The sequence below is a fragment of the Nocardioides sp. NPDC058538 genome (assembly GCF_042719275.1).
Lineage (GTDB): Bacteria > Actinomycetota > Actinomycetes > Propionibacteriales > Nocardioidaceae > Nocardioides.
Genome location: NZ_JBHXNY010000007.1, coordinates 1 through 55771, shown reverse-complemented (window position 1 = coordinate 55771; position 55771 = coordinate 1). Strand labels below are relative to the sequence as shown.

Here is a 55771-nt window from a genome sequence, read left to right as displayed (position 1 = left end):
ACCCCGACCTGGGCGGCCCTGCTGAAGATCGTCCTCGGAGCTCTGCTCCTCCTGCTCGCCCTACGCAGTTGGCAGGGCAGGCCGGAGGAGGGCGAGCCTGCAGCCACTCCATCGTGGATGGCGGCGCTGGACGAGTTCAACGCGTTCAAGGCCTTCGGCACCGGCGTACTCCTGGGGTCGGTCAACCCCAAGAACCTGCTGCTCGTGGTCTCGGCCGCCAGCACGATCGCGACGGCGACCGCGGTGACCAGCGAGCGGATCGTGGCGATGGCCGTCTTCACCCTCGTCGCCAGCCTGGGCGTGCTGGTGCCGTTCGGCATCTACCTGGTGTCCGGTGAGCGCGCGGCCCGCCTGCTGGAGGGCATCAAGGCCTGGATGATCGCCCACAACGCGGCCATCATGACGGTTCTCCTCGTCGTGCTCGGGGTCAAGATGGTCGGCGACGGAGTGGGGTCGCTCTGATGGACGCCTCCACCTGGGTCGCGAGTCTCGTCAGCGCAGCTCTCGTCGTCGCCCACATCACGGTCTGTGTGGTGGCGCTGGGTGTGATCCCCGGCGGCAGAAAGCCGTCGACGGGCCTGGCCTGGCTGTTCCTCATCCTGGCGCTGCCTGCGTTCGGCCTGCTCGCGTTCCTGCTCTTCGGGAGCACCAGCGTCGGCCGCAAGCGTCGGGCGTGGCAGCGGCAGGTCAACGAGCTGGTCAGCGCCGAGATCAGGTACGACCCGGCGGCACAGACGGCTCCAGAGGGTCCTTCGGTCGGCGCGGTGCGGCTCAACGAGCGCCTGGGATCTCTGCCCTTGACCGGGGACAACCGGATCGAGATCCATCCGGACTACGCGCGGACGTTCGCGGCGATGACCGAGGTCGTATGCAGCGCGAAGTGGTTCGTGCACGTCGAGTTCTACATCTCGGCCTGGGACGAGGACACCAGCGACTTCTTCGACGCGCTTGTCGACGCCGTCGCCCGCGGGGTGGAGGTGCGCTTCCTGTTCGACCATCTCGGCTCGCGCGGCATCCCCGGCCATCAGGACATGCTGTCGCGGCTCGAGGGCTCCGGCATCAAGTGGGCGCCGATGTTGCCGGTCCGGCCGCTGCGCGGCGAGCTCCGCCGCCCGGACCTCCGCAACCACCGCAAGATCCTCGTCGTCGACGGCGCGGTGGCGTTCGCGGGCTCGCAGAACCTCATCGAGCCCGGCTACAACAAGCCGAAGAACCACAAGGCGGGGCGCGAGTGGGTCGATCTGATGATCCGGATCGAGGGGCCGGCGGTCCGGGACCTGGCGGTCGTCTTCGCGACTGACTGGTACGCCGAGACCGCCGAGAGCATCCGGGACATGCTCCTTCCGCGTGAACCTCTGCAGGTCCAGCGGACGGAACGAGCCGCCGAGAACGTGGCGTGCCAGGTCGTTCCGAGCGGTCCCGGTTTCGTGACCGAGAACAACCTGCGCCTTTTCAACACGCTGATCTACCGCGCACAGTCGCGGATCTGCCTGGTCAGCCCCTACTTCGTACCGGACGAGTCGCTTCTCTACGCCGTCACGACCGCCGCGCAGCGGGGTGTCCAGGTCGAGCTGTTCGTGAACGAGGGCGCCGACCAGTTCATGGTCTTCCACGCTCAGCGCTCCTACTATGCCGACCTGCTCGATGCCGGCGTCCGGATCCGGCTCTACCCGGCGCCGTACGTCCTCCACACCAAGTTCTTCACGGTCGACGACACGATCGCCGTCGTCGGTTCCTCGAACATGGACTACCGCTCCTTCGCGCTCAACTACGAGGTCATCGTGCTGCTCGAGAGCGAGCAGGTGGTCGACGACCTGCAGAGCGTGCTCGACGACTACCGGGAGAGGTCGAGCGAGCTCAGCATCGAGGCGTGGTCGCGCCGCGGGCGCGGGGCCGCGTACGTCGACAACGTCATGCGCCTGACGGCGGCTCTTCAGTAGCCGCCTCCTGGGTAGCCGCCGCGAGGGCGGCCTCGACGGTCGGGTAGACCAGCGGCGGACCCTCCCCGGCGGCCTCGAGCAGGACGTCGCGCACCTGACCCACGTCGCCGGCGAGTGCCAGGTCGGCGCCGAGGCGCTGTAGATCGGCACGCAGCTGAGTCAGCATCTCGGTGGCGGTGACGTCGATCGAAGGCGTCGCCCGACCGTCCAGCACGACCAGTCGAAGGTCCGGCACCTCCATGGCGAGCTCACGGACCTGCTCGCGTACGAAGTCGGCGTTGACGAAGAGCAGGGACGCTTCGACCCTGAACACCAAGACACCCGGGATCCCTGCGTACGCCGGATTGCGACTCTGGTCGACCCACAGCCCCGGGTGCGCGGACGCACTGTCGTCATCGGTGCTCTCGACCGGGGCCAGCGGCGCGATGTGCGGCCGCGAGGTCCGCGCGATGAGCAGGATGACCGAGGCGGCGATGCCGATCACGAGACCGGGCAGGGTGTCGAAGACGAGCACGCCGATCAGTGCTGCGACGGCGCCGACGAAGTCGGCGCGGGCGCTGATCTGGTAGATCTTGGTGACCTGTCCGGTCCGCACCCGCCACAGCCGGCGCAGCGCAGAGATGTCGACGAGCTCGATCACCGCGGCGATCACGATCGCCGCCAGGGTGGCCTCGGGAAGGTCGGCGAAGAGCTTGGTCATGAACAGCAGGGTGAGCAGCGTGAGCACTGCGGCGGTCACCGCCGAGAGCTGCGACTTCGCCCCGGCCGAGCCGTTGACGGCGGTCTTGGACAGCGAGCCGTTGACCACCATGCCGCTCGCCAGGCCGGCACCCAGGTTGGAGACGCCCAGGCCGAGCAGCTCGCGGTTCGGGTCGATGTCGTAGCCGCTCTTGGCCGCGTACGTCTTCGCGGCGCCCAGGCCCTCGGCGAACCCGACGAGCATCACGCCGACGGCGGCCGCGAGGAGGTCGCGGAACTCGGGAGCCGACACGTCCGGGAGCCCGATGGTGGGCAGGCCGGCGTCGATGTGGCCCACGATGGCGAGCCCGCGTTCGTCGAGGCCGAGCAGGGCGGTGAGCCCGATGCAGACCAGTGCCACGATCAGGGAAGCGGGAAGGAGTGGCACCAGCCGCCGCAGCACGAGCAGGACAGCGAGGCTGCTGGCCCCGATGGCGATGGTCAGGGCATCGACGTCACCCAGCTGGCGCAGCAGGTCCCAGGTCTTCTCGAAGAAGTTGCCCGAGCCCTTCTCCACACCCACCAGCGACGGAAGCTGCCCGATGATGATCGTCAGCGCGAGCCCGATGATGAAGCCTCTCAGGACCGGCTCGCTGATGAAGGCGGCCAGGAAGCCCAGGCGCATCAAGCCGGCGATGAGCGCGACGATCCCGGTCGCGATGGCCAGGCCGACGGTGAGCGCGACGACGTCGGCCCCACCGGACGCGAAGTCCGCCACGATCCCGGCCGAGAGCGCTGCGGTGGCCGACATCGGCGCGACGATCAGATGGCGCGAGGAGCCGAGCAGGCTGTAGAGCACCAGCGCCGGCACGGCCGCGTAGAGGCCCACGACAGGCGGCACACCGGCGATGGTGGCGTACGCCAAAGACTCGGGCACGAGCACCGCCCACACGGTGAGCCCGGCGAGGACGTCGGACCTGATCCAGGACGGCGAGTAGCCGCTGAACGACGGAGCGATGAGTCTGGCCACGATCGGTGAGGCTGCTACGCCGGACCTGTTCCTGGATCGCCCGTAAGGGGTGAGCCTCGGGTCACCCGTCCCGGGGAGGATGCGTTGACGGCGTGGGCCCGACGTCCGTACGCCTTCCTCCTCCCTGGATTGGAGCGCCGGTGGCCAAGGGCGACATGGATCCCGACCCGGACGGTCGTACGCCGCTGCGGCGGCTCTACGTGGGGTCGCTACGTCGCACCCAGGCACGTGCGGAACGGGTGCTGCGGAGGGAGGTCCGGGAGATCACCCCGCAGAAGCGCCACTGGCGCCGCGACTTCGTCGCCGGGCTGCCCGGTGCCATCGCCAGCGTGCCGGATGGGATGGCGTCGAGCGTGCTCGCCGGGGTCAACCCGACCCACGGGCTCTACGCCTCCTTCGCCGGTCCCATCGCCGGCGGACTGAGCTCCTCGACCAGGATGATGGTGGTCACCACCACCAGCGCCTCGGCGCTGGCCGCCGGCTCGGTCCTGGCCGGTCACGACGCCGACGACCGGTCGGCGGCGATGCTGCTGCTGACGATCGTCGCGGGCGGGATGATGCTCCTGGCCGCGCTGTTCAGACTGAGCCGCTACATCAGGTTCGTGTCCTACTCGGTGATGCTCGGCTTCCTCACCGGGGTCTCGGTCAACATCGTGCTCGGCCAGCTCCCGGACATCGCCGGCGTCGACGCCGAGGGACCCTTCGCCGCAGCCAAGGCGTGGGACCTCCTCACCCGGCTCGACGAGAGCAGTCTGCCCACCGTCGCGACCGGTCTGGGGGCGCTGTTCCTGCTGCTCGTGCTGGCGCCGACCCGGCTGGCGGTGGCCTCGCCGTTGGTAGCCCTCGTCGTGCCGACCGTCACCGTTCTGGTGACGGGGGCCGATGTGGTCAGCGTGGAGGACTCCGGCAAGATCCCGCAGGGCCTGCCCATCCCGCACCTGCCCGACCTGAGCCTGCTCGACATGGACATGGTCACAGGTGCGATTGCCATCGCCGCGCTCGTGCTCATCCAGGGGGCAGGGGTGTCCGAGGCAGTTCCGAACCCCGACGGCAGCAGGTCGTCGACGCGCCGGGACTTCACCTCACAGGGCCTCGCCAACGTCGCCTCGGGGTTCTTCGGCGGGCAGCCGGTCGGCGGATCCGTGGGCCAGACGGCCCTCAACGCCACGGCGGGTGCCGCCTCGCGGTGGGGCGCGATCTGGACGGGTATCTGGATGGCGGTGATCCTCGTGCTGCTCTCGGGAATCGTCGGCAAGGTCGCGATGCCGACCCTCGCCGCGGTGCTCATCTACGCCGGGGCGGCGTCCATCCGTCCACGCGAGGTGGTGAGCGTCGCACGGACCGGCGTCATCCCGGCCGTCGCGATGACGGCGACCTTCGTGGCCGTCCTCCTGCTGCCGGTCGCACAGGCGGTCGGCATCGGCGTGATCGCGTCGCTCCTGCTGCAGCTGCGACAGGACTCCCTGGACCTGAGGATCGTACGTATCGAGCGGGACGAGGAGGGGCGCCTCATCGAGAGCCCGGTGCCGCGGAAGCTGACGCGTGGCGAGCTGGTCGTGCTCGAGGCGTACGGCTCGCTGTTCTACGCCGGGGCTAGGACGCTGCAGCGCCGGCTGCCGCTCCCTCCCGAAGGGCCGGCGCCGGACCAGGGCGAGGAGGCGGCCACCGCCGTGGTGCTGCGACTACGGGGGCGTACGACGCTGGGCGCCACGTTCTTGAAGGTCGTGGGGGACTACGCCCGGGACCTGGACGGAGCGGGCGCGCGTCTGTACCTGTCCGGGGTCGACCCGGACCTGGTCGAGCGCTGGTCGGCGGACGGCACGCTCCAACGGCTCAGCGGGGTCCACATCGAGCCGGCCACCCAGATCCTGGGTGAGTCCACGCACGCCGCGGTGGTCGCTTCCCGGGAACCGCCCCCGGACCGGCCGGAATGAACCGGCCCAAGTCACCCGATGCGGGTGAGCAGCACGGGCTCAGAGCGACATAGCGTCGGAGTCGTCCTGCCGCCCGGCAGGCGTGTGATACGTGGGAGGCACGATGGAACGCGGCCCGGTCGAGATCCTGTTCCTGTCGATGTCGGAGGACGTCGAGCTCGGCGACCTCGCGGCAGTGCTGCGGCAACCGGTCGAGAGCGGAGTGATCCGGATCATCGACTGCGTGCTGATGTCCAAGGACGCCGGCGGCAGCTTCCGGGCCCTTGACCTGGAAGAGGCCGAGGGTCTGCCTGCCGAGCTGTCGGGTCTTCAGATCGACCCCAACGACCTGCTGAGCGACGCCGACATCGAGACGTTCGCCACCGCCCTCGAGCCCGGCCAGGCCGGCCTCGCGGTGGTCTACGAGCAGATCTGGGCGCGGGAGGCCGTCGGACAGATCCGGAGCGTCGGTGCCGAGGTCGAGCTGTTCCTGCGCGTGCCGCCCGAGGACGTCGACGTCGCCTTCGCATCCGCCGCCCGATAGAGAGGAGACACGCTATGTTGCGTAGACGCATGGGCCGGCCCGGTCTCGTCGGCGCCGTCGCACGTACGGCAGTCATCGCCGGCACCGCCACCGCCACCTCGAACGCCGTCAACCGCCGGCAGGCGGCCAAAGCCCAGGAACAGGCCGAGGCACAGGCGTACGAGCAGCAGCAGTACGAGCAACAGCAGTACGCCGCGGCCCAGCCGCCACCGCCACCTGCTGCACCGCCCGCGCCGGCGGCACCGGCACAGAACGATCTGACCGGGCAGCTCGCCAAGCTGGGTGAGCTGCACAGCCAGGGGATCCTCAGCGACGAGGAGTTCGCAGCCGCCAAACAGCGACTGCTCAGCTGACGGATACCAGGAGCGGGGGAGGACATGTCGACAGGAACTCTGACGGTGTGGACGTTCGACACACCTGAGGGCGCCGAGGAGACCATGCACGCGCTGGAGGAGCTGGCTGGTGAGGGCCTCATCGACCTCCACGACGCCGCGGCGCTCTCCTGGCCGTCGAGCACCACGAAGCTGAGGACGATCGAGCTGCATCCGGCCACGGATGTGGGCGGGGGAGCGTTGGGCGGGTCCTTCTGGGGGCTTCTGCTCGGCTTCATCTTCTTTGTGCCGTTGCTCGGCGCGGCCCTGGGCACCGCCACCGGGCTGGTCTCGGACGCGCTGAGCGCCGTCGGGATCGATGACGGCTTCATCAACAGGGTCAGGGACCGGGTCACCCCCGGGACCTCGGCCCTGTTCGTGCTGACCACGGACGGTGTCGTCGACTCGGTCAGGGACGCGCTCGGAGGGCGACTGCCGTCCGACCCGATCTTCACCGAGCTGACCGATGGCCAGGAAGCAGCACTGCGCGACGTCTTCGGTGCCGGAGGATCGCCCGTTGCGGGTGAGCCCGCCGGGGCCGAAGCGGCCTAACTTCTCGTCCATTGAAGCGGTCGACGAGAAACCGCTCACGACCACAGGGAGTACCCCATCATGAGCACCACCACACCACGAGGCGGAGGCTACGACACTCCGGTCAAGACCGCCTTCGCCTTCTCCGGCGCGATCTTCGCTGGCACCATCCTCACGACAGTAGGCATCTTCCAGGTCCTTTCCGGCATCGCTGCCCTGTTCGAGGACACCGTCTACGTCAAGGGCGTCGACTACGTCTACAAGTTCGACCTCACCGCCTGGGGCTGGATCCACATCGTCCTCGGGGCGATCGCGATAGCCGTCGGTATCGGCTTGCTCCTCGGACAGACGTGGGCCCGTATCTCCGGCATCGTGATCGCGGTCATCGGCTCGGTCTCCGCGTTCGCCTTCATGCCCTACTACCCGTTCTGGGCGCTCGCGATGCTGGCGCTCTACATTTTCGTCATCTGGTCGCTCGCGCAGCTGATGTCGAGCCGTGCCGAGCTCTGACATGGCCAGCTCCGACATCCCAGGCCCCGACGTCACCGGCTCGGAGCCTCCGGGCCCCGACGTACGGAGCTCGGGTGCCGGGCCGGATCAGAGCTCGGCCACGCCGGCTCAGGACCGTCCCGTCGGCTCCGGGTCCGTGTTCGAGGGCCTCGGGGACTACTGGGGCCTGGTCCTGGCCTACGGGCTGGTCACCACGGCGCTCGGCGTCATCCTCGCGGTCTGGCCGAAGCAGACGCTCGTCGTCCTCGCGGTGATCATCGCGATCCAGATCATCGTGTCGGGAGTGTTCCGCCTCATCGCCGCGGTGGCCGGCAGCTCCATGGAGGGCGGCCTGCGAGCGGTCGTCGGCTTCTCGGGGGCGCTGGCGATCGTCGTCGGCCTGCTCTTCCTGCGTGACCCGATCCAGACGCTGCTGATCGTCACCATCCTGCTCGGAGTCTGGTGGGTCATCGGAGGCATCGTCGACATCATCGGCGCCGTCCTCCGGCCGGCCCCTGGGCGACGTATGTGGGACATCGCCACCGGAGCCATCACCGTCCTCGCCGGTGCCGTGCTGCTCATCAACCCGGAGGTCTCGCTGGGCGCGCTCCTGGTGGTCTCCTGTATCTGGCTGATCGTCGTCGGCCTCATCGCCATCGTGATGGCATTCCGGCTCCGTTCCGAGGCCACGAGCTGAGGTTCGGACCCGGCCGAGAGCGAGCTCTCGCCTCGGCCGGGTCCGCGCGGAGATCCTCAGATGAGGTTCAGGCTCCGCGCCACGGCCAGCGCCTCGCTCCGCCGTGAGGCGCCGAGCTTGGCGTAGAGGCTGCTGACGTGCGTCTTCACCGTGTTCTCGGAGACGTAGAGAGCGGCGCTGATGTCGGCGTACGTCGATCCGCGAGCGAGCTCACGAAGGACGTCCCGCTCCCGGGCGCTCAGGCCGGGGAGCGGCCCCGCCGCCTCGTCGACCGCCTCGGTCGGACGTGGCGTGCCCTGGTCGAAATAGGTCGTCAGGCTGGACATGTCCGCGATGCCGGCCGAGATCTTGCTGACCCAGCGGTGCGGCCGGAGCGTGGGGAACCGTCCGAGCATGGTCTGCACGGGGGTCCCCTGTCGGGTCCAGCCGAGGAACGGGATCGCGTTCTGGCGCACCTCGGTCTCGATCGCGACCTGCTGGAGATGTTCGGCCGCCGCGTCCACGTCTCCCAGCTCGTGGAGCAGCTCCGCCCGTCCGACGAGCGCGACGCCTCGGGTCATCGGTTGGGGCCAGGTCGCCTGCTGGGCGGCCGTGTCGAAGTGGTCCGCGGCGAGGCGCCGGTTTCCGTCGAGGTCGGCGAGCAGCGCCCTGGCCAGGGCCGCCTCGCCGTTCATCCCGCGCTCGGTGAGCTCGCCCTCCACGGACTTCAGCGAACGCCGGTCGGTCGCCAGCGCGGCCAGCTCGGCCCGGTTGAGCAGCAGGGTGACCTGCAGGTGGTCCGGAAGACGGAAGGCCCCGGGCAGGTCCAACTGCTCGCCGAGGATCTGGCGGGCGCGCACGACCGAGTGGTCGGACAGAGTGAGGTGTGCGTCCCGGAGCCTCATCCAGAACCGGGTGCACAGGTCCGCGGGATGGAGCTTCGCGTCCGGGATGGGCACCAGCTCGAGCCAGGGGAGCCGTGCGGTGCGCGCCAGGGCTGCGGCCAGCGCCGTCCGGGTGCGGGTGAAGTCGCTACGGGTGCCGTGCGGCCCGCCTCGGTCGGCCCGCTCGAGCAGGGCGGCGGTCTCGTCGGCGATCTCTCCGCAGGCCGCCTCGCGACCCAGCATGTATTCGGTCATCGCCAGATGGCTGGAGGCGTCGGCCCCGACCGCCGGCATGTCCCAGGTGCGGGCCAGCCCGATCGCGGAGGTGAGGCTCTGCTCCGCCTCCAACAGCTGACCGAGCCAGCTCTGGGTGATGCCGAGCTCGGTGAGCAGCTGCGGCAGGACGTCGGCCTCGCCGCCGGCGCTGTGCCTGCCCCGGACCACCTCGGCGGCCCGGTCGGCTGCGGCGCGGAGGGGCTCGAGGCCGAGTCGCGCCCGCATCAGTCCGATGCAGGCGAGCTCCTCCTCCGACATCGCCGCCGGCGGCGCCAGACAGTGGTCGAGCCAGTGCTCGGCCTCGTGTACGTCGCCGTCGAGCCAGGCTTCGATCGCGAGTGCGAACCAGGCCCTCGGGGTCGTCTCGACGTGCTCGGCGAGGTTGCGTGCGAAGGGACCGAGGCGGTCGCCGCCGCGCATCGCCGTCTTGACGCCGTCGTCGGCGAGCACGACCGCCATCTCCTCGTGGGCGCCGACGGCTTCGAGCCGTCGCAGCGCGCTCCGCGCCTCGCCGCGCGTGCGGTCGATCCGGACAGCACGCACCACGGTCGACTGCGCCCGGGCGACATCGACCCCGCTGGCGACCAGCCGGCGGCGTACGACCTCGGCGAGCAGCGGGTGGATCCGGTAGGCCTCCTCACCGTGGGCGTCGGGGACGAGGGGGACCGCGCGGGTCACCAGCAGCCCGGTGCTCTCCAGATCGGTCAGCGTCTCCCCGGCGCTCGGATCCTGGGAGAGATGGGCGGCGGTCCTGGCGGTCACGACCGTCTCGGCAGATGTGCACAGCAGCAGGTGCCTCGCGCGTGCGGACAGCGACGCGAACACCTCGCTCGCCACCCGGTCGCCGAGACCGACGGTTCCGTCCTCGAAAACGGTCTCGCCCGCCCTGCCCGGAGGGCTTGCGTGGACCGAGCGGGCCGCGAGGACGACCGCGGCGCACCAGCCGCGGGCCTGCTGGACGATGGCGTCGATGACGGGCCTGGAATCGGTGCGGGCGTGCTCGACGATGAGCGCCTCGGCCTCGACGTCGCTCAGCTGCAGCACATTGCCTCGTACGACCGAGAAGTTGCCCAGCAGCTCGGGCACCAGCCTGGTGAAGGGCAGGTCCCAACGGCTGATCATCACCAGACGCATGGAGTCGGGATCGTCGTTGAGCCGCTCGTTGAGCATCCGGTGCGTGGCGGCGCGAAGCAGGTGTGCGTCGTCGATGACGATGCGAGGGGGCGTGCCCTCTGCTGTCTCATCGATCATGCCGGAGAGCTGATCGGGGGTCATCGTGCCGTCGGCGTCCACCCAGCGCTGTGCGCGCGGAGGTCCGTCGCCGGTCTGTTGCCGCAGCCATCCGGCGACCCCCAGGGTCTTGCCGGCGCCGGCGGGCGCGATCAGCAGGGTGATCGCGGCATCGGCGGAGCGGTCGAGGTCGGCCCACAGCGAGCGGCGTGGCACGTAGACCCTCGGGAGGCGAGGCCACGGGGCGCTGGCCGCGCCATCACCGTCCCTCGTTGGGGGTATCACCGCCGTCGCCGCCTCACGGCGTGGCATCGGCGCGGGTCCTGCTGTCGTCGGGTCTGTAGCGGGCGCCGGCCTACTGCGCTGCACAACCCCTCCCCTCAGTCAGAGCTCTGATGCCACGTCAGCGTCGTGCGCTCGTTTGGGGGGAGAGTGCTGATGAGTGTCACCGCGCCGTAGATGAGCGGAATACCCGTCCGGTCATCTTGCGATGCTACTCAAAGTAGACGGCAAAAAATGGCGAAGGATCACCTATTTCAGGTGACCAGGGTCAGATCATCTTCGGGAACGTCATCAAGATGACCGCCAGGACCACGAAACCCACACCGCCGATACCGAGCAGTGCCCACTGTGCCCTGCGGCGACGCATGCGCTCGGAGAGGGCTGCGAAGAAGAGCACGCAGGCGAAGCCGATGGTCAGAACGGTGTAGTTGTCGCCGCGCTGGTTGTTGCGGAGCGCCTGGGAGAACTTGCGGTCGGCTTTCGCGTCGGCGGCGCCGGCCTGGACGGACTCGGGGATGACGTACGCCTCCATGTCGAACGGCGTGGCGGGGGCGTCGGGGTCCTTGAGGGGCCGGGTGTCGAGCCAGGCAGGGAAGACCGTTGCCAGCGGCTCTGGGAAGCGCGCCTGGAGGAACTCGGTGAGCTCGGTGTCGCCGCTCTGATAGGCCTCGAGCCACTGAGTGAAGAGGGCGACCTGGACCGAGAGCTTGCGGTTGGCCGTGGACTCCAACCGGGCCGCCTCGATCCGGTTCGTCGATGCCTGGGAGAAGGAGATCGACATGGCGCCGCTCCACTTGCTGGCCTGGAAGCCGGTCCAGGCTGTCAGGATCGCCGTCACCGACAGCAACAGGATCGCGATCAGCTCGCGCCAGTCGGTACGCGAGTGCTCAGGGGCCACCGTGGTCGTCACGACCCCAGGGTGCATACGCCGGGAGGTGTCGGTGATCGCCGGAAAGGGGTGAACGACCGGTTTCTTGCGAACAGCTCGGCCTCAGAGGGCCATCTGGTCAGGTGGCCAGTCGCCCTCGTGCGGGTCGCGATAGGTACCCCCGGCCGACGGCCGTTCCTGATCGCCGGACTCCTCCTCGTCCTGCGCCACCCAGGCGACGGCGTCCTCGTAGGCCTTCCGGGTGGCCTCCCAGATCACCGCGGTGCCCTGGTAGACGGAGCCTGCCGGGCCGAGCGTGTCGTCGGTCTGCAGCTGGCGAACCAACCGCTCGTTGTCGGTGACGATCACCAGCCTGCTGCCGAGGTCGTCGAGCCCGGCGGCGTACGTCCCCAGCACCTCGAGGAGCGTGGCGCCGGCGTCGTCCGCGCCACGCAGCCGCAGGATCACCACGGACCTGCGTGAGGCCGGCGTCAGGTCCGGCATCTGCGAGCGCAGCGAGCTGGCGGTGGCGAAGAAGATCGGCCCGTACGGTTGGAGCACCACGACCTCGCGTTCGCCGAGGCTCCCCGGAGGGTTGGTCTCGATGACCCGGTCGTCCGCGCCCATCACCAGCCGGCGCGTCACCAGGCGAGAGGACTGGCCGATCACGAAGAGCAGCACCGACAGTCCGACCCCGACCAGCACGGCGTACTGCAACGGCATCAGCAGGGTGAGCACCAGCGTCGTCAGCATCACCGTCAGGGGCACCGGCCCGGTCTTGCCGACCGCGATCAGCTTGGCCGGCTTGACGGTGCTGACGCCGACCACGATCAGCAGCCCGGCGAGGGCAGGCATGGCGACGAGCTCGACGACACTGGCGAACAGGACGATGACGGCGGCCATGACGGCGGCCGCGACCAGGAGCGCGAACCGGTTCCGGGCGCCCGCGCTGACGACCAGCGAGGTGGCCGACGTCGACCCGCCCACGGGTACGCCGCGGAAGAGGCCGGAGGCGATGTTGCCCGCTCCCTGGCCGATGAAGTCGCGCGAGGGACGCGTGGTGCCGTCCGGGTTCGGGAAGCCCGCTGAGACCCCGGCACCCTGGACCAGCCCGACGAACGCGAGCGCGGCGGCAGGGAGGAGAAGGTCGAGCGTGGCCGACAGGTCGGGGAACACCGGAAGAGGCAGCGAGCCGGGGACCTCGGCGACGTCGGCGACCAGCGCCACGGTGTCGCTGCCCAGCGCGTTGAGCAGGGCGGCCAGCGCGGAGCCGACGGCGACCGCCACCACCAGTCCGGTGGCGCCCAGGCGGGTGCGCTGCAGGACGAGGATGCCGGCGACGGTCGTCAGGCCGACCACCAGCGACGCGAGGTCGACCCCGGGAAGGTGCAGGAGCAGGTCCAGCGCCGCGGTGACGCGGTTGCTTCCCTGGGAGTCGTAGCCGGTGAAGTTGTCGAGCTGTCCGAGCACGATGCTGATCCCGACCGCGGAGATGAAGCCCGTCATCACCGACTTGGACACGAACCGCAACAGCCGGCCCAGGCGGAGCGCGCCGGCGACGATCATGACCACACCGGTGAGGATCGAGAGGGTGGCGAGCGCTCGCACCGGGTCGTCGTAGGCGTCGAGGTCGACGTCGGCGACGATGATCGCCATCGCCCCCGTGCCCTGGATCGCCATCGCGGCGGTCCCGGTGAACAGCGCCCCTCCGGCGAGCCCGAACAGGTAGCCGTAGAGCCCGGCGACCGGGTTCACCCCGGCGAGGAGACCGCTGGCTAGCCCGTCCGGGACCGACTCGATGCCGAGCACGGCGCCCGCAGCGGCATCACGTCGGACCGTACGCCGATCGAAGAGATGGCGAGGCAGAGAGATCCGCTCGCGCAGCCAGGTCAGCACCGCACCATCGCAGCGCCGCTCGCGTGAGGCCGCCTCACCTGACTCGGGTGAGGCGCGTTACCTCGAACTTACGAACCGAAACGGGTTCCGTATTCCAGGCGTAACCAGTCCGAAACGACTGGGCCGAAGGCTTGATGCCATGACCAAGCCCCTCCGCGACGCCCACCGCCACATCGGCCGGCTGCCGGCGTACCCGTTCTACGGAGGCCCGGCGATCACCGCCGACGTCACCGCGCGCGGCACCGTGAAGGAGCTCGTCGCCGATCTCGACGCCGATCGGATCGAGCGGGCTCTGGTGCTGCCGAACTACGGCGTGCCCGACCCGGACGCGGCCTTCGACCTCAACTCCCTGGCCATCGAGGCGGCCCAGAGCGACGACCGGATCCGGTGCGGCCTGTGGGTCTCGCCCAAGGCCACCGACTCGGCCCGCAACGACGCGGCCCTCGCCCTCGCCGGCGAGGAGGGAGTGGCCGCGCTCAAGACGAGCTTCCTGCTCGGCGGCCATCCCACCGACCCGGAGTGCCTCGAGCAGCTCGACAAGGTCTTCGCCGCAGCCCGTGAGCACGACCTGACCGTGCACGTGCACACCTCGCCCGGCGCTGCCTCCGACGTCGACCAGATCGGCACTCTCGTGGAGCGCTATGCCCGGGACGTGCGCCTCCATCTCGTGCATCTCGGCGGCGGGATGAGCGGCCACATGAAGCTCATCGGTGGCCGACTCTTCGACTGGATCGAGGCCGGGATGCAGGTCTACACCGACACCAGCTGGGCGATCGGCTTCGCGCCGGCCTGGCTGGTCCAGGAGATCGAGCGTCGTGGCGTCGGGCACGACCGCATCCTCTTCGCCACCGACGCGCCCTGGGGCGACTTCGCCGGCGAGCATGCCCGGCTGGCCGCCGCGGCCGGCGACGGCGAGCTCGCCGACGCCTTCTTCCACCACAACTTCTCAGCCCTCTACGGCTGAGACCGGCAGCTCGACTGCCGGCCACTCGTCAAGGACGACGAGCTCCCTCCACCCCGCATCGCCCATCCCACCTCTTTGGAGACCCCAGTGACCACTGACACCGCTGACATCGACGCCCAGATCGCCGAGAACATGGCCAAGTCGCTCGGCGAGATCCCGCACCCCTCGCAGCAGCCGGGCACCAACATCTACGGTTCGACCAAGATCTTCCCCGACTACCAGGCCGAGGACGGGGAGACGTACTTCACCCTCGTGCACGGCATCCCGCACGAGTCCTCCGTCAGCTTCGTCGCCGTCCTGCAGGCGACTCGAGCGCTGCGCAAGGGCTTCGAGTCGGCCATCTACTTCTACGGTCCCGGGACGCTGGCGTGCATGGCCTCCCGTGGCTTCCCGACGATGGGCGACGCCGGGTTCCCCGGAGAGCTCAACACCAACGGCGCGATCGAGACGTTCATCAAGGAGGGCGGCACCGTCTTCTGCTGCCGCTTCGGGATGGGACTCCACGGCCTGCGCGAGGAGGACCTGATCGAGGGTGTCGTGCCCTCGCACCCGCTCGACGTCCAGGACGCGCTGATCCACTACGCCCGCAAGGGCGCCATCATCAACTCGACCTACAACCTCTGAGGGGCCCGGCCATGACCTCGCCGATCTCGTCCAGCACCCGCGTCGACGTCGCCATCCAGGGGATCCGCCTGCTCGACGCCCCGGTCGCCCGCCGCTCGGGCGCGGGGCCGAGCGACGACGGGCACGTCCTCCTGGACGGGGTCGGCGCGGCCATCCCGCTCAACCCCCGCAGCCCCTATTCCGTACGCGGCGGCAAGCTGCTCCTCGACGGAGCCGACACCGGTCTCGGGGTCGAAGCCGTCGCCCGGCCCCGCTTCTACGATCTGGTGACCGCCGACGGTGTCGGCTACGACAAGATCGCTCGCCTGCACTCGGCCAACGTGCTCGCCACCACCGTCGTGCAGACCTGTGCGCGCTACGCCGTGGAGGAGCGCTGCCGGTTCTGCGCGATCGAGGAGTCGCTGCGCCAGGGCTCGACGATCGCGGTCAAGCAGCCCGCCCAGCTCGCTGAGGTGGCCAAGGCCGCGGTCGAGCTCGACGGGGTCACCCAGATGGTGATGACCACCGGGACGTCCCGGGGCCGTGACCGCGGGGCTACCCACCTGGCGCGCTGCGTGCGCGCGGTGCGCGAGGTCGTGCCCGACCTGTCGATCCAGGTGCAGTGCGAGCCGCCTGGTGACCTCGCCTCGATCCAGGAGCTGTACGACGCCGGTGCCCGTTCGATCGGCATCCATGTCGAGTCGCTCGACGAGTCGTCCCGGCTTCGCTGGATGCCGGGCAAGGGCGCGGTGCCGATGAGCGAATACCGGGCAGCTTGGGCCGAGGCGGTCAGGGTGTTCGGCTGGAACCAGGTCTCGACCTACCTTCTGGTCGGTCTCGGCGAGGATCCTGACGAGCTCGTCGCCGGCTGCGAGGAGCTCATCGCGATGGGCGTCTATCCCTTCGTCGTGCCCTACCGCCCTCTGGAGGGGACCCTCGCCAAGGACGTCGACGGCGTCGAGGCGCCGCCGCACGCCGACGTCTACCGGGTGACCTCCCGGGTCGCCGCGCTCCTGCGCCGGGCCGGCATGGCCGGCGCTGACCAGGCCGCCGGTTGCGCCTCGTGCGGCGCCTGCTCCGCACTCGGTGCCTGTGGCGAGGAGTCGGCATGACCGAGCTACTCGACGACGTCATCCTCGCTGGTGCCGTACGCCGCTCGCCGAGCCTCGAGGGCTACACGGTGTTCCGGGCGGAGACCGCGGCCGACCTGGAGGCGTACCTCCGGCTGCGCCGGGAGGTCTTCGTCACCGAGCAGGGTCTCTTCGCCGGCTCCGATCTCGACGACGTCGATGAAGACCCCCGCAGGATAGTCCTGCTCGCCCGCTCGGGCGACGGCGAGGTCCTGGGCGGCGTACGTCTCCATCCGGCGCAGCCGGATGGCCGCGATGTGGGCTGGTGGCGGGGGAGTCGGCTGGCGGTCAAGCAGGACGCACGCCAGCTTCTCGGCGTGGGTGCGGCGCTCGTCCGGGCCGCCTGCGCCGCGGCCGAGCAGGCAGGTGCGCTCCGCTTCGACGCCACCGTCCAGTCCCGGAACGAGGGGCTGTTCCGCAGGCTCGGCTGGATCCCGCACGAGCGGGTCCACCTCCACGACATGACCCATGTCGTGATGGAGTGGCCGGTCCGACGCATCCGGCAGCTGTCCGAGGTGACCAAGGCGCCGCTGGGCGATCTGGTCGGTGCCCTGGTGGGGCAGTCGACCCCGGGCTTCCGAGGTGACGACGGGGCTCCGGTCCCGGGCAGCGACCTGGTCGCGGCCTGCGACGCGATCCTCCCCTCGATGGTCGAGCGCGACCCGGAGTGGGCCGGGTGGTGCGCGGTCCTCGTCAACGTCAACGACCTCTCCGCGATGGGCGCGGCGCCGGTCGGACTGCTCGACGCCATCGCAGCCCGCGACGCCTCCTTCGCCCGCCGGATCGTGCGCGGCCTGGCCGAGGCGGCGCAGGCGTGGGGCGTACCCGTCCTTGGCGGGCACACCCAGCTCGGCGTCCCGGCCGCGCTCTCCGTGACCGCGCTGGGGCGCACCGAGCGGCCGGTCCCGGGCGGTGGGGGTGCACCGGGCGATCTCCTCCGGCTGAGCGCGGACCTGGGCGGAGGGTGGCGGCCCGGCTACCGCGGCCGCCAGTGGGACTCGTCCTCGCACCGCACCTCGGCCGAGCTGCGGGCGCTGTCCGGAGTCGTGCCCTCGCTGGCGCCGACTGCGGCCAAGGACGTCAGCATGGCCGGAACCGTCGGCACCGCCGGGATGCTGGCCGAGGCCAGCGGCTGCCGCGCGATCATCGACGTCGGCGCCGTCCCCACTCCGCCCACCGCCTCGACCGCGGACTGGCTCACCTGCTTCCCGGGCTTCGCGATGCTCACCGCGCAGGCGCCCGGCCGCACCGAGGTGCCGCCCGAGCTGCCTGACTTCGTCTCCTCCGCCGTCTGCGGCGAGCTCGTCCCCGGCACAGGCGTCGGCCTGCGCTGGCCGGACGGCACCGTCACCGACGCCATCGACCACACCGTCACCGGACTAGGACCAGCGACATGACCACCAGCACTCAGCCCGGCACCGCCGTGGCCGCCGTCTGCGCCGGCTTCGGCCGGGACGTGGACCAGAACCTCGCCCAGATCGGCGGCCTCATCGAGGATGCCCGACAGGCCGGCGTCGGTCTGCTCGCCCTGCCCGAGGCCTGCCTCGGCGGCTACCTCTCCGTGCTCGGGGCGGGCCGCGACGGCAGCCACGACGAGACGCCCGAGGACCTCCCGCCCGTGATGGACATCGACGGCCCCGAGCTCCGGCGGGTCGCCGAGCTGGCCGCGGACATGACCGTGGTCGTGGGTCTGTGCGAGTCCGACGGTGCGGACCGCTACAACACCGCCGCCGTCGTCACCGGCGACGGCGTGCTCGGCGCCCACCGCAAGGTGCACCAGCCGCTCGGCGAGAACCTCTACTACGCGGCCGGCGACGGCTTCGGATGCGTGGACACTCCGATGGGCCGGATCGGCACCATGATCTGCTACGACAAGGCCTTCCCGGAGGGCGCGCGAGCACTGGCCGTCGACGGCGCCGAGATCATCGCCTGCATCTCCGCCTGGCCGGCCTCACGCACCGCCACCAGCGCCTCGATCGAGGACGACCGGTGGTTGGCACGGTTCAACCTCTTCGACGCCGCCCGGGCGCTCGAGAACCAGGTGGTCTGGCTGGCCTCCAACCAGCACGGGACCTTCGGCAAGCTTCGCTTCGTCGCCAACGCGAAGGTGGTCGGCCCGGGTGGCGACATCCTGGCGACCACCGGCGTCGAGGCCGGCATGGCCGTGGCCGAGCTCGACGTGCCCAGCGCTCTGACGACGGCGCGCCGGGCGATGTTCCACCTCCGTGACCGCCGGCCCGAGGCGTACCCCTCCATGCTGGCGACTGCCGAGCCGCTCTCCCCGGTGGGTGAGGGTCATGCCTGAGATGACCTTCACGGTGCGCTGGCCCGACGGCAGGGTCGAGGACTGCTACTCACCCTCGCTGGTGGTGCACGACCATCTGGTGACGGGCCGGACGTACGCCGTCGAGGACTTCCTCGGCCGCAGCCTCACCGCCCTGGCCACCGCCTCTGAGCGGGTGCGGGCGAAGTTCGGCTTCGCCTGCACCAGCGCGATGGCGACCGCCGACCAGCTGCGTTCGTCGGCCGCGGCGTACGCCTCCGACCAGCGCGTCACCATTCTCGCCATGCATCCGCCCCTTCCCGTCACCCCCAATCCGCAGGAGACCCGATGATCACCCACCGCGCCACCGTTGCGATCGTCGGCGGCGGGCAGGCCGGCCTGGCCGCGAGCTGGTTCCTCGTCCGTGACGGCGTGGACCATGTGGTCCTCGAGGCGGGCACCGCCGGCCACGAGTGGGCCGACACCCGCTGGGACAATTTCACCCTCGTCACGCCCAACTGGCACTGCCGCCTTCCCGGCTACGAGTACGCCGGGTCCGACCCGGACGGCTTCATGACCCGCGACGAGGTGGTGGCCTGGCTCGCCGGCTATGCGCCGACCTTCGGCCCGCCGCTGCGCGAGCACACCCGGGTGACGTCGCTGACCCAGCGCGCGGGAGGCGGTTTCCTGGTCGAGGCCGAGGGTCCGAAGGGCGCCGAGACCTGGGAGGTCGAGCACGTCGTGGTCGCCACCGGCGGCTACCACGTACCGGTCATCCCGGCCTGGGCGCCCGCGCTCGACCCCGCCTTCGACCAACTGCACTCGGCCGACTACAGGAGCGCCTCGGGCCTGCGCCCGGGTGGCGTGCTGGTGGTCGGCTCGGGCCAGTCCGGGGCACAGATCGCCGAGGACCTGCACCTGGAGGGACGCCAGGTGCATCTCGCGATCGGCGACGCGCCCCGGGTCGCCCGCTTCCACCGCGGCCGCGACTGCATGACCTGGCTGGCCGAGATGGGCCTCTACGACACCCCGGTCACGAGCTATCCGGGCGGCCTGGCTGCGCGCGAGAAGACCAACCACTACGTCACCGGCCGCGACGGCGGCCGCGACATCGACCTGCGTCAGTTCGCGGCCGAGGGCATGCGGCTCTACGGCCGGCTCGCCTCCGGGACAGGCACCGATCTCGTGCTCGAGCCGACGCTGCGGGATGCGCTCGGCTCGGCCGACGACGTCTACCGCTCGATCTGCCGCGACATCGACGCCCACATCGCCTCGCGCGATCTCGACGTCCCACCGGCGGAGCCCTATCGCCCGGTCTGGGAGCCGGAGTCGGAGCCGACCGCCCTCGACCTCGCCGCAGCGGGGGTCTCGACGGTGATCTGGGCGATCGGCTACCGGCCCGACTACCGATGGGTCCGGGTGGGTGTCTTCGACGGCACGGGACGACCGACCCACACCCGTGGCGTCACCGCGGTCCCAGGGCTCTTCTTCCTCGGCCTGCCCTGGCTGCACACCTGGGGCTCGGGGCGCTACCTCGGCATCGCCGCCGACGCGGAGCACATCACCGGCACCATCACCGGCAACGTCCTTCGGACTGTCGAGCCCGCCGCCGACCTGGCCCGGCGCCGCTCACCCGGCCTGCTGGACACCTCTGCAGCCGTCGCCTGAGGCAACGCCCACCCACGATCGAGGACGGATAGGTTGAGGAGCATGTCGAAGGTACGCATCGGGGCGGTCGCGGCCCACTTCGGCCGCGATCTGCCGCGCGCGGTCGCCAAGCTCGAGGGGATCGTCGAGGACGCCCGGCGCAACGACGTACGCCTCCTGGTGCTGCCCGACGCGACCCTCGGTGGCTACCTCTCCGACCTGCGTCACCCTGACCCGCACGCGTTGCCGCCGGCGCTGAACGAGGACTCCTTCGAGGTCGGCCGGATGATCGCGATGGCCGGTGAGATGGTGGTCTGCCTCGGCTATGCCGAGGAGGTCGTCGTCGACGGCCAGGCGCGGCTCTACAACTCCGCCGTCTGTCTCAGCGGTGACGGCGTGCTCGGGCGGCACCGCAAGGTGCACCAGCCCGCCGGCGAGTCGCTGGTCTACGCGGCGGGGGAGGGATTCGCGGCCTTCGACACCCCGGTCGGGCGGCTCGGGATGCTCATCGACTACGACAAGACCTTCCCGGAGGCGGCCCGCACCCTCGCCCTCGATGGCGCATCGGTGATCGCCTGCCTCTCGGCCTGGCCGGCCTCGGTCACCGACCGTGCCTCGCGGCTCCCGCAGGACCGCCAGTCGCGGCTCTTCGACCTCTACGACCAGGCCCGGGCCGCCGAGAACCAGGTCGTCTGGGTCTCGTCCAACCAGACGGGCGTCATGGGCGGGCTGCGGTTCCTGGGACAGGCCAAGGTGGTCGGTCCCGGCGGCGAGATCCTGGCTCGGACGACCTCCAAGGGCGGCCTGGCCGTCGCGGAGATCGACGTCGAGGCGGAGATCGCCAGGTCCCGGCGCGTGCTCCACCACCTCAAGGAGCTGACCCCGACGGCCTATACGTTCCCGGGGACCTCGCGATGAGGATCGCGCTGCTGACGTACTCCACCCGGCCCCGCGGCGGGGTCGTGCACACGCTGGCGCTGGCCGAGGCACTGGCGGCGCTCGGTGAGGACGTCCATGTCTGGACCCTCGGCCGTCACGGCGACACCGCGTTCTTCCGGCCGGTCGACCCCGCCGTCACGGTCCACGCGGTGCCGTTCCAGGCCCGCGACGATGAGTCGGTGGGGGAGCGGATCGTACGTTCCATCGATGTGCTGCGAGCCGCCTTCGCGCAGCAGCGTGACCGCTACGACATCGTGCACGCCCAGGACTGCATCAGCGCCAACGCCGCCCTGCCCTGCCTCCGCACCATCCACCACCTCGACCATTTCACCACCCCGCAGCTCGCCGCCTGCCACGAGAAGGCCGTCGTCGATCCGTACGGCCGGATCTGCGTCTCGCAGTCGGTCGCGGACGAGGTCGCGGCCGGATGGGGGTACACGCCCACGGTCATCCCCAACGGCGTCGACGCCGCCCGGTTCGCGGCCGGAGCCGGTGACGCCGCCGGGCGCGAGGCCTGGCGAGAGCGGCTCGGCCGCTACGTGCTCGCCCTCGGTGGGATCGAGCCGCGGAAGGGATCGCTCGACCTGCTCGAGGCGTACGCCGCGCTGCGCGCCGCCGATCCTCGCCACTCCGACCTGACCCTGGTCTTCGGCGGCGGCGAGACCCTCTTCGACTACCGCGACTACCGGGCGGCGTTCGACGCCCGGGCCCGCGAGCTGGACGTGCCCGTCGTCATCACCGGAGTGCTCGAGGAGGACGAGCTCCCATCGCTGGTCGCCGAGGCCGGCGCCCTCGCGATGGTGTCGACCAAGGAAGGTTTCGGGCTCGCGGCCCTGGAGGCCCTGGCCGCCGGCGTACCCGTGGTCGCCCGCGACCTGCCCGTGCTGCGCGAGGTCTTCGGCGAGGCCGTCGTCTACGCCACGACGCCGGCAGAGATCTCCCTCGCGCTGGGCAAGATCCTGGACGCTCCACCAGATCCGAGCGCCGGGCGCGACCTCGCGGCACGGTACACCTGGGTGCGCGCCGCCCGCGCCCACCAGATCTTCTATCGGCGCGTCCGAGGCTGAGCCGGCTATCACCCGTTGCGGGTGAAGGGAACTCCTGCTGGAGGGCCAACCATGGGTCCATGTTGCTGAGCTGACCTCGGGTGCCGGCCAGCATTCTCTGCGTCATCCTGAATGAAGGAGAACTTCTCACATGAGCTTCTGGGACATCATCTGGTTCATCATCGTGTCCTTCGCCTTCGTGGCGTACCTGATGATCCTGTTCAACATCGTCACCGACCTCTTCCGGGACAAATCGGTCTCCGGTGGAATGAAGGCGGTCTGGATGATCGGTCTCGTCTTCCTGCCGTTCCTCATCGCCGTGATCTACCTGATCGTGCGGGGTAAGGGGATGGCGGAGCGCCAGAACGAGGCGGTCCAGCACGTCCGGGCGGCACAGGACGACTACATCCGCTCGGTCGCCGGCTCTTCACCCGCCGAGGAGATCGCGAAGGCGCAGCAGCTCCTCGATGCCGGGACGATCACCCCGGAGGAGTTCGCTGCCCTCAAGGCGAAGGCCGTGGCCACCTGAGCGGCCTCCGCGCCTGCGGGTTCGTGATCGCGCTGCCTGGAGGCAGTCGTCCGGCCGGGGTGATGCCCCGGCCTTCTCGGGGTGGAAACGTGACCGACCATGTCCACAAGCACCCAGCCACCGCGACTGCTCTCCGCCGAACAGCTCGGTGAGCTGCTCGAGCTGACCAAGCAGGCCGACAGCGTCGAGCTCAAGATGACGGTGCCGAACGCCGAACGACCTCAGGCGGTGACAGCACTGGGGCTGGATCCGCTGGATGCCCAGATCCGGCAGGTGTACTTCTTCGACACCGCTGAGCTCGCACTCAACAGACGCGGGGTCGTCGTCCGCGCGCGCCGGATCCGGGGGCGGAACGACGACTCCGTCGTGAAGGTGCGACCCGTCAATCCGACAGAGGTCTCGGCGGCGCGCAAGTCGAAGAACCTGTCCGTAGAGGTCGACGCGATGCCAGGAGGCTTCGTCTGCTCCGCCTCGATGAAGGCGACCTTCGGCCGTACCGACGTCAAGGAGGTCGCCGCGGGCACGCGCGCGATCCACAAGCTCTACACGAAGGAGCAGCAGAGCTTCTTCCGGGCCAATGCTCCCTCGGACCTCGATCTCGATGATCTGGTGCGCCTTGGCCCGATCACCGTCTTGAAGCAGAGGCTGAGACCGGAGGAGTACGCCGGCCGGCTGGTCGCCGAGCTGTGGCTCTACCCGGATGGCTCGCGAATCCTCGAGCTCTCCTCCAGATGCGCGCCCGTGAACGCCTTCCAGGTCGCCGCCGAGCTCAAGGCGTTCCTGGTCAAGCGCGGGCTGGAGATCTCGGGCGACCAGCAGACCAAGACCACAACAGCGCTCGCGTACTTCGCAAGCGAGCTGGCCACGTAGCCGCACCGGCGAGTCCGTGGTCCTCATCCGCCACGGACGACGCCTCGTCGCTGCTTCCGCACCAGGATTGAGTCAGCTGTAGCGGCCAGGCATCGTGCGCGGGAAGTCGAGTTGAGATCATGGATCAGAACCCGCGGGAGTCGGTAGCCGCCGATGCCCAGGCCTTTGAGATACGGGTAGCCGGGCTGGTCCCGCAGCAGGTCCTGGTGCAGCTCGTCGACGTCGAGACCTCGTCGCGAGAGATGAGAACCGTGTTGATCTGTCGGTGTCGGGACCAAGCCGAGCTCCACGGGTTCCTCGCGAGACTTCGGACCTTCGGTCTCGAGGTCGTGGAGGTCCGACGACTTATCACCGGGGCGGCGGACGAGGAGCCGAGCAGTGGTGACGCATGAGTGAGGCCGTGCCCGACGACGAGGTCGTGTTCGAGCTGACCGTCGAAGGCGAGCTGGGCCCCGTGCTCCGTTGTGCGCTGCATCCGGATGCCGTGGCGCGGCGGCCGTGCACCACGTTTCGAGCCACTGCCGGTGCGGGTCTCGGCGTGGCCGACCTCGTGGGCATGCTGGATGCGGAGGGGCTGACGGTGGAGAGCATCCGGGTGGCCGGGCTCCGATGAACAGCGAGGATGTGAGTCGCGAGGTCGGCGAGCTGCACGGTGGACAGGAGACGCGGTTCGGTCGCGGGCCCGGCGCGGTGTCCGGCGCCGTCTACGGCCTCGTCTCGATCATCGCCGTCATCGCCGGAGCCTCACACTTCGACGACTCTGCCGTCCGAGTCTTCGCCTTCGCCGTGGTCTCCAGCTTCGTGATCTGGACCGTGCACGTCTACGCGTCGATCCTGGCCGAATCGGGATCGGAGGTTGCGCCGTGGCGCAGCGTGCTCATCGCGGGCGTACGTCACGAGATCGGAATCGTGGAGGGTGTGTTCGTGCCGCTGCTCATCCTGCTCCTCGGAGCGATCGGATGGATCGATGACGGACGTGCCATCGCCTGGTCCATGTGGTCCGGCGTCGTGCTCCTGGTTCTCATCCCGCTTTTCTGGCTCCGTCGGACGGGCCGCTCGTGGGTCGGGTCCTTGGTTGCGTCCGGGGCGTGTGGGCTGCTCGGCCTGGGTCTGACCTGGATGAAGGTCCTGCTGCACTGACCCGCGCGAGCTGGCGCATTCGGGCTATATACGGCATCAGGACGTCGTACTAGCGTAAAGAGTCGCTCGGGACTGACGTTCCCCCTGTTCAATCCGTTGGGCGCACGTGCGCCTTGGTTCGATCTAGGAGGCACGTCGACGAGATGGGACCTCACCCCGGCGATGGCTGGTTCGGCATCCCGACGGTTCCCTCGGGACATGTGCCGCGAGCCCGCCTCTTGCAGATGCTCGATCGCAGTGACGGCTGCTCGTTCGTGCTGGTCAGTGCGCCGGCTGGAACCGGGAAAACGGCCCTGGTGGCGGAATGGGTCGCGGCAGGCGGGGAGCAGGACAGCACAGCCTGGGTCACCTTCGAGGGGATGGATGCCGCGTTCTGGCCCGGTCTCTTCGCGTGCCTGGAGAGCCTGGGCGTAGCGGTGTCACCCGATACGGTCCGCAGGGATGAGGGCCCGCTAGACCGCCAGGTTCGCCGGACGGTTGCGGAGGCGATCTGCGGCCACCAGGCCCGGCTGACGGTCGTGGTGGACGGATATGACCTGCTCTCCGCGGACGTTGCCGAAGATCTGGACTTCCTGTTGCGACACACCGGCGACCGTCTCCGGCTGGTGATGGCGACCCGGGCCGATCCGGTGCTTCCGCTGTACCGGTACCGGCTCGATGACACGGTCGTCGAGGTGCGGATGTCGGACCTGGCCTTCACCGATGAGGAAGCCGGTGAGCTGACTCTGCGGGCGGGCCTGACCCTGACGCCGGACTCGGTGCACGCGATCAACCTTCGGACGAAGGGATGGGCGGCCGGGCTGCGGTTCGGCGCACAGCTCCTTCGGATGCGGCCGGATCCGGATCACGCCGTCGCGGAGATCGTCGGCGACACCGGGAACATCGCGGAGTACCTCGTGGGCGAAGTGCTGGCCGCCCAGAGCCCAGACGTTCGGGCCCTGCTCCTGGCGACGAGCGTTCCCGACACGATCCAACCGGGACTGGCCGAGGCGCTCGCCGGTCCGACGGCCGAACGTACGCTGAACCTTCTGACCCGGGACAACGTGCTCATCGAGCCCGTATCGGGATGTCCTGGGTGCTACCGCTATCACCCGCTCTTCCGGGACCTCCTTCGCGCTGTGCTCGCCTATGAATCGCCTGATGAGATGAGGCGCCTGCAGCGAACGGCGGCTGAGTGGTACGCCCGCAAGGGTCAGGTCACCGAGTCCGTCGGTCACTTCGTGGCGATCGAGGCCTGGGAAGATGCGGCCGCAGAGGTGGTCGACGACCTGGCAGTCGGCCAGTTGCTGCTCGACGACAGCACGAGCGCCTTGACCCGATCGCTCCAGTCGATCCCGTCCGAGCTGGAGGACCCCGCGTCCACCGTCGTGAGAGCGACGCTCGCGTTAGGAGCCGGCGACACCACCGGTTTCACGAACGAACTGGCTCAGGTGCGGACCGAGCCGGGGGAGCCATCAGGATCTCATCCCTGGGCCACGAACGTCGCGGTCAGGGTGCTGGAAGCCGTGGGGGCGCGGGCGTCGGAGGACCCGGGCGAAGCGATGTCCCTCGCCACGGCGGCCGAACAGGTACTGGAGGCGCCGGACCGCGGCCCGAAGGGGAGCTCCCGCCCCGAGCTGATCTCTCTCGTCCTTCTCAGCAAGGGCATCGCGGCCCTGCGCCAGGGAAGGCTGGCGACGGCAGATGCGATGTTCAAGTCTGGCGTCGCCGCGGCCGTGAGCGCCGGATCCGAGGCCGTACTCGTGGAGTGTCTGGGCTACCAGGCCGTCATCGCCTGCTGCCGAGGCAAGCTCTCCAGGGCCGCGAAGCTCGGGGATCGAGCGATCGGTGCGGCCGAGCGCATCGGTGCCAACGCAGCAGACCGGTCGGCCGCCGCCCGGGTGGCACGCGGCTGGGTGGAGATGGATCGGTACGACCTGCGCGCGGCTGCCGATCACGTTCAGGCGGTCGAGCGACTGGACCTGCCGTTGCGTGATCCGATTCCCCATGCCTTTCTGGCTCTGATCAGGGCGCGCCTCCAGGTGGCGCACGGTGACCGGCTGGGCGCAGTCAGCAGGCTCGAGGAGGCGGCCGCCGGAGCCATCGACGAGAAGGGTTGGCTCGGTCAGCAGCTACGCATCGAGCTCGCCCACGTTCGAGTCGCCGCTGGTGAGCCGGAGGCGATCGCTGAGGTCGAGTGTCTTGACGATCAGCCAGAGGCTGCCCTCGTCGTCGGGCTTGCACAGCTGCAGCTTGGTGATCCGGACGCCGCCGACGCCGCGATGTCCACGGTCCTGTCCAAGCGGGCTGCTGTGCCGGTCCAGGTCTCGGGCTGGCTGGTGGAGAGTGCGCGTCGGCTCCACGACGGACCATCGGTGCGGGCACACGCGGCGCTCCAACGAGCCCTCACACTGGCCTCGCCGGATCGAGTGCGACGTCCCTTCCACGAGGCGCCCTCGGTGGTGCGCCAGCTGCTCGTCCGGGACAAGCAGCTGAGCGCTGAGCACGAATGGCTCTTCGAGATCTCGACGGCGCCTTCACGGAGGTCGTCCGTCCAGAAGGGCGCGCTGACTTCGGCCCCGGCGGGCCCTCCCGCGCCCGTGTTCGAGGAGCTCACGGAGAAGGAGATGGAGGTCTTGGGGCACCTGGCGAACCTCCTCACCACCGAGGAGATCGCAGGAGTCATGTACATCTCCATCAACACGATCCGCACCCACGTGCGCAACATCCTTCGAAAGCTGGGTGTCAGTCGCCGCAACGCTGCCGTCAGACGTGCGCGCGAGCTGGGGCTCCTACCGCAGTGAGCAGTGGCTTCGAGCCGCTTCGGTTCATCCACAGAGGATGAAGTCATCGGCGCGGACATCGTTCTACGGTCAGACGGCTGGAGTCCCGCCATCCGGAGATCTGGAGGAAGCCGTGACCGCACCAGACGTGAGCGCCCCGCAGCCCGGGCTGAGTGTCGGGCCGACGAGCGAGTTCAGCCTGTTCTTCCGGGTCAAACCCGGTGAGTCGGTTTCGCTGCGCAACGCATTGCAGGCGCTCCAGGACACCCCCGGCTACCGGCCGGGCGACTACGGGATGGCGATCCAGACCATCCACGAGGCGCGATTCGTGCTGTTCGACGACGACACCCGGCTGGCGTTCATCACCAGCTTCGACGGTCCGTGGGACGCCTACATGGAGGACTTCTTCACCTCGGGTCCGACCCTGGCACTCTTCGACCTGATCTTCAGCCACGTCGAGGGGTACGACGGACTGCCGGACGTGGCGGCGGTGCGCTCGTTCGTCCTGGGAGCCGAGCAGAGCGCCGCGGCGTACGCCCGCAACTACGGCGGCACGGTCAAGGAGATCCGCAAGGCGCAGCGTGTGAACAGCGCCTTCCAGCAGGTCCTCGACCACCCGCAGGCCGCCGAGATCCTCGAGCATCCTGCGATGCAGCCGCTGCTCGACGAGGCTGGCGACTAGCCCCCGCGCGAGCGGGGCGAGGACCAGCAGTGTCTGATCACATCTCAGGACCGCGTGCCCTGGCCGATCCGATCGCGGACATCACCGACTTCTACGCGTTCCCGAGCCCCGACTCCCCGGGCCGCCTCGTTCTCGTGATGAACACGCTGCCGATGGCCAAGCCCACCGACCTGTTCTCGGCGGGGTTGCTCTACCGCTTCCGGCTGCGCCCGCTGAGCGCTCCTGCCGCGGGCTCGACCAGCGGGGTGTTCGTCCCGGGCGAGGAGGAAGTGGTCCTCGACTGCGTCTTCGACTCACCGGAGCATGTGACGGACCCGGAACCCGGTCGACCGGGCCACGAGCAGCGGGGGAGCTGCGTGACTCCGACGGGGGAGACGGTCACCTTCCGCGTCAACGACGAGCTCGGAGGTGCCGCTGGCGGCGTACGCGTCTTCGCCGGGGTGCGCTGGGACCCGTTCATCATGGACGCCCGCGCCGCGCTGGCCACGATCGCGACGCGGAAGCTCGCGTTCACCGAGGATGGCTCGATCTTCCTGGACGGCAAGAACGTGCTGAGCATCGTGGTCGAGATCGACGCCGGTCTCCTGCCAGGCGGGATGCTCGTGGGTGTGGTCGCCGAGACCCTGACCCGCGGCGAGTTCAACGTACGCATCGAACGGGTCGGGCGGCCCGAGGTGAAGAACATGATGCTGGCGCCGAAGGACTTCGACCAGGTCAACCGCGATCTGGAGATCCGCGACCTCTACAACATGGAGGACGCCTTCCACCTCGGCGAGTCGTACTACGGGGCATTCCGGGCGCGCCTGGATGCCAACCTCGCGTTCTGGGACTGCCTCGACGGCAAGCAGGACTGGCCTCTCGGGGAGGACGGGAGCCACCCGCTCACCGACCTCGTTCTCGCCGACTACCTGGTCGTCGACCCCACCCTCCCGTACGCCGAGCAGGGGACCTTCCTCGAGATCGAGCTGGCCGCCCGACGTGGCGAGCCGCATCAGACCTGCGGGGGCCGGGCCCTGAACGACGACGTGATGGACGCGCTCTTCACCCAGCTCGTCAACGCAGGCCACGGCCCCACGATCCGCGACGGCGTCGACTCCGCCAGTCGCCCGGCCACCGCCACGTTCCCGTATCTGGTCGCGGCGAACCCGGATCCACCTGAACCTCCGGAGCATCACTGACATGGCCGACGTGACCCTCGAGCTCGACGACATCCAGTCCGGTGCGCTGTTCGAGCGCCCCTCGCCGTACGTGGGTGTCTACCTGCTGCTCAGAATCCGCGATCGCCGGGACGGCCGCGAGCTGGTCCGTCGGCTGCACCGGCTCCTCACCGCCGACGGCGAAGCCAGCGGGGCCGGCGAGACCTCGCTGACGGTCGCGTTCACCTACCAGGGACTGAAGGCGCTCGGCGTGCCGCAGGCGTCCCTCGACAGCTTCGCCCCAGAGTTTCGGCAGGGCATGGCGGCCCGAGCCGAGATCCTGGGTGACGTCGGTGAGAGTGGTCCCGACCATTGGGAAAAGCCTCTGGGCAGCGCCGACGTCCACGTCGCCATCTCGGTGCTCGCTCCCGACGAGGACCGGCTTCGGGCCGTCGCTGAGAGGGCCCGCCGAGCCCATACCGAGCTGCCCGGGATCGAGCTCATCTGGCGCCAGGACTGCTACCAGCTCGCGACGGGACGGACGTCGTTCGGCTTCAAGGACGGCATCGGCCAACCGGCTGTCGAAGGAAGCGGCCGTCCTGCCACCGACCCGCGCGAGCCCCCGCTCAAAGCCGGAGAGATCATTCTCGGCTACCCCGACGAGACGGGCGAGATCGCTGCGATGCCGTCCCCTGAGGTGCTGGGACGCAACGGCACGTACGTCGTGTTCCGCAAGCTGCACACGAAGGTGGCGGCGTACCGGTCCTATCTGCGGGCGAGGGCGAAGTCGCGCGCCGAGGAGGAGCTTCTCGGGGCGAAGATGGTCGGCCGCTGGCAGAGCGGCGCCCCGCTCGCGCTCGCGCCGGAACGCGACGACCCGGAGCTCGGGAGCGACCCGGTCCGCAACAACGACTTCGCCTACGGGGACGACCCGCGCGGCTTCAAGTGCCCGGTCGGTGCCCATGCGCGCCGCGCCAACCCTCGCGACGCCTTGGACCACGAGGGCAGCGTCGACGTGCGGCTGCACCGGATGATCCGGCGCGGCACCAGCTACGGCCCGCCACTGCCCGACGGCGTGCTCGAGGACGACGGGGCCGAGCGCGGCATCATGTTCGTATTCGCCGGTGCGCACCTGAAACGGCAGTTCGAGTTCGTGAAGACCCAATGGCTCAACGACGGGATCTTCATCGGCGCCCCGCTCGAGGCCGACCCTCTCGTCGGTCCGCACGGCGAGGCCGGCACGTTCACGATCCCGCAACGACCGATCCGGCGACGGCTCCAGGACCTGCCGCCGTTCGTGGTCACCCGCGGCGGCGAGTACTGCTTCGCCCCGAGCCTGAGTGCGCTGCGCTGGCTCGCGGACCTGGAACCCGACGACCCCGCCACCGAGAGAGGAAGCAGATGAGCACCTCGAGCACCGACCGCTGGGCCGCACTCGACTTCGCCCCACCGGACCCCGACGTCGAGGAGACCGAACCGCCGGTCCTCCTCGACTACCTGTCCGACGGCAGCGTCGCCCGGATCACGCTCAACCGCCCGCACGCCGACAATGCGATCTCGACCGAGATGGGCGCTCGGCTGACCGAGGCCGTCGAGGAGATCGCGGTGCGAACCCGCGTACGGGTCGTCATCCTGACGGGTGCCGGGGAGCGGGCGTTCTCGGTCGGCAGCGACCTGCGACAGCGCAAGGCGATGACCAAGGAGGACTGGCTGCGCCAGCGCCAGGCCTTCGACCGCACTTTGTACACCGTGCGCCAGCTGCGCAAGCCGATCTTCGCCGCCGTCAATGGCATCGCGTACGGCGGCGGTTGCGAGCTGGCCCAGAGCACCGACTTCATCATCGCCTCGACCGCCGCGACGTTCGGTCAGCCCGAGGCGATGCTCGGCCTGGCGGCCGGGGGCGGCTCGCCGGCGCTGCTGCCTCGCCTGCTGCCGCGCGGCAAGGCGCTGCAGATGCTGATGACCGGCGATCCGGTCCCCGCGGCGGAGGCGTACCGGCTGGGCATGGTCAATGAGCTGCACGAACCCGATGACCTCGCCTCAGCGGCACTGGGGATCGCGGGCAAGATCGCCTCCAACTCGCCGACCGCGGTCCAGGCGGTGAAGCGGGCCGTGCACCTGGGGGAGGGGCAGCCGATCGAGGAGGCCGTCGCGATCATGATGGACGCCCACTGGCGCTCCGCGGTCCACCCCGACCGCGTCGAGGGCATCGGCGCCTTCAACGACGGCCGCGAACCCACCTTCGCCGACTCCGACTTCTGACCCACACGTGATCCGCCCCAAGGAGGCTGAACCAACATGACCGTTGCCGATGAGCTCGAGGCAGCCCGCGCCGCCCTGGTGATGATCAACCCAGCGCCGTACAACGCCGAAGCACCACCGGCCGCTCTGGCCGCCGACGTCACGCCGACCGAGCTCCACTACGTACGCAGCAACTTCGCGGTGCCCGACCACGACGGCACCCTCGAGATCGGCGGCGCGGTCGGCAAGCCCACGACCCTGACGCTCGACGATCTGCGTGCGATGCCCGCGCACGATCGCACGGTCACCCTCGAGTGCGCCGGCAACGGCCGCCTGGAGATGAGGCCGCTACCGACCGGGGAGCCCTGGGGAGACTTCGCCGTCTCGACGGCACGGTGGACCGGAGCGCTGCTCCATGACGTTCTCGCGCAGGTCGAGCCCGCGACCGACGGGGTCGAGCTCCTCGCCACCGGCGCCGACCACGGGCCGTACCACCTGCAGGCGATCCTCCCCGAGACCGACCAGGACAACCTCACCTTCACCCGCGCGCTGCCACTGTCACAGGCCACCGGCCCCGACTCAGGGATCCTCATCGCCTACGAGATGAACGGCCAGCCCCTCGGGCGCGACCACGGCGCCCCGTTCCGGCTGATCGTCCCGCACTGGTACGCCGTCGCGTCCGTGAAATGGCTCGAACGCCTCGACGTCCTCACCGAGCCGTACACCGGAGAGTTCCAGACCGGTCACTACATCTATGAATGGCCCGACCGGCCCCCCGAGCCCGTCACCCTCATGCGGGTCCGCGCGCGCATCACCGAGCCCGCCCCGGGGGCGGTCCTCACCCAGGAGACCTGCATCGTCCGCGGAAAGGCCTGGTCAGGCACCGGCCCGGTCACGAAGGTCGAGGTCAGCCTCACGGGAGAGGGCGACTGGCAGGCGGCTCGGTTGGACCCGGCCGTCCCGGGCGACTTCGGGTGGCAGGACTGGAGCTTCACCTGGGACGGGATCGGCGTCGGCCGGCACACCCTTCGAGCCAGGGCGACCGACGCTTCCGGGAACGTGCAGCCCGACGTACCGCAGTGGAACCGCCTGGGCTACGGGAACAACGCCATCGAAGTCATCTACGTCGACCGGCGTTAGAGCCCGCGCCAGGCCGACCACAGCTGGGCGTAGCGGCCCTCACCCGCGACGAGCTCGTCGTGGGTGCCGGTCTCGACGATCCGGCCGTGCTCCATGACGACGATCCGGTCGGCGGACTCGGCTTGGGTGAGTCGGTGGGCGATCACCAGCGACGTACGCCCGGAGGTGACCGCCAGGGCGGCCCGCTCGAGGTCGCGCGCGCCGCTCGAGCCCGCCTCGGCGGTCGCCTCGTCGAGGACGACGGCGACCGGGTCGGCGAGGAGAACGCGCGCCAGGGCGAGCTTCTGGACGAGCGCGGGGGTCAGCTGGTGGGCGCCGTCTCCGACGAGGGTCTCGAGCCCGTCCGGGAGCGCGGTCACCTCGGCCCAGGCCTCGACCTCGCGCAGCGCCTTCTCCAGCACCGCATCGTTCGCGCCAGGTGCGGCCAGCGTGAGGTTGTCGCGGACGCTGCCGGTGAAGGTGTGCACCTCCTGGGTGACCAGGGCTGCCTGGCTCCGGCCGTCGCGGACCGGGAGCCCGCCCACCACCACGTCGCCGGCGCTCGGGGTGAGCTGACCGGCCACGGCTGCGCCCAGTGTCGACTTGCCCGCACCGGAGGCTCCGACCACCGCGACCAGCTCCCCGTCGGCAAGAGTGAGGTCGACCCGGTCGAGAGCCGGCCGGCCCGGAACGTACTCGTGATGCAGGCCGGTGACCACGATGCCGGAACCGTCCGGCTCGCCGGCGTTCGCCGGGGCCGGGCGGTTGAGGAGGGCGAGGCCGGCGAGGCGTACGAGCGAGGCACCGACCGACTGCACGTCGTCGAAGAGAGCGATGACCGCGCCGATCGGGTTGAAGAGCCGGTGGAAGTAGAGGGCGGCAGCGGTGACGGCACCGACGCTGGCGGCATCCGCCCGTACGAGGAAGAAGCCGGTGCCGAGGATGGCGAGCAGGCCCATCAGCTCGGCCCGGTTGTTGCGGCCCAGGAAGCGCATCAACATGGCGAACACCTCGACCGAGATCGACGCCGAGGTCCACGAGGCGGCGCGGACCTTCTCCTGGTGCTGCTCGGCGATGCCGTACGCCCGCAGGGTCCGGTTGCCGTGGACGCCGGTCAGGAATGCCTCGGCGCGCACGCCGTTGGCCTCGCGCTCGCGGCGGTAGTAGGGGCCCGAGCGGGGGAGGTACCAGCGCAGCGCCATCACGTAGAACGGCGCGGCGAACAGGCCGGCGAGCCCGAGGCGCCAGTCGAGCGCCATGAGGCCGGCGGTCGTGAAGGCGATCGCGATCACCGAGTTGAGCATGAGCGGGACGACGTCGGCCATGGAGCCGCCGATGAGACGTACGTCGTCGCCGACCCGGGACACCAGGTCGCCGCTGCCGCTCTCCTCGAGCCGCTGGGTGTCCAGGTGCAGGGCCCGATCGAGAACCTCCTCGCGGAGCTCCGCCAGCGCCGGTTCGGCCACCCGGGCGAGCAGGTGGATGGAGACCGCCCCGGCCGCGCCGGCGACGAGCGCGGCACCGAGGATCCAGACGCCGGCGGTGATGATGTCGGCTTCCGGTGAGCCGGCGCCGACCAGGTCGACCATCCGGCCGAGCATCCAGGGCGCCACCAGACCGGCCAGCCCCTCGAGGGCGAAGACGGCCAGGCATGCCGCCAGCAGGAGCGGACGGCGGGTGAGCAACCGCCGCGCGAGGCCGGCCGACTCCCGTGGTGTGGAGACGGGGAGCTGGGTCAGCTTCTGGCTCTGGGTGGTCATCGCAGCACCGCCGCGCAGTAGTCGGTGTGGGCGGCCAGCTCGTCGTGGGTGCCGCGGGACTCCACCCGGCCGGCTCGGATCCAGACGACCTCGTCCGCGGCAGCCAGGAGCAGCGGGCTGCTGGTGAACAGCAGGGTGGCGCGGTCGGAGCCGGAGCCGTGCCGGAGGCGGCGTAGCTCCTCTGCGACGTACTGCTCGGTGACGGCGTCGATCGCCGTCGTGGGGTCGTGCAGGACGAGCACGGGCGTCTCCGCGGCGAGCGCCCGGGCGAGACCCAGCCGCTGGCGTTGGCCACCGGAGAGGCTCTGCCCGTCGACTGCCACGTGCGTGGCCAGGCCGTCGGCCGCGACCGCCACCAGCTCGGTGGCCGATGCGGCTGCAAGAACGGCCGTGACCTGTTCGTCGCCGAGGCGGTCGAGCGGGTCGACGTTGCTCCGCAGGGTGCCTTCGAAGAGGTCGACGTGGTGGTCGGTGACGAGCAGCCGGTCGCGTACGTCGGAGAGCGCGAGCTCGGTGAGGGGCTCGCCGCCGAGCCGGACGATCCCGTGCTCGGGCAGCGACTCCCCGTGGAGCAGGGAGAGGAGCGTGGCTGGCACCGCCGGGTCGTCGGCGACGACCGCCATCAGCCGCCCCGGCGGCACCGCGAGCGACAGCTCGGCGACCGGGCCGGCGGCGACATGGTCGAGCTCCAGGTCGTGGCCGTGCGCGCGTCGCTCGCCCTCGCTGACCAGGGTGGGCGTCGAGAGGAACCCCACGATCCTTGCCGCCGAGGCGCGGGACTGCGCGACCCGGGCGACCAGGGCGCTGAGCATCCGCATGGGCTCGGCCACGAACTGTGCCAGTCCGACGACCGCCACCAGCTCGCCGATGCTCAGGTCGCCGGAGAGGGTCCGCAGACCAGCGACGATCGCGATCACTGCGAGGAAGACACCGCTCCCGGCGGACGTGATGCCGGTCAGCAGGCCGGCCCAGCCGGCCGCGGCGACGCTGGTGTGGGCGGCCGTACGACTCTCGCGGCGATAGCGCTCCAGCGCGACCTCCACGCCGCCGATGCCCTTGAGCGGCCGGATCCCGCGGATCAGGTCGCTGGCGATCCCCGTCGTACGTCCCAGCGCCTCCTGCCGTCGCGCACTGCGGTGGGCTAGACCCGGCGCGACCAGGTGGGTGGCGCCGAGGACGAGGGGTACGCCGACCAGGACGATCAGGGCGAGCCACGGGTCGATGACGGCGAGCACCACGCCACTCACCACCAGCCCGATCGTGCCGGCGGCCGACAGCGCCACTTGCCGGATGACCTCGCCCACCAGGTCCGCGTCGCCGGTGGCCAGCGCCAGCAGGTCCCCGGAGAGCCGGTCCGTCCGTGCGCCGCGCGGGTCGAGCACATGTCCGGAGACCTCGGTGCGCAACCGATGGCTCTCGACGTGGACGGCACGGTTGGCGATCCGGGCACCGAATCGGTACGACAGGCTCAGCACCAGGAAGTGCAGGCACAGGGCCACCGCCCACAGCACCAGCTCGCGCAGGTCGCCGGTCGTCACCGCCCGGTCGATCATCACGCCGATCAGCACCGTGACCATCGCCTCGCACACCTGCCACAGCGTGATCAAGGCCGACGAGGCGAGCACGGCGCGCCGCTGACGACGCAGCGACCGCCGCATCAGTGCACCCGGCGTACGGGGTGTGGACACCGGGTCCTCCAGAAGTCCGAAGCGGTTGGGTTAGGTCAGCCTAACTTGGGCCTGTCTGGACGGGAGCCTCGGCTCCGGCTCCTCGGGCGGCTCTCGCGGGTCATCAGAGTCTCGCCGCGGCGGCGTGGCGGAGGAAGAGGCACTCCATCGCCACCTGCGCGGCGAGGCTCGCCGTGATGCCCAGGTGGTCGTGGGGCGGGCTGACCGTGTTGATGTCGAAGGCTGCGAACTCGAGCCCGCGCAGGCCGCGCAGGATCGCCAGACCCTCCCGCACCGTGATGCCGCCCCAGGACGGCGTGACGACGCCCGGCGAGACCGAGGGATCGAAGACGTCCATGTCCCAGCAGAGGTAGATCGGCACGCCGACGAGCCGCTCCTGGAGGCGAGCGACGAGTGCGGGAATGCCCATTTCGACGATCCGGTCCATCGTGATCACCTCGTAGCCGAGGCCGGTCGCCACGCCGACGATGCCGGGCCGCCCGTCGTACGCGGTGTCGCGCATCCCCACGTGCAGAGACCCTGCCGGATCGATGAGCCCCTCGCGGACGGCGTGCACGAACGTATTGGCGTTGTTGTACTCGTAGGGGTAGATGCCCTCGTAGGCGTCGGTGTGGGCGTCGAAGTGCAGCACCGCGAACTCGCGCCCGAGCGTCTTCTTGAGTGCGCGCAGCTGTGGCAGGGTCACGGCGCCGTCGCCGCCGAAGGTCAGCGGGGTCGCGCCGGCAGCGAGGATCGCCGCGACCCCGGCCTCGACCGCGTCGAAGCTCTGCTCGACGTTGCCTGGCAGCACCTTCGCGTCGCCCGTGTCAACGACGCCGAGATCGCCCAGCAAGTCGACGTCGAAGCCGTCCAGATGCTCGGCGACGAGGGCCGAGTGGGTGCGTACGTGGGCCGGGCCCGAGCGCGCGCCGACCCGGGTCGGGTGGTAGCCCATGTCGAAGGGAACGCCCATGACGGCGACCGAGCTGGTTGCGTCCGCCGGGCGGGCGGGAACCCCGAAGAGAGTGCCGACGGGGGTGAGCGAGGCGTTCTCCATGTGCTCAGCATGTCAGAGCCAAGTCGCGAGCCGGCTGGACGATCGTGCGGCCCCGTGAAATGCGAGAAACCCCAGGTCTCCCTGGGGTTTCTCTCTGTGCGCGAGGGGGGACTTGAACCCCCACCCACTAATACGTGGACTAGCACCTCAAGCTAGCGCGTCTGCCTATTCCGCCACCCGCGCGCAACAGGAAGAACATTATCAGGACGGCGCTCCGGCACCGAATCGGGGTAGCCCTCCACACGGGGTGCTGCCCGGGGACGAGAGAAACCCGTGGTGAGCGCGGGATCCACCTCTATGAGGTGGACCCACGTGGATGCGTGGGGCACGCTGGAGGCGGGGGAAACAAGCCCTCGAGACTGGTGGAGGTGGGTTTCATGCTCTCTCTGATCGTGATGATCGGGTTCCTCGCCATCGTCGTGGCGCTCGGTGCCGGTGTAGTACTCGCGGTGCGCCAAGGACGTGGTGACGCGGCGACGGATCTCGACGGTGACGGGGTGCCCTACGACGGCGTCGGTGCGGTCGGGCGTACGAAGGCCGAGGAGGAACGAGCCCAGGCGGGGAGTCTGGACTCGCTGGGAGATGCGGGTGGACCGAGTCCGAGCACTGCCGAGGTGGAGGCGGCTCGTCGGTTCGACGAGGAGTCGCGGCGGCGGCGCTGAGCCTGCGCTCGACCTACCTGTCAGGTTCAGGCCGGGAGGAGGGCGCGGGCGGGGTGGTTGCTGGTGACCATCCAGACGCGCTTGTCGTGCACGAAACGGCGCAGACGGCCGGGGTTGTCGACGGTCCAGACGAGGACCTTGATGTTGCGGCGGTGGGCCCAGCGCAGCAGCCAGACGTCGGCGAGGCGCTGCTCGACGACGACCAGGTTGGAGCGGGAGCGGCGGATGCGGCCCTCGGGGAAGAACTCCGAGAGCTTGAGATGGACGAGCTTGAACGGGTGGTGGCGGAAGTCGACGCCACCGAGGGAGAGGCCGACGAGGGTCTCGGGGGCGCGGAGGTCGGCCCAGTCGCGCAGGACGCGTACGGACTCGTCGACCATCGTGGTCACGATGAAGCTCTCGTCCATCACCTCGAGGGCGATCTCGGCAGCGTCGACCTCGTGCGGGAGCCCGAGGTGGTTCGACGGCGAGGCGAACTTGAGGTCGATGTGGGCGTGCTTGCCGTGGGTGGCGAGCAGCTCTAGCGCCTCCCGGTAGCGCACCAGGCGGTACGGCGCGAGCCGCGACAGCGCTGCGTACGTCCTGCCCTCGATCTTGACCCTGCGACCGATCCGGTCGCGGACGTGGCCGTCGTGGTGGAGGACGAACTCGCCGTCACGGGTGCGGTGCACGTCGAACTCGACGTAGTCGACCTCCATCCGCACAGCCTCCAGAAGCGACTCCCAGGAGTTGTCACGGTGCCCCGACTGGCGCGCCGCGGCGCGGTGAGCGGAGAGGAGGGCACGCTTCTGCATGCACCAATGGAAACCCACGCATCCGACCACAACGAAATCCTTTGCCATCGCATAGGTGGACGTCAGGCGGCTGTTTGTCGTCACCGGTCGATACGGTGGCGGTATGACCAGCGCCGAGACCGAGGTCGTCGACCTCTGCCGTGACCTGATCCGCATCGACACCAGCAACTACGGAAACGACCCGGGCCCGGGGGAGCGGAAGGCGGCCGAGTACGTCGCAGCGCAGCTCGACGAGGTCGGCATCTCCTCCGAGATCTACGAGTCCGAGCACGGGCGAGCCTCGGTCGTGGCGCAGTGGGGCGGGGTCTCGACAGGCTCGACCACCGATCGGCAGGACGGGCTGCTCCTCCACGGTCATCTCGACGTCGTCCCCGCTGCCGCGGAGGACTGGCAGATCGACCCGTTCTCCGGGGAGATCCAGGATGTTCCAGGAGAAGGGCTCAGCGTCTGGGGCCGGGGCGCTGTCGACATGAAGGACTTCGACGCGATGCTGCTCGCGGTCGTCCGTGAGCGCCAGCGCACCGGGCGGATCCCGGAGCGCCCGATCACGCTCGCCTTCACCGCCGACGAGGAGGCCGGCGGGATGAAGGGCGCCCACGTGCTCGTCGAGGACCACCCCGACCTGCTCGCCCACTGCACCGAGGCGGTCGGTGAGGTCGGCGGCTTCTCGACGACGGTGAAGGGACGCCGCCTCTATCTCATCGAGGCCGCCGAGAAGGGCATGGCCTGGATGAAGCTGACCGCCCGCGGCACCGCCGGGCACGGCTCGATGATCAACCGCGACAACCCGATCACCAGGCTCTCCGGCGCGATCGCCCGCATCGGCGCCCACGAGTGGCCGGTGCAGCTGACCCCGACGATGCAGACGCTGCTCGCCGCGGTCGGCGAGATCGCGGGGGAGGAGCCGACCCCGGAGAACGCCGAGCGGCTCGTCGAGGAGTTCGGCCCTGCGGCTCGGATGATCGGCGCCACCCTGCGCAACGTCACCAACCCGACCATGACCAACGCCGGCTACAAGGTCAACGTCATCCCCACCGAGGCCACCGCCCACGTCGACGGCCGTTTCCTGCCCGGCTTCGAGGACGACTTCTTCGAGACGCTGCGCAAGCTGTGCGGTGAGGGGATCGACATCGAGTTCGACCAGAACCAGATGCCCTGGGAGACCCCTTACGACGGCGCCCTCGTCGCCGCGATGGAGCGCTCGCTGATCGCCGAGGACCCCGACGCCCTGGTCGCCCCCTACCTCATGTCCGCCGGCACCGACGCCAAGCACTTCAAGCGGCTCGGGATGAGGACGTACGGCTTCGCGCCCCTGCGGCTGCCCGAGGAGCTCGACTTCACCGCGCTCTTCCACGGCGTGGACGAGCGGGTGCCGGTCGACGCGCTCCAGTTCGGCGCGCGGGTCATGGACCGCTTCCTCGACCAGGTCTGAGGAGCCGTTCGCGCCGAGTCGGCCCGAACTGACGAAAACATCGCCGAGTCGGCTCGTCAGGACGAGCCGACTCGGCGTCGGTTCAGGGGACTAGGGCGGTGAGGGTCTCGGTGCTCAGGGCAGCGACCTCGGCGTGGCCGGTGCGGTGGGCCCAGGCGGCGACCGAGATGGCGTCGCGGATCTGGAGGCGGTGCCAGGCATCTGGCTCGCGGGGGTCGGAGCCGTAGCCCTCCAGGAACGCCTTCTCGAAGGTGTCGTTGCGGGCGAAGTCCTGCGCGGAGAGGCGGGAGAGGTCGTAGAGGGCGGGGCGGAAGCCGAAGCGGCCGGAGTCGATCACGCGCAGGGTGCCGGCGTCGAGGACCCAGCTGGTCGGCTGCCAGTCGCCGTGGGTGGGGACGAGCACCGTCGTCGGGGTCGGCCACGAGGTGATCTCGGTGCGGAGACGCTCGGTGAGGTCGGCCTCCAGGCCCGCCGTGGCCAGCGAGGAGAGGGCGCGCTCGTCGAGCTCCGGCTCGTAGTCCTCGTCCTCGACGCCGGCCTGGCCGTGGAACGTCGCCAGCAGCTCGCCCGCCTGGCGGTAGATCTCGGGGTCGTGGATGGCGGCCGACGTGCTCGCCGGCTCGCCGGCGAGGTGGGTCAGCACGATGATGCGGGCGTCGAGGTCGGCCTCGACGAGGCTCGGCGCGCGGCCGGCGTCGGTCCAAGGGGCCAGCCAGCTCCGGTGGGCCGCGAGCTCACGGTCGATGTGGCGTACGCCCTCTGTCGTGGTCTTCACCAGGAACCGGTCCTCACCGGCTGAGAGCACGAGGGCGGTGGTGCCGGCGCGGTGCAGTGCGCTGCGGTCGGCGACCACCTCGGCTCCGGGGAGCCACTGGTCGAGGAGGTCGCGCTGGGCGGGGGTCAGGGTGTCGAGTGCCGAGATCACGGGCGGATCCTGCCAGCGTTGGACAGGCCCCAGCTGCCGTGTCGCGGGGTGATGTCCATGTTGTTGGCACCTTGTGGGCGCCGGTTATCCAGATCGGCCCAGATCGGCCCAGATAGATCAGATCGGGAGGATGACCTCGGCGTTGAACGTCTCGACGACGGGCTCACCGGCGAGGTTGGGTCCGATGCTGGTGAGGGTCGCGTTGCTGATCGGGCCGATCCGCATCCAGGTCGCCGGCGGGGCGTTGAGCACCTCGCGTACGAACCAGGCGACCACGAACGCGTGGGTGACCAGCACGATCTCATCGTCGTGGTGCTCGAACCAGAGCTTGTGCCAGGCGGCGGTCAGCTCGGTGCCGTCGAGGTCGCGCTCGGCCTCCGGTACGTCTTCGAACCACTCCCAGCGGTGGGTCGGGTAGTCGCCACGACGCTCCGGGGACGGCACCGGGGTGCGGTCGGCGAGAAGGTCGGAGGGCTCCGGCCCCGCGCCCAGGTTCTCGGTGAGGATGCCGGCCGTCTCGGACGTACGTCGGCTCGGGCCGTGCAGGACCTGCCGGACAGGACGGAACGCGAGTCGGTTGGCGAGCGCGTGGACCTGGCGTCTGCCGAGGTCGGAGAGGCCGGGGTCGACAGTGTCCCCGCCGGCGGCTTCGCCGTGGCGTACGAGATGGATCACCCGTAGGACCCTATTATCTGGACGCGCGAGGAGCGCGGAGACGCGCTCAGACCGTCAGCCGCTGCCGGATGATCTTGCGCCGAAGCGTCACCCGGCGGGTGCCGTCGGCGGTGATCCGGACGCGGTCGAGCTCCCAGCCGCCGTGCTCGGCGCGCTCGACGAGGAGCTTGGTGACGATGTTGCGGGAGAACTCACGCGAGAAGATCACCTTGTCGTACTCCCACATCACTCCCGGGCGGGGTGGGCGGCGTTCGGCTCGAGCCATGCACGTCTCCTTCTCTCGACTGCCTGGAGAACCAGTGTGCCCAACCAGGTGTTCCCGCGCGCCGATTTACGCAGGCCGGTCGAGGGCGCAGCGTCGCTGGATGAGCCAGGCGATGGACATCAGGACCGCAGGTACGACGGTGAACCCGACCAGCACGGCATCGACCGCGCCCGCGGTCTGCGGCACGCCTTCGCCGTCCACCGCCGCCGCGAAACCGCCGATGGCGAGGACCGCGGCGTAGACGTAGGGCCCGAGCGCGGTTCCGACCGCCTCGGTAGCGGTCCACACACCCGTGTAGGCACCGGCCCGGGACTCTCGACGCCGTGCCGCGGCGGCCACGGCGTCGGGCACCATCGAGAAGGCCAGCAGCTGCAGGCCCGCGAAGGACGTACCGAGCAGGGCGACGACCGCGACGGTCAGCGCGGTGGGCATCCGGTCACCGGCGACCAACGTCGCGGTGCCGAGGACGAAGAGAGCCTGAGCCAGCAGCAGGCCCCTCTGTTTGCCGATCCGCCGGGAGAGGCGTAGCCACGATGGCGAGGTGACCATCGCCGGGCCGAGGAAGGCACCCATCAGCACGGCGGTCAGGCCCGAGCGGCCGAGCACGTGCTCGGCGTAGAACGGGACCGCGGCCAGCACCAGATGGGTGGTCGCGCCGGTGAACAGATAGGAGAGCACCAGCAGCCGGAAGTCGCGGTCGGCCCACGCCAGCCTCAGGTCGGCGAGGACGGACTGCGAGTGCGCCGCCGGCTCGCGGAACCCGCAGGTGGCGTTCAGCCGGCGTACGCCGCGGATCGCGACCAGGGCGGTGAGCGCCATCACGACGGCGAAGACCAGCGCCATGCGGGTGTAGCTGTCGCGCTGCTCGTCGGCGACCAGGATCGGGGCCATGACGCCGGCGATGAGCAGACCGACGGTGAGCAGCACCATCCGGACCATGAAGACACGGGTCCGCTCGTGGTAGCCGACCCGTAGGTCCGAGGGAGTGGTCAGGTAGGGGACCTGGAAGGCCGCGAAGCAGATGTTGCCGAGGATGTAGAAGCCGGCCACCCACAGAGCCGCCGGCGTGCCGTGGAGGCCGTCGGGGACCGTGAACATGGCGACCATGGCGAGCCCGAGCAGCAGGCCCCAGCGCATCATGCCGCGACGGTGACCGTGGCGGCGGGCCTCCCGGTCCGAGAGCGTCCCGAAAACCGGGTGGACGACCGCGTCGATCACCTTCGGCACCAGCAGCGCCAGACCCGCGACCAGCGGCGTGACGCCGAGCGTGTTCGTCAGGAAGTAGAGGAGGAGCAGCCCGGGGACGGTCACCCATGCGCCCATCCCGAGCGAGCCGGTGGCGTACTGGACCAGCGGCAGGTTCCCGGCTCGCGCCGTCTCCTGCTCGGTCGTGGTCACGCGCCTGCCCCGGCGTGGCGCTCCACCGCGGGGGCGGCGAGCTCGGCGGTGCCGAACGCGCCGGACCGGATCCGGGCTGAGAAGGTGCGCGCCACGATGCGGTCGGTGAGTGCGGGCAGGTGGCGGGCGAGGAAGAGCTCCACCGCGCCCCGACGTGTGGTCGGGAGGTCGCGTCGAGCCCGGCGGGACAGGCCGGCGCGAAGCACCGTGTCGACGACGCCCTCGAGCGGCTCGTACGAGCTCATCCCCTCCAGCGAGAGGCCGGCAGCCGCGGTGGTGTCATGGATCGGACTGCGTACGGCCGAGGGATAGACGCAGGTGACACCGACGTGCGTGCCGAGCTCGAGGCGGAGCGCGTCGGCATAGGCGACCATGGCGCGCTTGGAAGCGCCGTACGCCGCGGCGAGCGGCAGCTGCATGACGGCCATCCGCGAGGCCACCATCACCACCCGGCCGCGCGAGGCGACCAGGGCCGGTACGCAGGCGGCGCTGACCCGCCAGGTGCCGAGCAGGTTGATGTCGAGCTGGCGGCGCACCTCCGCGCCCGGCGCCAGCTCGGCCGGTGCCGGGCCGCCGATGCCGGCGTTGTTGATCAGCAGGTCGAGGCCGCCGAGATGCCCGAGCGCCGTCGCGACGGCGGCGGGGACCGCGTCGTCGTCGGTCAGGTCACACGCGATGACGTGGACAGGGTCGTCGTCGCGGGGCGCGACGTCGAGCCCGACCACCGCTGCTCCTCGTGCGGACAGCTCCTGGGCCAGGGCCCGGCCGAAGGTGCCGGAGGCACCGGTGATCAGGACGCGAAGACCAGCGGCATCGCGCAGGCTGCTCATGTGGTGACCTCATCGGTGGTTGCGGTGGAGGTGGTTGCGGGCCGCGGCTGCAGGGGGACCAGCCGCGACACGAAGGGGGAAGCGCCGTCATCGAGGCGCTTTCGGCCGGCTCTGAGCTCGCCCGGCACCGAGGCGAGGTACGCGTCGAAGTCGATGCGCATCGCCGGCCGCTTCTCGCCCCAGCGGGCCCGCGCCTCGCGCAGCGCCCGATCGGCGATGCGGCGGCGTTCGGACTCCACCGGGAGGGCGTACGTCCCGCTCAGATGGGCCGCGACGAGCTTGGCCTGGGCTTCGACGATCGGCAGCGCGGCACCGGTCGACTGCATGAGGCCGACGAAGGCCAGGCTCGGGTCGTCGAGGTGGAAGACGCGGTGGTGCAGCTGCATCTTCTCGGGGTCCGTTCCCAGCCAACGCGCGGAGAGGAACGGGATGCTCACGCGGTAGCCGGTGGCCCACACGATCGTGTCGACCTTGTCGCTGCGCCCGTCGGTGAAGACCACATGGTCGCCGTGGAGCCGCTCGATTCCGGGACGGGGGACGACCTCCCCGTGAGTGAGGCGATGCAGGATCGTGTCGCTGATGGTCGGGTGGTTCTGGAACAGCCCGCCGGCCGGGGCAGGCAGGCCGTAGGCCTCGGGACGACCCACCGCGGCGCGCAGCATCGTCTCTGCCAGGCGTTGACGCATTCGCCACGGCAGGCCTGCGATCGCGCCACCGGTGGCGTCGGCCGGTCGGCCGAAGAGGTACTTCGGGACGATGTGGACGCCGTGACGGGCCGAGAGCAGTACCGGGGAGGCGGCGACGTAGGAGGCGTCGACGGCGATGTCCATCGCCGAGTTCCCCATCCCGACGACGAGCACGCGGCGATCGCGGAAGACCTCCGCGTCGCGGTAGTCGTGGGCGTGCATCTGCACGCCGGAGAACGTTCCGGGGTAGCCGGGCTCGGGCCGGCGGGGGTCCCAGTTGTGTCCGTTGGCGACGACCACCGCGTCGTACCGCTCGGTCGTCCCGTCCTCGCACCTGACCGACCAGGTGCCGCGGTGGCTGCCGGACTCCTCGCGCTCGACGCCTAGGACCGTGGTGCCGAAACGGATCCGTTCGGTCACCCCGAAGGTGTTGGCGTAGTCGGTGAGGTAGACGGCGACCAGCTCGGCGGAGGGGTAGTCCACCCAGCTCGCCGGCATCGGGTGGTCGGCGAACTCGGTGCGGCCCTTGCTGGTGTTGAGGTGGAGCGAGTCGTAGGCGGCTGAGAGGCCGCTGCTGTTGTGCTGGCTCCACAGTCCGCCCGGCCGATCACCCTTCTCGTACGTCACGACGTCGGCCCCGACGTCGAGCAGTGCCTTGGTGGTGGCCAGGCCGGCGGCGCCGGCGCCGATGACGGCGACGCGGGCGGACTTCCTCATGACTAAGTTCTCCTGGTCCGGACCGGCGATGAAACGCCCACGGTGGTGATCGCCACAACACTAGGGCGAATCGATGTCGAGAAGCCTGGCCCTGACCACCGATCTGAGGGCCGAGATTGTGGCGGACAACAATCACGCGCCATGATCGGCGGGTGAAGACCGGAGAGCGTGACTGGGAGGCGATCGTCGACCTCATCGAACGGGTGCTGGCCGACGACGACCTGCTCCCTGCAGTCGTCGCCGCCGTTCGCAGCCATGTCGAGGAGTCGGCCACCCTGCCCGTCTCCGACATCACCGGCCACACCCGGGTCCTCCTCACCGCCGCCGGTCGCGCCGTGGCGGGCCGGCGCGCGCCCACCGAGGCGGAGCTGACCGTCGTCGAGCAGCTCGCCGTCAACCGGTCGCGTCAGGGCATTCCCATCGACGTGGTGCTCGGCTCGGTGCGGATCTCGGAGCGCGCGATCTGGGCACGCACCCGCGAGCTGGCCCAGGCGGCCGGGATCGGGCCCGACAGCCTGCTGGACGCCCGCGAGCTCTATGACGACTGGGCCGATGCCGTGCGCACGCGCCTGATCCGCGCCCACCGTGACGCGCCACGAACCCACGACGCCTGGGACCGCGACGCGGAGTCGATGCGGCGGCTTCTCGAGGGCGGCTCCGTGGCCGCCCTCACCGCCGCCGAGCGGGGCTTCGCCGCCGGTGCCGGGCTCTGGGTGCTGGTGCCTCGACCCGGCGACACGGTGTCCACCGCCGCGGTGCGGCGGCTGACGGATGGCAGCGGCGCCGGCCTAGCCGCGGCCGTGGGCGACACCCTGGTCGCGGTGGTGCCTGGGCCGCCGGTCTTCCGTCCCGGTGGGACCAAGCCGGTGGTCGGGATCGCCGGCCCGGTGGCGGCGGAGGAGCTCGGCGTCGCCCACCGGCTGGCGGTGGCCGCCGTCCCGGCCGCCGAGGCGACCGGCCTGTCCGGAGCGGTGCACATCGGCGACGTCGCTCCCGCAGCCGCGCTGATCTCCCGCCCTGATCTCGCCGAGGCCCTCGCGCTGCGGCATCGAACGGCGCACCTCGAGCTCGGGGCCGCGGCCGAGGCGGTGGCTCGGACCGTAAGCGCCTGGCTCGAGGCGGATCGCGACACCGCCGCGGTGGCCCGGATCCTCTTCGTTCACGAGAACACCGTCCGCAACCGGGTTCAGCGGTTCGCCACGGTCACCGGGATCGACCCGTACCGTACGTTCGGGGCCATCTCGGCGTGGTGGTTGTGCCAGGCCTGGACCGCTGATTCCTGAGCGGTCTCGACAGACTCGACCAGCGGCAGGGGTCAGACCGCGGAGACGTCGTCGAGGGCGAGTGCGATCTCGGGCGGCAGGGTCAGGTCGGCGACCTGGAGGGCCTCCTTGAGCTGCGCGGCCGTGCGCGCCCCCATGATCGGCGCGGTGACGCCCGGCCGGTCGCGCACCCACGCCAGCGAGACCTGCAGCGGCGTCCACTCCAAGCCCTCGGCGGCCTTGGCGACGGCGGTGACGATCCCGCGGGAGCGCTCGTCGTCGAAGGCGTCCACCCGGGCGGAGAAGTTCGGGTCGGCGCCGCGGGAGTGGGACGGGATCCCGGTGCGGTACTTCCCGGTGAGCACGCCACTTGCCAGCGGGGACCACGCCAGCAGGCCCATCCCCAGCGCCTCGGTGGCCGGCAGCACCTCGTACTCGATGTCGCGGGCCAGCAGCGAGTACTCCACCTGCGTCGAGGCGAGCGTCGCCCGTCCCGGGACGGCCCGCTGCCAGGTCGCGGCCTGGGCGGTCTGCCACCCGCTGTAGTTGGAGACACCGACGTAGGCGGCACGGCCGCTGCTCAGCGCCATGTCGAGCGCCGTGAGGGTCTCCTCGAGCGGCACCTCGGGGGACCAGACGTGCACCTGCCACAGGTCGACATGATCGACTCCGAGCCGCTTCAGTGAGGCGTCGAGGCTGGTCAGCAGGCCACCGCGCGAGGTGTCCACACCCCGGTTGCCGCGGCGCCAGGTGATGCCGCCCTTGGTCGCCAGCACGACGTCGTCACGACCCACGACACGCTCCTCGAGAAGCGAGCCGAGCAGCGCCTCCGAGGCCCCGTCGCCGTAGCCGGCGGCGGTGTCGACCAGCGTGCCGCCGGCCTCGGTGAACCCGGCCAGCTGCTCACGGGCCTCGTGCTCGTCGGTCACGCTGCCCCAGGTCATGGTGCCCAGGGCGAGAGACGAGACTCGCAGCCCAGTGGCTCCGAGGAGTCGGCTCTGCATGAGAACAATCTATCCGTGCCCTCCGCAGGGCCCCGGCCGGACACGCTGGCAGTGACGGCGGACACACCGACGGGGAGGCAGCGGTCGGGTGCGGCGTACATGCCCCTTAGAGTTTCCGCCCGTGGATTATCTGCAGGCGATCGCACTGGGCATTCTTCAGGCACTCACCGAGTTCCTGCCCATCTCATCCAGCGCGCACCTGCGCATCTTTCCCGAGCTGCTCGGCTGGGGAGACCCCGGCGCGGCGTTCACCGCCGTGATCCAGATCGGCACCGAGCTGGCCGTGGTGGTCTACATGTGGCGCAACATCCGCGACATCATCGTGACCTGGTTCCGGAGCCTCTTCAACGCCGAGCTGCGCAGCCACACCGATGCCCGGATGGGCTGGTTCATCATCGTCGGGTCGATTCCGATCGTGGTGATCGGATTCGTGATGAAGGACATCATCGAGCACGACCTGCGCAGCCTGTACGTCGTCGGCACCATGCTCGTTGTCATGGGCATCGTCCTCGGTGTGGCCGACCGGCTCGGCGCGAACCGCAAGCAGTTCGACGACCTGTCCTGGCGCGACGCGATCCTGATGGGCTGTGCCCAGGCCTGCGCGCTGATCCCCGGCGTCTCGCGCTCGGGGGCGACGATCTCGATGGGCCGCGCGCTCGGCTACGAGCGGGCCACCGTGACCAAATATGCTTTCCTGCTGGCGCTGCCGGCGGTCTTCGGGGCCGGTCTGTTCGAGATGGGCGAGATCGCCCACGGCGCCAACCTCTACGGCTGGGGCCCGACGATCGTCGCCACGATCGTCTCGTTCGTTCTCGGCTACGCCGTGATCGCGTGGCTGCTGAAGTACCTCTCGCACAACACCTACACCCCGTTCGTGATCTACCGGGTCGTCCTCGGTCTCGTGGTTCTGGGGCTCCTCGGCGCGGGTGTGCTCACCGAGTGGTGATCGTGACAAACTCAGGCATGTGCCTGAGTCCGGTGTGAAGCCCGCCGTAACACCCGCTGCCATCGAGGAGGCCGCCGCGCGCACGATCGCCACGCGCACGGCGGTCGAACGCTCGGTCAGACTCTCGGAGAGGTACGCCGCCGAGGTCCTGCTCAAGCGGGAGGACCTGCAGCTGGGGCGCTCCTACAAGGTCCGAGGCGCCTACAACCTGATGAGCTCGCTGACTCCTGAGGAGCTCGAGCGCGGCGTCGTCTGCGCCAGCGCGGGCAACCACGCCCAGGGCGTCGCGATCTCCTGCGCGCGTCTCGGGGTGCCCGGCCACATCGTGGTGCCGACCAACACGCCCAAGCAGAAGCGTGACCGGATCACCGCCCTCGGTGGCTCGCACGTGACACTCACGCTCCACGGCTCGACCTACGACGAGGCCTCTGCCTACGCCTACGAGCTCGGGCGCGGGCTCGGGGCCACCTACGTCTCCGCCTTCGACGACCCGCGCACGATCGCCGGGCAGGGCACGGTCGGCTACGAGCTGACCTCCCAGATCGGTGAGCCGCTCGACGTGCTGCTGCTGCCGGTCGGCGGCGGTGGGCTCGCCTCGGGCGTGGCGACCTGGGTGCGCGAGGTCTGGCCGCAGACCCGGATCATCGGTGTCGAGCCCGCGGGCGCCGCCTCGATGGCGGCTGCGATCGAGGCTGGTGGGCCGGTCCGGCTGGACACGCTCGACACCTTCGTGGACGGCGCCGCGGTCGCGACCGCGGGGAAGGTGACGTACCCGATCGTCAAGGAGTACGTCGACGAGCTCGTCTCCGTGCCGGTCGGCGCGATCTGCGTGGAGATGCTCGAGCTCTACCAGACCGAGGGGATCATCGCCGAGCCCGCCGGCGCGCTCGCGGTGGCCGCCCTGGGGCAGATCGACCTTCGCGGCGCCAAGCGTGTCGGTGCCGTCCTCTCCGGTGGCAACAACGACGTCTCCCGCTACGCCGACGTGCTCGAGCGGGCGCTGATCCACCAGGGACTGCGGCACTACTTCCTGGTCTCCTTCCCGCAGGCTCCCGGGGCGCTGCGCGGCTTCCTCGACGACGTGCTCGCAGACGGCGAGGACATCGTGGTCTTCGAGTACGTCAAGAAGTCCAACCGTGAGCTCGGTCCCGCGCTGATCGGTATCGACCTCGACTCCGCCGACGGTCTCGAGGGTCTCCTCGAGCGGATGGGCGCCAGCGACCTGCTCATAGAGCGGATCGAGCCCGACTCGCCCCTGTTCACCTTCCTCCACTGATGCGCGCTGCCAGGGCCGTGAGGCCCCTCGCCGTGGCCGGCGTCGTCGGCTTGCTGGTCGGAGTCTCGGGGTGCTCCGGCCAGGCTGTCGACGCCGGCGCCGGCGTCGATCCGGGCCGGATCACCCACCGTGCCGTCGCAGCGGTCGCGCTCGAGCACCTGCCGGCCGACACCTCCAGCCGGGCTGCCTCCTACACCGACGAGTCCACGCCACCCGAGCAGGTCTCGGTCGACCTTCGCTACGGCACCGACGGCGAGTACGACGGCGACCTGGTGAACGTCGCCGTCTCGGCTCAGCCGCCCGAGGATGCTGGGGCATGCCGGAGCGAGCTCGGGCAGCACTGCGTCGACCTGCCGACCGACGTGAAGAACGCGAAGATGCAGCTGCGCTGGACCGAGGAGGAGCCGGAGGAGGACCCCGGCGTCGTCGGGGTCGTGCTGCTGCGCGAGGGCGGCGAGACCGCCTCGATCGGCTACGCCGGCCCCACGATCACCGGCGATCCCCGCAGGCTCGACATGCCGGTCGGTGTCGAGGAGCTGGTCGCCGTCGTCGAGGACCCGCGGCTGCGCTACCAGGCGACCTCCTCGACCCTCGCCCTTGGCGAGGAGCTCGACGAGTGGGAGGGCGGCGAGCCCGACCCCACGGCGTACGAGCTGGTGCCCAACACCGACCACGGCATCGCCCAGGCCTACGTCGGCGGCCGGGGTGGCTACGGCTACTACCAGGGCGTCATCCGGTCTCCGCTGCGCGATCAGTTCGGCGCCGATGCCATCGGAGGGCGGCTGCTGCAGCGCTCCTCACCCGACTTCACCGGGATGCCGGATGCCGACATCGACGTCCTCGCCGCGCCGTCACCACCCGCTTGGATGACCCGCGAGCCCTGCTCGGCGCCGGCGCTGCGCAAGCACTGCGTCACCACCAAGGGCGAACGCGGCCCGCTGGTCTTCGCCTGGCAGCCGGCCAAGGGCGATGACGTGGGCTGGGCCTGGATGATCTCGGTGCGCGAGAAGGAGGTCGTCGCGGTCCGCTACCAGGGCCCGCGGATGCCGGCCGGCCACGACGACGCCGCGGCGCTCACCGAGTGGTATCAGGGTGAGCAACTCGACTCGAAGGGCGGTGAGGGCGAGTCGGAGTTCGCCGACGACCTCTCGCTGTGGTGCGACCGGGAGCATCTCGACGCCCGCCCGGTCGAGCAGCTCGACTAGAACCAGCCGGACCTGCGGAAGAAGATCCACATCCCGGTGATCACGCCACCCATCAGCAGCAGCGCGAACGGGTAGCCGAACCTCCAGTCGAGCTCGGGCATGTGGGTGAAGTTCATCCCGTAGATCCCGGCGATGAGGGTCGGCACCACGATCATCGCCGCGCCCGCCGAGATCTTGCGCATGTCGTCGTTCTGCTGGAGCGAGAGCTGCGCCAGGTGGGCCTCGAAGGCGGAGGACAGCAACGTCTCGAGGTTCTCGATCGACTCCACGATCGAGGCGAGATGGTCGAGGACGTCACGGAAGTAGGGGCGCAGGTCCGGGTCGATCCCGCCCTCTCCGTTGGCGAAGCGGCGCACCGGCTCGCGCAGAGGCATCACCGCGCGGCGTACCTCCGCGATCTCGCGGCGCAGGCGATAGATCCGGGCCGAGTCGTGGGTGCGCTCGTCGGAGAAGACCGAGGTCTCGACCTCGTCGACGTCCTTGGTGAGCTCGGTGGCGACGTCCACGTAGCCGTCCACGATGTAGTCGACCACCGCGTGGACTGCGGAGTAGGGCCCCTCGGCGAGGAGCTGCTCGTCGCTGTTCTCCAGCAGCTCACGGGCCGGCGCGAGGCGGGTTCCGCGACCGTGGCGGACCGTGATCACGTAGTCGGGGCCGATGAAGAAGGCGACCTCGCCCGTCTCGACGGCGTCCTCGGCGTCGACGTACCAGAGCGTCTTGACGACCAGGAACATCCCGCCCTCGTAGCGCTCCAGCTTGGGTCGCTGGTGGGCGGTCAGCGCGTCCTCGACGGCGAGCGGATGCAGGCCGAAGGCCTCGGCGACCTCCTCGAGCTCGTACTGGCTGGGCTGGTAGAGCCCGAGCCAGACGAAGTCGCCCTCGTCCTTCACGCCGCTGCGCAGCGTGGCGTAGTCGTGCGGTGCGCAGTCGATCCTGTCGCGCGCACCGCCGTGGTAGAGAGCGCTGTCGACGATCACGTTGTCAGGTTAGGGCATGCCGCCCGGCATTGTGGGTCGGCTTCGCCGGTGTGGATAGGGTCGCCAGTCGTGGCGACGATGATCCTGGTGAGACACGGCCGTACGACGGCGAACGCATCCGGCACCCTGGCCGGCCGGCTTCCCGGGGTGAGGCTGGACGAGCGCGGCATGGAGCAGGCGGGCAGAGCTGCCGAGCGGATCGCGCCGGTTCCGCTGGCGCTCGCGGTGACCAGTCCGATGGAGCGCTGCCAGCAGACCCTGTCTGTGATCCTCGAGGGTCGCGCCGAGCAGCCCACCGTCGTCGTCGAGGACGGCGTCTCCGAGTGCGACTACGGCGAGTGGCAGGGGGAGAAGATCACCACGCTGGCGCGTCGCAAGCTGTGGAAGACAGTGCAGACCCAGCCCTCCGCGGTCACCTTCCCCGGCGGCGAGTCGATGGCCGCCATGCAGGCCCGAGGAGTCGAGGCCGTACGCCGCCACGACGCCGCCGTCACGGCCGCGCACGGCGACGCGGCGGTCTGGCTCTGCGTGAGCCACGGCGACCTGATCAAGTCGATCCTGGCCGACGCGCTCGGGATGCACCTGGACCTCTTCCAGCGGCTGCACGTCGACCCGGCCTCGATCTCGGTCATCCGCTACGGCGAGGGGCGCCCCTCGGTCCTGGCCACCAACACCCACGCCGGCGATCTGTCCTGGCTGGCCCCGAAGCCGGCCGCGAAGAAGGGACGCAAGTCGTCGCGGCGGCGCAACGACGACGCCGTCGTGGGCGGTGGCTCGGGTCCTGAGCCTGGTCTGGATAAGGTTTGACCATGCCTGTGATGCACGCCTTCGACCCGCCCGAACGATTCGTCGTCGGCACCGTCGGCGAGCCCGGGGGGCGTACGTTCTTCCTCCAGGCGCGAGAGGGAGCGCGAGTCGTCTCCGTGGCCCTGGAGAAGCAGCAGGTCACGGTGCTCGCCGAACGGCTCGACGAGCTCCTCGACGAGGTGATGAAGTCGGCGCCCGCCGTGGTGCCGGCTGTCGCTCCCTTCGACCTCGACGACAACGGGCCGCTGGAGCAGCCGATCGAGGAGGAGTTCCGGGCGGGCACGATGACGCTGGCCTGGGATCCCGACGAGGACAAGGTCGTCCTGGAGGTCTTCCCGATCAGCGAGACCGAGATCATCGCCGAGGTCGACGAGTCGGGCCAGCTGGTCGACGAGGACGCCGTGGCGGCCATCGAGCTGGACGAGCCGGAGCCCGACGAGGTGCTCCTGGTCCGGATCGCCCCGCGCAACGCCCGTGCCTTCGTCAAACGGGCCGAGGCGGTGCTGGGTGCTGGACGCCCCAACTGCCCGTTCTGCGGCAGCCCGATCGACCCCGAAGGACACCTGTGCGTCCGGGCGAACGGGTTCAAGCGGCGTGACCCGGTCTGATCCTGTGGATCCGGCACCGGAGATCGCGCCCAGTGCCCCCGAGAACGAGGGGACGCTGGAGCTCGTCGGGCGGCTGACCACGGCCTCCAATGCGACGTTCCTGGCCACGCTCGGCGAGTCCGAGGTGGTCTACAAGCCGATCGCGGGGGAGCGGCCGCTGTGGGACTTCCCCGACGGGCAGCTCGCGCACCGCGAGGTCGCCGCGTACCTCGTCTCGGAGACGCTGGGATGGTCCGTGGTCCCCGAGACCTGGCTCGGTGACGGGCCGCACGGTCCCGGGATGATCCAGCGCTGGGTCCACGCCGACGAGAGTCTCGAGCCGGTCACCATCGTGCCGGAGGGGGCGGTGCCGGAGGGCTACCTCAGGGTCTTCGACGGCTTCGACGACCAGGACCGGGTCGTCACCCTGGCCCACGAGGACACCCCCGGGCTGCGACGGATGGCGGTCTTCGACGCGATCACCAACAACGCCGACCGCAAGGGCGGCCACGTCCTGCCGGTCTCCGGCGGGCGTCGATACGGCTGCGACCACGGGCTGACCTTCCACGAGGAGCCGAAGCTGCGCACCATCCTGTGGGGATGGCGGGGGCAGGGCTTCTCCGACGATGAGCTCGCCGGTATCCGGGCGGTCCATGAGGGGCTCGCCGGTGCGCTGGGGCGGGAGCTGGCTGCGTACCTGACGGGTCGGGAGGTCGACGCGCTCGGCCGGCGCTGCGAGATCCTGCTCGTCGAAGGGGTCTTCCCGCGGCCGGAGTACGACCGCCATGTCATCCCGTGGCCGCCCTTCTGAGACACGTGGTCCCCGCCAAGTAGGCTGCACCCATGCGCGCATGGTCTGCCCCCGACGTCCCAGAACTGTCCGTCAACGGGCCCGAGGTGCAGCTCTATGACCATCAGCGGGACGCGGTCGTCCCGACGGAGGGTCAGGGGCGGCGTTCGCTGTACGTCTGTGGCATCACGCCCTACGACGCGACCCACATGGGCCACGCCAACACCTACGTCGCCTTCGACCTGCTCCACCGGGCCTGGCTCAACGCCGGCTACGAGGTCGGCTACACCCAGAACGTCACCGACGTCGACGACCCGCTGCTCGAGCGTGCCGACAAGGTCGGCATCGAGTGGGAGGCGCTCGCCGAGCGCGAGACCGAGCTCTTCCGGCAGGACATGGAGGCGCTGCGGGTCGTCCCGCCGCAGCACTACATCGGCGCGGTCGAGTCGATCCCGCTGGTGGTCTCGCTGATCGGCGAGCTCGAGGAGGCCGGCGCGATCTACAAGGTCGACGAGGACGTCTACGCCTCGGTGGCCGTCGACGACGCGTTCGGCGAGGAGTCCCGCCTGGGCCGTTCGGAGATGCTGGAGCTCTTCGGCGAGCGGGGCGGCGACCCCGAGCGGGCCGGCAAGAAGGACCCGCTCGACCCGCTGCTGTGGCTCGCCGAGCGGCCCGGCGAGCCGTCCTGGCCCTCGCCCTACGGTCCCGGCCGCCCCGGCTGGCACATCGAGTGCACCGCGATCGCCCTGGAGCACCTCGGTGCCGGGTTCACCGTCCAGGCCGGAGGGTCCGACCTGGTCTTCCCGCACCACGAGATGTCCGGCTCGCATTCGCGCGCGGCAGGCAAGGACTTCGCCGAGATCTACACCCACGGCGGGATGGTGGCCTACGACGGCCACAAGATGTCCAAGTCGCGTGGCAACCTCGTCTTCGTCTCCGCCCTGCGCAACTCCGAGATCGACCCGATGGCGATCCGGCTGGTGCTGCTGGGCCACCACTACCGCGACGACTGGGAGTGGACCGACGCCAAGCTCTTCGACGCCGTCGACAAGATCGCCGAGTGGCGCAAGGCCGTCGCTCTCGGCCGCGGCGCTCCCGCGGCTCCGGTCGTGGAGACGGTCCTCGGTGCCCTGGCCGACGACCTCGACGCCCCGCGTGCGGTCCAAGCCGTCGACGCGTGGGTCGCCGCCACCCTCGGCGAAGGCGGTCTCGCCGAGACCTCCGACGCTCTCGCGGGCGAGACGATCGCCCAGGTCGTCGACGCGGCGCTCGGCATCAAGCTCTGACACCGCCCCCGCTGGTCGAGCCGCGAGGCCGCCTGCGGCCGAGCGTGTCGAGACCAACACGGTCCCCTCTGCGCTCGAGGGGAC

General features: G+C 70.3%; 54 protein-coding genes and 1 tRNA gene (1 of these 55 cut by a window edge). 38 read left to right on the top strand and 17 right to left on the bottom strand.

What is annotated here, in order from left to right:
• Together ACFWQC_RS08630 and cls are read left to right on the top strand one after the other, a co-directional pair.
• Positions 1-462 carry the 3' portion of a GAP family protein gene (locus ACFWQC_RS08630; RefSeq protein ID WP_378675888.1) on the top strand. Its footprint begins 207 nt before the window's first position, so the window shows 462 of its 669 coding nt (coding positions 208-669); its start codon lies off the left edge, out of view; the stop codon is at positions 460-462.
• Positions 462-1940, top strand: coding sequence for a cardiolipin synthase (gene cls / locus ACFWQC_RS08625; RefSeq protein WP_378675885.1), 1479 nt, complete (start codon positions 462-464; stop codon positions 1938-1940). The genes ACFWQC_RS08630 and cls overlap by 1 nt, the downstream gene beginning before the upstream one ends.
• Here cls and ACFWQC_RS08620 read toward each other — a convergent pair.
• Positions 1912-3648, bottom strand: coding sequence for a SulP family inorganic anion transporter (locus tag ACFWQC_RS08620; protein ID WP_378675882.1), 1737 nt, complete (start codon positions 3646-3648; stop codon positions 1912-1914). The genes cls and ACFWQC_RS08620 overlap by 29 nt on opposite strands.
• 140 nt (positions 3649-3788) lie before the next feature.
• On the opposite strand from ACFWQC_RS08620, the gene ACFWQC_RS08615 reads away from it, so the two are divergent.
• The 6 genes from ACFWQC_RS08615 (at position 3789) to ACFWQC_RS08590 (ending at position 8193) form a co-directional block, all read left to right on the top strand.
• Positions 3789-5582, top strand: coding sequence for a SulP family inorganic anion transporter (locus tag ACFWQC_RS08615; protein WP_378675880.1), 1794 nt, complete (start codon positions 3789-3791; stop codon positions 5580-5582).
• 103 nt (positions 5583-5685) lie between these two features.
• On the top strand, positions 5686-6105 hold the full coding sequence (locus ACFWQC_RS08610) for a DUF6325 family protein (RefSeq protein WP_378675877.1): 420 nt from the start codon (positions 5686-5688) through the stop codon (positions 6103-6105).
• A 14-nt stretch (positions 6106-6119) separates the two neighbouring features.
• Complete coding sequence (locus ACFWQC_RS08605; protein ID WP_378675875.1) at positions 6120-6458, top strand: SHOCT domain-containing protein; 339 nt, start codon at positions 6120-6122, stop codon at positions 6456-6458.
• Positions 6459-6482: 24 nt separating this feature from the next.
• Complete coding sequence (locus ACFWQC_RS08600) at positions 6483-7028, top strand: DUF1269 domain-containing protein (RefSeq protein WP_378675872.1); 546 nt, start codon at positions 6483-6485, stop codon at positions 7026-7028.
• A gap of 60 nt (positions 7029-7088) precedes the next feature.
• Complete coding sequence (locus tag ACFWQC_RS08595) at positions 7089-7517, top strand: hypothetical protein (protein ID WP_378675869.1); 429 nt, start codon at positions 7089-7091, stop codon at positions 7515-7517.
• 1 nt (position 7518) lies between these two features.
• Positions 7519-8193 (top strand): HdeD family acid-resistance protein, encoded by a 675-nt coding sequence (locus tag ACFWQC_RS08590; protein WP_378675867.1) that lies wholly within the window; start codon positions 7519-7521, stop codon positions 8191-8193.
• A 56-nt stretch (positions 8194-8249) separates the two neighbouring features.
• Here the strand turns inward: ACFWQC_RS08590 and ACFWQC_RS08585 are convergent, their stop codons facing one another.
• The 3 genes from ACFWQC_RS08585 to ACFWQC_RS08575 all read right to left on the bottom strand — a co-directional run bounded on the left by ACFWQC_RS08585 (position 8250) and on the right by ACFWQC_RS08575 (position 13608).
• On the bottom strand, positions 8250-10778 hold the full coding sequence (locus ACFWQC_RS08585) for a LuxR C-terminal-related transcriptional regulator (protein WP_378675864.1): 2529 nt from the start codon (positions 10776-10778) through the stop codon (positions 8250-8252).
• Between the two features lie 334 nt (positions 10779-11112).
• Positions 11113-11754 carry a hypothetical protein gene (locus tag ACFWQC_RS08580; protein WP_378675862.1) on the bottom strand — a complete coding sequence of 214 codons (642 nt, stop codon included), beginning with the start codon at positions 11752-11754 and terminating at the stop codon, positions 11113-11115.
• An 81-nt stretch (positions 11755-11835) separates the two neighbouring features.
• Positions 11836-13608 carry a SulP family inorganic anion transporter gene (locus ACFWQC_RS08575; RefSeq protein WP_378675859.1) on the bottom strand — a complete coding sequence of 591 codons (1773 nt, stop codon included), beginning with the start codon at positions 13606-13608 and terminating at the stop codon, positions 11836-11838.
• Between the two features lie 139 nt (positions 13609-13747).
• Here ACFWQC_RS08575 and ACFWQC_RS08570 point away from each other — a divergent pair, with 139 nt between their 5' ends.
• The 20 genes from ACFWQC_RS08570 (at position 13748) to ACFWQC_RS08475 (ending at position 32700) form a co-directional block, all read left to right on the top strand.
• Positions 13748-14572, top strand: a complete 825-nt coding sequence (locus ACFWQC_RS08570; protein WP_378675856.1) for an amidohydrolase family protein — start codon at positions 13748-13750, stop codon at positions 14570-14572.
• 87 nt (positions 14573-14659) lie between these two features.
• Entirely contained in the window at positions 14660-15196 is a 537-nt protein-coding gene (locus ACFWQC_RS08565; RefSeq protein WP_201451036.1) for an MSMEG_0572/Sll0783 family nitrogen starvation response protein, read from the top strand.
• 11 nt (positions 15197-15207) lie between these two features.
• Positions 15208-16287 (top strand): MSMEG_0568 family radical SAM protein, encoded by a 1080-nt coding sequence (locus tag ACFWQC_RS08560; protein ID WP_378675853.1) that lies wholly within the window; start codon positions 15208-15210, stop codon positions 16285-16287.
• Positions 16284-17702 carry an MSMEG_0567/sll0787 family protein gene (locus tag ACFWQC_RS08555; protein WP_378675851.1) on the top strand — a complete coding sequence of 473 codons (1419 nt, stop codon included), beginning with the start codon at positions 16284-16286 and terminating at the stop codon, positions 17700-17702. Before ACFWQC_RS08560 ends, ACFWQC_RS08555 begins: the two co-directional genes overlap by 4 nt.
• Positions 17699-18610: a carbon-nitrogen hydrolase family protein gene (locus ACFWQC_RS08550; RefSeq protein WP_378675848.1), complete on the top strand. Its 912-nt coding sequence runs from the start codon at positions 17699-17701 to the stop codon at positions 18608-18610. The genes ACFWQC_RS08555 and ACFWQC_RS08550 overlap by 4 nt, the downstream gene beginning before the upstream one ends.
• On the top strand, positions 18603-18920 hold the full coding sequence (locus ACFWQC_RS08545; RefSeq protein WP_378675845.1) for an MSMEG_0570 family nitrogen starvation response protein: 318 nt from the start codon (positions 18603-18605) through the stop codon (positions 18918-18920). The genes ACFWQC_RS08550 and ACFWQC_RS08545 overlap by 8 nt, the downstream gene beginning before the upstream one ends.
• The gene (locus ACFWQC_RS08540; protein ID WP_378675842.1) at positions 18917-20236 is read left to right on the top strand and encodes an MSMEG_0569 family flavin-dependent oxidoreductase; all 1320 of its coding nucleotides are present in this window, start codon (positions 18917-18919) and stop codon (positions 20234-20236) included. Before ACFWQC_RS08545 ends, ACFWQC_RS08540 begins: the two co-directional genes overlap by 4 nt.
• Positions 20237-20278: 42 nt before the next feature.
• Positions 20279-21133 carry a carbon-nitrogen hydrolase family protein gene (locus tag ACFWQC_RS08535; RefSeq protein WP_378675839.1) on the top strand — a complete coding sequence of 285 codons (855 nt, stop codon included), beginning with the start codon at positions 20279-20281 and terminating at the stop codon, positions 21131-21133.
• Positions 21130-22221: an MSMEG_0565 family glycosyltransferase gene (locus ACFWQC_RS08530; protein WP_378675836.1), complete on the top strand. Its 1092-nt coding sequence runs from the start codon at positions 21130-21132 to the stop codon at positions 22219-22221. The genes ACFWQC_RS08535 and ACFWQC_RS08530 overlap by 4 nt, the downstream gene beginning before the upstream one ends.
• Before the next feature lie 130 nt (positions 22222-22351).
• Complete coding sequence (locus ACFWQC_RS08525) at positions 22352-22729, top strand: SHOCT domain-containing protein (protein ID WP_378675833.1); 378 nt, start codon at positions 22352-22354, stop codon at positions 22727-22729.
• A 99-nt stretch (positions 22730-22828) separates the two neighbouring features.
• A complete protein-coding gene (locus ACFWQC_RS08520; protein ID WP_378675831.1) occupies positions 22829-23599 on the top strand; it encodes a hypothetical protein in 771 nt (256 codons plus the stop codon).
• Positions 23600-23718: 119 nt separating this feature from the next.
• Positions 23719-23991, top strand: a complete 273-nt coding sequence (locus ACFWQC_RS08515; protein ID WP_378675829.1) for a hypothetical protein — start codon at positions 23719-23721, stop codon at positions 23989-23991.
• The gene (locus ACFWQC_RS08510; protein WP_378675826.1) at positions 23988-24212 is read left to right on the top strand and encodes a hypothetical protein; all 225 of its coding nucleotides are present in this window, start codon (positions 23988-23990) and stop codon (positions 24210-24212) included. Before ACFWQC_RS08515 ends, ACFWQC_RS08510 begins: the two co-directional genes overlap by 4 nt.
• Complete coding sequence (locus ACFWQC_RS08505; RefSeq protein ID WP_378675824.1) at positions 24209-24739, top strand: hypothetical protein; 531 nt, start codon at positions 24209-24211, stop codon at positions 24737-24739. Before ACFWQC_RS08510 ends, ACFWQC_RS08505 begins: the two co-directional genes overlap by 4 nt.
• 224 nt (positions 24740-24963) lie before the next feature.
• Positions 24964-27522: a LuxR C-terminal-related transcriptional regulator gene (locus ACFWQC_RS08500; RefSeq protein WP_378675823.1), complete on the top strand. Its 2559-nt coding sequence runs from the start codon at positions 24964-24966 to the stop codon at positions 27520-27522.
• A 112-nt stretch (positions 27523-27634) separates the two neighbouring features.
• Entirely contained in the window at positions 27635-28183 is a 549-nt protein-coding gene (locus tag ACFWQC_RS08495; protein WP_355017128.1) for a hypothetical protein, read from the top strand.
• 29 nt (positions 28184-28212) lie between these two features.
• Positions 28213-29361 carry a DUF4331 family protein gene (locus ACFWQC_RS08490; RefSeq protein WP_378675820.1) on the top strand — a complete coding sequence of 383 codons (1149 nt, stop codon included), beginning with the start codon at positions 28213-28215 and terminating at the stop codon, positions 29359-29361.
• A 1-nt stretch (position 29362) separates the two neighbouring features.
• Complete coding sequence (locus ACFWQC_RS08485; RefSeq protein WP_378675817.1) at positions 29363-30724, top strand: Dyp-type peroxidase; 1362 nt, start codon at positions 29363-29365, stop codon at positions 30722-30724.
• Positions 30721-31581 carry an enoyl-CoA hydratase/isomerase family protein gene (locus ACFWQC_RS08480; RefSeq protein ID WP_378675814.1) on the top strand — a complete coding sequence of 287 codons (861 nt, stop codon included), beginning with the start codon at positions 30721-30723 and terminating at the stop codon, positions 31579-31581. Before ACFWQC_RS08485 ends, ACFWQC_RS08480 begins: the two co-directional genes overlap by 4 nt.
• Positions 31582-31617: 36 nt before the next feature.
• Positions 31618-32700 (top strand): sulfite oxidase, encoded by a 1083-nt coding sequence (locus ACFWQC_RS08475; RefSeq protein ID WP_378675811.1) that lies wholly within the window; start codon positions 31618-31620, stop codon positions 32698-32700.
• Here the strand turns inward: ACFWQC_RS08475 and ACFWQC_RS08470 are convergent.
• The 4 genes from ACFWQC_RS08470 to ACFWQC_RS08455 form a co-directional block, all read right to left on the bottom strand.
• Positions 32697-34439 (bottom strand): ABC transporter ATP-binding protein, encoded by a 1743-nt coding sequence (locus tag ACFWQC_RS08470; RefSeq protein ID WP_378675808.1) that lies wholly within the window; start codon positions 34437-34439, stop codon positions 32697-32699. The two genes, ACFWQC_RS08475 and ACFWQC_RS08470, sit on opposite strands and share 4 nt — an antisense overlap.
• Entirely contained in the window at positions 34436-36127 is a 1692-nt protein-coding gene (locus ACFWQC_RS08465) for an ABC transporter ATP-binding protein (RefSeq protein WP_378675806.1), read from the bottom strand. The genes ACFWQC_RS08470 and ACFWQC_RS08465 overlap by 4 nt, the downstream gene beginning before the upstream one ends.
• A gap of 103 nt (positions 36128-36230) precedes the next feature.
• Positions 36231-37163 carry an arginase family protein gene (locus ACFWQC_RS08460; protein WP_378675804.1) on the bottom strand — a complete coding sequence of 311 codons (933 nt, stop codon included), beginning with the start codon at positions 37161-37163 and terminating at the stop codon, positions 36231-36233.
• Between the two features lie 97 nt (positions 37164-37260).
• A tRNA-Leu gene (locus tag ACFWQC_RS08455) sits at positions 37261-37346 on the bottom strand.
• A gap of 194 nt (positions 37347-37540) precedes the next feature.
• On the opposite strand from ACFWQC_RS08455, the gene ACFWQC_RS08450 reads away from it, so the two are divergent.
• Entirely contained in the window at positions 37541-37825 is a 285-nt protein-coding gene (locus ACFWQC_RS08450; protein ID WP_378675802.1) for a hypothetical protein, read from the top strand.
• 26 nt (positions 37826-37851) lie between these two features.
• Here ACFWQC_RS08450 and ACFWQC_RS08445 read toward each other — a convergent pair whose 3' ends face one another.
• A complete protein-coding gene (locus tag ACFWQC_RS08445; RefSeq protein ID WP_378675799.1) occupies positions 37852-38619 on the bottom strand; it encodes a glycerophosphodiester phosphodiesterase in 768 nt (255 codons plus the stop codon).
• 103 nt (positions 38620-38722) lie between these two features.
• Between ACFWQC_RS08445 and ACFWQC_RS08440 the strand changes: the two genes are divergently transcribed.
• Positions 38723-40051 (top strand): M20/M25/M40 family metallo-hydrolase, encoded by a 1329-nt coding sequence (locus tag ACFWQC_RS08440; protein ID WP_378675796.1) that lies wholly within the window; start codon positions 38723-38725, stop codon positions 40049-40051.
• 82 nt (positions 40052-40133) lie between these two features.
• On the opposite strand, the gene ACFWQC_RS08435 is transcribed toward ACFWQC_RS08440, so the two are convergent.
• From ACFWQC_RS08435 to ACFWQC_RS08410, 6 genes are all read right to left on the bottom strand, one after another.
• Entirely contained in the window at positions 40134-40976 is an 843-nt protein-coding gene (locus tag ACFWQC_RS08435) for a phosphotransferase family protein (RefSeq protein WP_378675794.1), read from the bottom strand.
• A gap of 117 nt (positions 40977-41093) precedes the next feature.
• The gene (locus ACFWQC_RS08430; RefSeq protein WP_378675791.1) at positions 41094-41651 is read right to left on the bottom strand and encodes a histidine phosphatase family protein; all 558 of its coding nucleotides are present in this window, start codon (positions 41649-41651) and stop codon (positions 41094-41096) included.
• Positions 41652-41697: 46 nt separating this feature from the next.
• The gene (locus tag ACFWQC_RS08425) at positions 41698-41916 is read right to left on the bottom strand and encodes a DUF5703 family protein (protein ID WP_355017154.1); all 219 of its coding nucleotides are present in this window, start codon (positions 41914-41916) and stop codon (positions 41698-41700) included.
• 66 nt (positions 41917-41982) lie between these two features.
• Positions 41983-43314: an MFS transporter gene (locus ACFWQC_RS08420; protein WP_378675788.1), complete on the bottom strand. Its 1332-nt coding sequence runs from the start codon at positions 43312-43314 to the stop codon at positions 41983-41985.
• The gene (locus ACFWQC_RS08415) at positions 43311-44144 is read right to left on the bottom strand and encodes an SDR family NAD(P)-dependent oxidoreductase (protein ID WP_378675785.1); all 834 of its coding nucleotides are present in this window, start codon (positions 44142-44144) and stop codon (positions 43311-43313) included. Before ACFWQC_RS08415 ends, ACFWQC_RS08420 begins: the two co-directional genes overlap by 4 nt.
• Positions 44141-45547 (bottom strand): flavin-containing monooxygenase, encoded by a 1407-nt coding sequence (locus ACFWQC_RS08410; protein ID WP_378675783.1) that lies wholly within the window; start codon positions 45545-45547, stop codon positions 44141-44143. The genes ACFWQC_RS08415 and ACFWQC_RS08410 overlap by 4 nt, the downstream gene beginning before the upstream one ends.
• A gap of 152 nt (positions 45548-45699) precedes the next feature.
• Here ACFWQC_RS08410 and ACFWQC_RS08405 point away from each other — a divergent pair, with 152 nt between their 5' ends.
• Positions 45700-46830 (top strand): helix-turn-helix domain-containing protein, encoded by a 1131-nt coding sequence (locus ACFWQC_RS08405; RefSeq protein WP_378675780.1) that lies wholly within the window; start codon positions 45700-45702, stop codon positions 46828-46830.
• A gap of 32 nt (positions 46831-46862) precedes the next feature.
• On the opposite strand, the gene ACFWQC_RS08400 is transcribed toward ACFWQC_RS08405, so the two are convergent.
• Positions 46863-47813 (bottom strand): aldo/keto reductase, encoded by a 951-nt coding sequence (locus ACFWQC_RS08400; RefSeq protein WP_378675777.1) that lies wholly within the window; start codon positions 47811-47813, stop codon positions 46863-46865.
• A gap of 121 nt (positions 47814-47934) precedes the next feature.
• Between ACFWQC_RS08400 and ACFWQC_RS08395 the strand changes: the two genes are divergently transcribed.
• The 3 genes from ACFWQC_RS08395 to ACFWQC_RS08385 are packed head-to-tail and all read left to right on the top strand — an operon-like array spanning position 47935 to position 51240.
• On the top strand, positions 47935-48759 hold the full coding sequence (locus ACFWQC_RS08395) for an undecaprenyl-diphosphate phosphatase (RefSeq protein WP_378675774.1): 825 nt from the start codon (positions 47935-47937) through the stop codon (positions 48757-48759).
• Between the two features lie 19 nt (positions 48760-48778).
• Positions 48779-50035, top strand: coding sequence for a threonine ammonia-lyase IlvA (gene ilvA / locus ACFWQC_RS08390; protein ID WP_378675771.1), 1257 nt, complete (start codon positions 48779-48781; stop codon positions 50033-50035).
• The gene (locus ACFWQC_RS08385; RefSeq protein WP_378675768.1) at positions 50035-51240 is read left to right on the top strand and encodes a hypothetical protein; all 1206 of its coding nucleotides are present in this window, start codon (positions 50035-50037) and stop codon (positions 51238-51240) included. The genes ilvA and ACFWQC_RS08385 overlap by 1 nt, the downstream gene beginning before the upstream one ends.
• Here the strand turns inward: ACFWQC_RS08385 and corA are convergent.
• Entirely contained in the window at positions 51237-52217 is a 981-nt protein-coding gene (gene corA / locus ACFWQC_RS08380) for a magnesium/cobalt transporter CorA (RefSeq protein ID WP_378675765.1), read from the bottom strand. The two genes, ACFWQC_RS08385 and corA, sit on opposite strands and share 4 nt — an antisense overlap.
• A 69-nt stretch (positions 52218-52286) precedes the next feature.
• Here corA and ACFWQC_RS08375 point away from each other — a divergent pair, with 69 nt between their 5' ends.
• From ACFWQC_RS08375 to mshC, 4 genes are read left to right on the top strand one after another with little or no spacing between them, the layout of a single operon-like run.
• Positions 52287-53024, top strand: a complete 738-nt coding sequence (locus ACFWQC_RS08375) for a histidine phosphatase family protein (RefSeq protein ID WP_378675762.1) — start codon at positions 52287-52289, stop codon at positions 53022-53024.
• A gap of 2 nt (positions 53025-53026) precedes the next feature.
• Positions 53027-53632, top strand: coding sequence for a DUF3090 domain-containing protein (locus ACFWQC_RS08370; RefSeq protein ID WP_378675759.1), 606 nt, complete (start codon positions 53027-53029; stop codon positions 53630-53632).
• A complete protein-coding gene (locus ACFWQC_RS08365) occupies positions 53619-54422 on the top strand; it encodes an SCO1664 family protein (RefSeq protein WP_378675756.1) in 804 nt (267 codons plus the stop codon). Before ACFWQC_RS08370 ends, ACFWQC_RS08365 begins: the two co-directional genes overlap by 14 nt.
• Positions 54423-54454: 32 nt before the next feature.
• Positions 54455-55687, top strand: a complete 1233-nt coding sequence (gene mshC / locus ACFWQC_RS08360) for a cysteine--1-D-myo-inosityl 2-amino-2-deoxy-alpha-D-glucopyranoside ligase (protein WP_378675753.1) — start codon at positions 54455-54457, stop codon at positions 55685-55687.
• The last annotated feature ends 84 nt before the right edge of the window (positions 55688-55771 follow it).

Excerpts from the sequence above, each read along its gene's own strand:
- cls (WP_378675885.1), top strand. The coding sequence starts at position 462 with ATGGACGCCTCCACCTGGGTCGCGAGTCTCGTCAGCGCAGCTCTCGTC.
- ACFWQC_RS08610 (WP_378675877.1), top strand. The coding sequence starts at position 5,686 with ATGGAACGCGGCCCGGTCGAGATCCTGTTCCTGTCGATGTCGGAGGAC.
- ACFWQC_RS08605 (WP_378675875.1), top strand. The coding sequence starts at position 6,120 with ATGTTGCGTAGACGCATGGGCCGGCCCGGTCTCGTCGGCGCCGTCGCA.
- ACFWQC_RS08600 (WP_378675872.1), top strand. The coding sequence starts at position 6,483 with ATGTCGACAGGAACTCTGACGGTGTGGACGTTCGACACACCTGAGGGC.
- ACFWQC_RS08595 (WP_378675869.1), top strand. The coding sequence starts at position 7,089 with ATGAGCACCACCACACCACGAGGCGGAGGCTACGACACTCCGGTCAAG.
- ACFWQC_RS08590 (WP_378675867.1), top strand. The coding sequence starts at position 7,519 with ATGGCCAGCTCCGACATCCCAGGCCCCGACGTCACCGGCTCGGAGCCT.
- ACFWQC_RS08570 (WP_378675856.1), top strand. The coding sequence starts at position 13,748 with ATGACCAAGCCCCTCCGCGACGCCCACCGCCACATCGGCCGGCTGCCG.
- ACFWQC_RS08560 (WP_378675853.1), top strand. The coding sequence starts at position 15,208 with ATGACCTCGCCGATCTCGTCCAGCACCCGCGTCGACGTCGCCATCCAG.
- ACFWQC_RS08555 (WP_378675851.1), top strand. The coding sequence starts at position 16,284 with ATGACCGAGCTACTCGACGACGTCATCCTCGCTGGTGCCGTACGCCGC.
- ACFWQC_RS08550 (WP_378675848.1), top strand. The coding sequence starts at position 17,699 with ATGACCACCAGCACTCAGCCCGGCACCGCCGTGGCCGCCGTCTGCGCC.
- ACFWQC_RS08545 (WP_378675845.1), top strand. The coding sequence starts at position 18,603 with ATGCCTGAGATGACCTTCACGGTGCGCTGGCCCGACGGCAGGGTCGAG.
- ACFWQC_RS08540 (WP_378675842.1), top strand. The coding sequence starts at position 18,917 with ATGATCACCCACCGCGCCACCGTTGCGATCGTCGGCGGCGGGCAGGCC.
- ACFWQC_RS08535 (WP_378675839.1), top strand. The coding sequence starts at position 20,279 with ATGTCGAAGGTACGCATCGGGGCGGTCGCGGCCCACTTCGGCCGCGAT.
- ACFWQC_RS08530 (WP_378675836.1), top strand. The coding sequence starts at position 21,130 with ATGAGGATCGCGCTGCTGACGTACTCCACCCGGCCCCGCGGCGGGGTC.
- ACFWQC_RS08525 (WP_378675833.1), top strand. The coding sequence starts at position 22,352 with ATGAGCTTCTGGGACATCATCTGGTTCATCATCGTGTCCTTCGCCTTC.
- ACFWQC_RS08520 (WP_378675831.1), top strand. The coding sequence starts at position 22,829 with ATGTCCACAAGCACCCAGCCACCGCGACTGCTCTCCGCCGAACAGCTC.
- ACFWQC_RS08515 (WP_378675829.1), top strand. The coding sequence starts at position 23,719 with ATGGATCAGAACCCGCGGGAGTCGGTAGCCGCCGATGCCCAGGCCTTT.
- ACFWQC_RS08510 (WP_378675826.1), top strand. The coding sequence starts at position 23,988 with ATGAGTGAGGCCGTGCCCGACGACGAGGTCGTGTTCGAGCTGACCGTC.
- ACFWQC_RS08505 (WP_378675824.1), top strand. The coding sequence starts at position 24,209 with ATGAACAGCGAGGATGTGAGTCGCGAGGTCGGCGAGCTGCACGGTGGA.
- ACFWQC_RS08500 (WP_378675823.1), top strand. The coding sequence starts at position 24,964 with ATGCTCGATCGCAGTGACGGCTGCTCGTTCGTGCTGGTCAGTGCGCCG.
- ACFWQC_RS08485 (WP_378675817.1), top strand. The coding sequence starts at position 29,363 with ATGGCCGACGTGACCCTCGAGCTCGACGACATCCAGTCCGGTGCGCTG.
- ACFWQC_RS08480 (WP_378675814.1), top strand. The coding sequence starts at position 30,721 with ATGAGCACCTCGAGCACCGACCGCTGGGCCGCACTCGACTTCGCCCCA.
- ACFWQC_RS08475 (WP_378675811.1), top strand. The coding sequence starts at position 31,618 with ATGACCGTTGCCGATGAGCTCGAGGCAGCCCGCGCCGCCCTGGTGATG.
- ACFWQC_RS08470 (WP_378675808.1), bottom strand. The coding sequence starts at position 34,439 with ATGACCACCCAGAGCCAGAAGCTGACCCAGCTCCCCGTCTCCACACCA.
- ACFWQC_RS08460 (WP_378675804.1), bottom strand. The coding sequence starts at position 37,163 with ATGGAGAACGCCTCGCTCACCCCCGTCGGCACTCTCTTCGGGGTTCCC.
- ACFWQC_RS08450 (WP_378675802.1), top strand. The coding sequence starts at position 37,541 with ATGCTCTCTCTGATCGTGATGATCGGGTTCCTCGCCATCGTCGTGGCG.
- ACFWQC_RS08445 (WP_378675799.1), bottom strand. The coding sequence starts at position 38,619 with ATGCAGAAGCGTGCCCTCCTCTCCGCTCACCGCGCCGCGGCGCGCCAG.
- ACFWQC_RS08440 (WP_378675796.1), top strand. The coding sequence starts at position 38,723 with ATGACCAGCGCCGAGACCGAGGTCGTCGACCTCTGCCGTGACCTGATC.
- ACFWQC_RS08425 (WP_355017154.1), bottom strand. The coding sequence starts at position 41,916 with ATGGCTCGAGCCGAACGCCGCCCACCCCGCCCGGGAGTGATGTGGGAG.
- ACFWQC_RS08415 (WP_378675785.1), bottom strand. The coding sequence starts at position 44,144 with ATGAGCAGCCTGCGCGATGCCGCTGGTCTTCGCGTCCTGATCACCGGT.
- ACFWQC_RS08410 (WP_378675783.1), bottom strand. The coding sequence starts at position 45,547 with ATGAGGAAGTCCGCCCGCGTCGCCGTCATCGGCGCCGGCGCCGCCGGC.
- ACFWQC_RS08400 (WP_378675777.1), bottom strand. The coding sequence starts at position 47,813 with ATGCAGAGCCGACTCCTCGGAGCCACTGGGCTGCGAGTCTCGTCTCTC.
- ACFWQC_RS08385 (WP_378675768.1), top strand. The coding sequence starts at position 50,035 with ATGCGCGCTGCCAGGGCCGTGAGGCCCCTCGCCGTGGCCGGCGTCGTC.
- ACFWQC_RS08370 (WP_378675759.1), top strand. The coding sequence starts at position 53,027 with ATGCCTGTGATGCACGCCTTCGACCCGCCCGAACGATTCGTCGTCGGC.
- mshC (WP_378675753.1), top strand. The coding sequence starts at position 54,455 with ATGCGCGCATGGTCTGCCCCCGACGTCCCAGAACTGTCCGTCAACGGG.